Source organism: Streptomyces blattellae, assembly GCF_009709555.1.
GTDB classification, from domain to species: Bacteria; Actinomycetota; Actinomycetes; order Streptomycetales; family Streptomycetaceae; genus Streptomyces; species Streptomyces blattellae.
Map to the genome: position 1 here is coordinate 1 of NZ_WJBG01000195.1, position 43,186 is coordinate 43,186.

41 protein-coding genes, 1 tRNA gene and 2 pseudogenes are annotated in these 43,186 nt (G+C 69.8%); 28 read left to right on the forward strand and 16 right to left on the reverse strand.

All coding sequences use genetic code 11. The annotated features are described in order from the left end of the window. Positions 1-110 precede the first annotated feature (110 nt). The 4 genes and pseudogenes from GFH49_RS25925 to GFH49_RS25940 form a co-directional block, all read left to right on the forward strand. Positions 111-476, forward strand: a pseudogene (locus GFH49_RS25925) (low temperature requirement protein A); the annotation flags it as partial. Positions 477-566: 90 nt separating this feature from the next. After that, positions 567-1,592, forward strand: a complete 1,026-nt coding sequence (locus GFH49_RS25930) for a P1 family peptidase (RefSeq protein ID WP_155058505.1) — start codon at positions 567-569, stop codon at positions 1,590-1,592. 237 nt (positions 1,593-1,829) lie between these two features. Further along, positions 1,830-3,047 (forward strand): L,D-transpeptidase, encoded by a 1,218-nt coding sequence (locus GFH49_RS25935; RefSeq protein WP_155058506.1) that lies wholly within the window; start codon positions 1,830-1,832, stop codon positions 3,045-3,047. A 185-nt stretch (positions 3,048-3,232) separates the two neighbouring features. Then, positions 3,233-3,979: a DUF6227 family protein gene (locus GFH49_RS25940; RefSeq protein ID WP_155058507.1), complete on the forward strand. Its 747-nt coding sequence runs from the start codon at positions 3,233-3,235 to the stop codon at positions 3,977-3,979. 570 nt (positions 3,980-4,549) lie between these two features. Here the strand turns inward: GFH49_RS25940 and GFH49_RS25945 are convergent. The 4 genes from GFH49_RS25945 to GFH49_RS25960 all read right to left on the reverse strand — a co-directional run bounded on the left by GFH49_RS25945 (position 4,550) and on the right by GFH49_RS25960 (position 10,646). Then, the gene (locus GFH49_RS25945; RefSeq protein WP_155058508.1) at positions 4,550-6,715 is read right to left on the reverse strand and encodes a PTS fructose transporter subunit IIABC; all 2,166 of its coding nucleotides are present in this window, start codon (positions 6,713-6,715) and stop codon (positions 4,550-4,552) included. A gap of 327 nt (positions 6,716-7,042) precedes the next feature. Further along, positions 7,043-7,990 carry a 1-phosphofructokinase gene (gene pfkB / locus GFH49_RS25950; RefSeq protein ID WP_155058509.1) on the reverse strand — a complete coding sequence of 316 codons (948 nt, stop codon included), beginning with the start codon at positions 7,988-7,990 and terminating at the stop codon, positions 7,043-7,045. Beyond that, positions 7,987-8,748, reverse strand: a complete 762-nt coding sequence (locus GFH49_RS25955; protein ID WP_155058510.1) for a DeoR/GlpR family DNA-binding transcription regulator — start codon at positions 8,746-8,748, stop codon at positions 7,987-7,989. Before GFH49_RS25955 ends, pfkB begins: the two co-directional genes overlap by 4 nt. Before the next feature lie 299 nt (positions 8,749-9,047). After that, positions 9,048-10,646, reverse strand: a complete 1,599-nt coding sequence (locus tag GFH49_RS25960; protein ID WP_155058511.1) for an MFS transporter — start codon at positions 10,644-10,646, stop codon at positions 9,048-9,050. Between the two features lie 62 nt (positions 10,647-10,708). Here GFH49_RS25960 and GFH49_RS25965 point away from each other — a divergent pair, with 62 nt between their 5' ends. Further along, the gene (locus GFH49_RS25965; protein WP_196218133.1) at positions 10,709-11,674 is read left to right on the forward strand and encodes a helix-turn-helix transcriptional regulator; all 966 of its coding nucleotides are present in this window, start codon (positions 10,709-10,711) and stop codon (positions 11,672-11,674) included. Positions 11,675-12,184: 510 nt separating this feature from the next. Here the strand turns inward: GFH49_RS25965 and GFH49_RS25970 are convergent. Further along, positions 12,185-13,180, reverse strand: a complete 996-nt coding sequence (locus GFH49_RS25970) for a sigma-70 family RNA polymerase sigma factor (RefSeq protein WP_155058513.1) — start codon at positions 13,178-13,180, stop codon at positions 12,185-12,187. Positions 13,181-13,377: 197 nt separating this feature from the next. Between GFH49_RS25970 and GFH49_RS25975 the strand changes: the two genes are divergently transcribed. Further along, complete coding sequence (locus GFH49_RS25975; RefSeq protein ID WP_155058514.1) at positions 13,378-13,896, forward strand: GNAT family N-acetyltransferase; 519 nt, start codon at positions 13,378-13,380, stop codon at positions 13,894-13,896. A 33-nt stretch (positions 13,897-13,929) separates the two neighbouring features. Here the strand turns inward: GFH49_RS25975 and GFH49_RS25980 are convergent, their stop codons facing one another. Continuing rightward, positions 13,930-14,721, reverse strand: a complete 792-nt coding sequence (locus GFH49_RS25980; RefSeq protein ID WP_155058515.1) for a dioxygenase family protein — start codon at positions 14,719-14,721, stop codon at positions 13,930-13,932. A gap of 155 nt (positions 14,722-14,876) precedes the next feature. Between GFH49_RS25980 and GFH49_RS25985 the strand changes: the two genes are divergently transcribed. Further along, the gene (locus tag GFH49_RS25985; protein ID WP_155058516.1) at positions 14,877-15,404 is read left to right on the forward strand and encodes a MarR family winged helix-turn-helix transcriptional regulator; all 528 of its coding nucleotides are present in this window, start codon (positions 14,877-14,879) and stop codon (positions 15,402-15,404) included. A 299-nt stretch (positions 15,405-15,703) separates the two neighbouring features. On the opposite strand, the gene GFH49_RS25990 is transcribed toward GFH49_RS25985, so the two are convergent. Next, the gene (locus tag GFH49_RS25990; protein ID WP_155058517.1) at positions 15,704-17,233 is read right to left on the reverse strand and encodes an MFS transporter; all 1,530 of its coding nucleotides are present in this window, start codon (positions 17,231-17,233) and stop codon (positions 15,704-15,706) included. A 220-nt stretch (positions 17,234-17,453) separates the two neighbouring features. Further along, on the reverse strand, positions 17,454-18,101 hold the full coding sequence (locus tag GFH49_RS25995; protein WP_155058518.1) for a TetR/AcrR family transcriptional regulator: 648 nt from the start codon (positions 18,099-18,101) through the stop codon (positions 17,454-17,456). 303 nt (positions 18,102-18,404) lie between these two features. Here GFH49_RS25995 and GFH49_RS26000 point away from each other — a divergent pair, with 303 nt between their 5' ends. After that, positions 18,405-19,709 carry a M6 family metalloprotease domain-containing protein gene (locus GFH49_RS26000; protein ID WP_155058519.1) on the forward strand — a complete coding sequence of 435 codons (1,305 nt, stop codon included), beginning with the start codon at positions 18,405-18,407 and terminating at the stop codon, positions 19,707-19,709. A 206-nt stretch (positions 19,710-19,915) separates the two neighbouring features. Beyond that, a pseudogene (locus GFH49_RS40430) lies at positions 19,916-19,969 on the forward strand (hypothetical protein); the annotation flags it as partial. A 79-nt stretch (positions 19,970-20,048) separates the two neighbouring features. On the opposite strand, the gene GFH49_RS41240 reads toward GFH49_RS40430, so the two are convergent. Continuing rightward, the gene (locus GFH49_RS41240; RefSeq protein WP_328288292.1) at positions 20,049-20,279 is read right to left on the reverse strand and encodes a hypothetical protein; all 231 of its coding nucleotides are present in this window, start codon (positions 20,277-20,279) and stop codon (positions 20,049-20,051) included. A gap of 200 nt (positions 20,280-20,479) precedes the next feature. Between GFH49_RS41240 and GFH49_RS39515 the strand changes: the two genes are divergently transcribed. Then, entirely contained in the window at positions 20,480-20,914 is a 435-nt protein-coding gene (locus GFH49_RS39515) for a hypothetical protein (protein ID WP_196218136.1), read from the forward strand. Positions 20,915-21,100: 186 nt separating this feature from the next. On the opposite strand, the gene GFH49_RS26015 is transcribed toward GFH49_RS39515, so the two are convergent. Both GFH49_RS26015 and GFH49_RS26020 read right to left on the reverse strand, forming a co-directional pair. Next, positions 21,101-21,739, reverse strand: coding sequence for a DUF305 domain-containing protein (locus tag GFH49_RS26015; protein WP_155058520.1), 639 nt, complete (start codon positions 21,737-21,739; stop codon positions 21,101-21,103). 117 nt (positions 21,740-21,856) lie between these two features. Then, positions 21,857-22,264, reverse strand: coding sequence for a DUF6153 family protein (locus tag GFH49_RS26020; protein ID WP_408055955.1), 408 nt, complete (start codon positions 22,262-22,264; stop codon positions 21,857-21,859). A gap of 284 nt (positions 22,265-22,548) precedes the next feature. Here GFH49_RS26020 and GFH49_RS26025 point away from each other — a divergent pair, with 284 nt between their 5' ends. The 5 genes from GFH49_RS26025 (at position 22,549) to GFH49_RS26050 (ending at position 25,063) form a co-directional block, all read left to right on the forward strand. Then, positions 22,549-22,872, forward strand: a complete 324-nt coding sequence (locus tag GFH49_RS26025; RefSeq protein ID WP_230396496.1) for a hypothetical protein — start codon at positions 22,549-22,551, stop codon at positions 22,870-22,872. A gap of 200 nt (positions 22,873-23,072) precedes the next feature. Next, the gene (locus GFH49_RS41245; protein WP_328288291.1) at positions 23,073-23,339 is read left to right on the forward strand and encodes a CBS domain-containing protein; all 267 of its coding nucleotides are present in this window, start codon (positions 23,073-23,075) and stop codon (positions 23,337-23,339) included. Between the two features lie 77 nt (positions 23,340-23,416). Beyond that, on the forward strand, positions 23,417-24,247 hold the full coding sequence (locus GFH49_RS26040) for an SDR family NAD(P)-dependent oxidoreductase (protein WP_408055956.1): 831 nt from the start codon (positions 23,417-23,419) through the stop codon (positions 24,245-24,247). A 281-nt stretch (positions 24,248-24,528) separates the two neighbouring features. Then, a tRNA-Arg gene (locus tag GFH49_RS26045) sits at positions 24,529-24,601 on the forward strand. 114 nt (positions 24,602-24,715) lie between these two features. After that, positions 24,716-25,063, forward strand: a complete 348-nt coding sequence (locus tag GFH49_RS26050) for a hypothetical protein (RefSeq protein WP_155058522.1) — start codon at positions 24,716-24,718, stop codon at positions 25,061-25,063. A 90-nt stretch (positions 25,064-25,153) separates the two neighbouring features. Here the strand turns inward: GFH49_RS26050 and GFH49_RS26055 are convergent, their stop codons facing one another. Together GFH49_RS26055 and GFH49_RS26060 are read right to left on the reverse strand one after the other, a co-directional pair. Then, a complete protein-coding gene (locus GFH49_RS26055; RefSeq protein WP_196218134.1) occupies positions 25,154-26,392 on the reverse strand; it encodes a tyrosine-type recombinase/integrase in 1,239 nt (412 codons plus the stop codon). Next, entirely contained in the window at positions 26,393-26,674 is a 282-nt protein-coding gene (locus GFH49_RS26060; protein WP_030940690.1) for a helix-turn-helix domain-containing protein, read from the reverse strand. A gap of 466 nt (positions 26,675-27,140) precedes the next feature. On the opposite strand from GFH49_RS26060, the gene GFH49_RS26065 reads away from it, so the two are divergent. The 6 genes from GFH49_RS26065 (at position 27,141) to GFH49_RS26090 (ending at position 34,026) form a co-directional block, all read left to right on the forward strand. Beyond that, positions 27,141-27,383, forward strand: a complete 243-nt coding sequence (locus GFH49_RS26065) for a helix-turn-helix transcriptional regulator (protein ID WP_155058523.1) — start codon at positions 27,141-27,143, stop codon at positions 27,381-27,383. 660 nt (positions 27,384-28,043) lie between these two features. Then, on the forward strand, positions 28,044-29,252 hold the full coding sequence (locus GFH49_RS26070) for a DUF3631 domain-containing protein (RefSeq protein WP_230396497.1): 1,209 nt from the start codon (positions 28,044-28,046) through the stop codon (positions 29,250-29,252). A 305-nt stretch (positions 29,253-29,557) separates the two neighbouring features. Further along, positions 29,558-30,058 (forward strand): MobC domain-containing protein, encoded by a 501-nt coding sequence (locus GFH49_RS26075; protein WP_155058524.1) that lies wholly within the window; start codon positions 29,558-29,560, stop codon positions 30,056-30,058. Continuing rightward, the gene (locus tag GFH49_RS26080; protein WP_155058525.1) at positions 30,055-31,752 is read left to right on the forward strand and encodes a relaxase/mobilization nuclease domain-containing protein; all 1,698 of its coding nucleotides are present in this window, start codon (positions 30,055-30,057) and stop codon (positions 31,750-31,752) included. The genes GFH49_RS26075 and GFH49_RS26080 overlap by 4 nt, the downstream gene beginning before the upstream one ends. A 293-nt stretch (positions 31,753-32,045) precedes the next feature. Next, positions 32,046-33,605 (forward strand): AbeC-like domain-containing protein, encoded by a 1,560-nt coding sequence (locus tag GFH49_RS26085; protein ID WP_230396498.1) that lies wholly within the window; start codon positions 32,046-32,048, stop codon positions 33,603-33,605. Between the two features lie 25 nt (positions 33,606-33,630). Next, positions 33,631-34,026, forward strand: coding sequence for a hypothetical protein (locus GFH49_RS26090; protein ID WP_155058527.1), 396 nt, complete (start codon positions 33,631-33,633; stop codon positions 34,024-34,026). An 18-nt stretch (positions 34,027-34,044) separates the two neighbouring features. Here the strand turns inward: GFH49_RS26090 and GFH49_RS26095 are convergent, their stop codons facing one another. Continuing rightward, positions 34,045-34,593 carry a flavoprotein gene (locus tag GFH49_RS26095; RefSeq protein ID WP_155058528.1) on the reverse strand — a complete coding sequence of 183 codons (549 nt, stop codon included), beginning with the start codon at positions 34,591-34,593 and terminating at the stop codon, positions 34,045-34,047. Then, positions 34,590-35,861, reverse strand: coding sequence for a helix-turn-helix domain-containing protein (locus GFH49_RS26100; RefSeq protein ID WP_155058529.1), 1,272 nt, complete (start codon positions 35,859-35,861; stop codon positions 34,590-34,592). Before GFH49_RS26100 ends, GFH49_RS26095 begins: the two co-directional genes overlap by 4 nt. Before the next feature lie 175 nt (positions 35,862-36,036). Between GFH49_RS26100 and GFH49_RS26105 the strand changes: the two genes are divergently transcribed. The 7 genes from GFH49_RS26105 to GFH49_RS26135 all read left to right on the forward strand — a co-directional run bounded on the left by GFH49_RS26105 (position 36,037) and on the right by GFH49_RS26135 (position 42,326). Beyond that, positions 36,037-36,474: an ATP-binding protein gene (locus tag GFH49_RS26105; RefSeq protein WP_155058530.1), complete on the forward strand. Its 438-nt coding sequence runs from the start codon at positions 36,037-36,039 to the stop codon at positions 36,472-36,474. A gap of 2 nt (positions 36,475-36,476) precedes the next feature. Next, positions 36,477-37,796 carry a carboxyvinyltransferase gene (locus GFH49_RS26110; protein WP_196218135.1) on the forward strand — a complete coding sequence of 440 codons (1,320 nt, stop codon included), beginning with the start codon at positions 36,477-36,479 and terminating at the stop codon, positions 37,794-37,796. Beyond that, positions 37,793-39,022, forward strand: a complete 1,230-nt coding sequence (locus GFH49_RS26115; RefSeq protein WP_155058531.1) for a bifunctional UDP-sugar hydrolase/5'-nucleotidase — start codon at positions 37,793-37,795, stop codon at positions 39,020-39,022. Before GFH49_RS26110 ends, GFH49_RS26115 begins: the two co-directional genes overlap by 4 nt. Then, positions 39,019-39,558: a dCTP deaminase gene (dcd, locus tag GFH49_RS26120; RefSeq protein ID WP_155058532.1), complete on the forward strand. Its 540-nt coding sequence runs from the start codon at positions 39,019-39,021 to the stop codon at positions 39,556-39,558. The genes GFH49_RS26115 and dcd overlap by 4 nt, the downstream gene beginning before the upstream one ends. Beyond that, entirely contained in the window at positions 39,555-40,091 is a 537-nt protein-coding gene (locus tag GFH49_RS26125; protein ID WP_155058533.1) for a dCTP deaminase, read from the forward strand. Before dcd ends, GFH49_RS26125 begins: the two co-directional genes overlap by 4 nt. Further along, the gene (locus GFH49_RS26130; RefSeq protein WP_155058534.1) at positions 40,088-41,185 is read left to right on the forward strand and encodes a glycosyltransferase family 4 protein; all 1,098 of its coding nucleotides are present in this window, start codon (positions 40,088-40,090) and stop codon (positions 41,183-41,185) included. Before GFH49_RS26125 ends, GFH49_RS26130 begins: the two co-directional genes overlap by 4 nt. 88 nt (positions 41,186-41,273) lie before the next feature. Further along, complete coding sequence (locus tag GFH49_RS26135) at positions 41,274-42,326, forward strand: serine hydrolase domain-containing protein (RefSeq protein ID WP_155058535.1); 1,053 nt, start codon at positions 41,274-41,276, stop codon at positions 42,324-42,326. 111 nt (positions 42,327-42,437) lie between these two features. Here GFH49_RS26135 and GFH49_RS26140 read toward each other — a convergent pair. Then, positions 42,438-43,186 (reverse strand): IS256 family transposase (locus GFH49_RS26140; RefSeq protein WP_155053941.1); only part of this gene is annotated, 749 nt, incomplete at its 5' end.

Sequence of the window (43,186 nt, forward strand, 5' to 3'; positions counted from 1 at the left end):
AGACCGCCGTCAGGACACCGAAGCGCACCCCGCGCTGTGGTGACACCGACACGGACCTTCCAGGCGGAAACGCCTGGAATGCTGAGAGTCACTGAGACTTTGAGTAACGGTACGGGCACTACCTGATCTTCGCGTCGGCGGCCGCTATCGGCGCCGGCCTGGAGGTGGCGGTGGAGCAGACCGTCGGCAAGGCGCACATCTCCACGCTGGCGGCGTCGGCCGCGGTGACGCTGCCGACGGCGCTGTACCTGCTGACCGTCTGGGCGCTGCATTCCCGCCACTTCAAGGTGGGCATCGCCCAGCAGCTGGTGCTGCCGACGGCGGCCCTGATGGTGATCCTGTGCACCTTCCTGGGCGACTGGGCGGTCCTCGCGGCAGGAGTCGTGCTGGCGCTCACGGTCGCGACCGGGGAGACGCTGACGGCACAGCTGACGGCGCGGGAACGCAGAGCGAACGCGACCGCCCCGGCGGCGTGAACGGCGTGAATCTGTCGTCGGGGGCACGAACCCGCCGCCGACGGCATGAACCGGCCGCTGGGGGGCGGGCGTACGGGCGAGACTGGCTCCATGACAGTTGACGCATTGACGGACGTGGCCGGTGTGCGGGTCGGACACGCGACGCGTACCGGCGGCGGTTGGCTCACCGGCACCACGGTCGTCCTCGCCCCGGAGGGCGGGGCCGTCGCCGCGGTGGACGTGCGCGGCGGCGGGCCCGGCACCAAGGAGACCGACGCGCTGGATCCGCGCAACCTGGTGCGGAAGGTCGAGGCGATCGTGCTGACCGGGGGCAGCGCGTACGGGCTCGACGCGACGTCCGGCGTGATGGCCTGGCTGGAGGAGCAGGGGCGCGGGGTGCGGGTGGGCGCCGATCCCGCACATGTCGTTCCGGTGGTGCCCGCCGCCTGCGTCTTCGATCTGGGCCGGGGCGGCGACTTCCGGGCCAGGCCGGACGCGGCCACCGGCCGGGCCGCGGTCGAGGCCGCCGCGGCGAGCGAGTTCGGCGCACGGGTGGCGGAGGGATGCGTGGGCGCCGGTACGGGCGCCACGGTCGGGCCGGTCAAGGGCGGCGTCGGCACCGCGAGCGCCCGCCTCGACTCCGGGGTCACGGTCGCCGCGCTGGTGGTCGCGAACGCGGCGGGTTCGGCGGCGGATCCGGAAACGGGCGTGTTGTACGGGGAGTTGTTCCAGGGGCGGGTGAACTACCCGGAGGCCCGTGTCCATGAGGCCGCGCGCCGGCGGCTCGCCGAGATCGCGGCCAAGAACGCGCCTGTGCCGCTCAACACCACGCTCGCGGTCGTGGCCACGGACGCGGACCTGTCGAAGGCGCAGGCCCAGAAGCTGGCCGGCACGGCGCACGACGGCATCGCGCGTGCCGTACGGCCGGTGCATCTGCTCAACGACGGGGACACGGTGTTCGCGCTGGCGACAGGAGAGCGGGCCCTGGACCCCGAGCACCCGCTCGCCCTGAACGAGGTGCTCGCGGCGGGCGCGGACACGGTGACGCGGGCCATCGTGCGGGCCGTGCGCGCCGCCGAGTCGGTGGACGGGCCGGGCGGGGCGTGGCCGTCGTACCGGGAGCTGTACGAGCGGTGACTGCGCGGCCGCCCAAGAGGCGAGCCACGACGACTGATCGAGAGGCGACTGATCGAGAGACGGCTGATCGAGAGACGGCTGATTGAGAGGTAACTCACAGGCCAGTACGCGGCATTGTCCCGGTTCTGTCACGTGATGGCGTTCACGGCGCTCGGCGGGAACCCGACCGGTGGCCGCTCCCCTCTTTCTCCACGCACGGGAGCGGATCACGCACATCACATGAACCTGGAGCAGCTAGTGACAACGCCGGACATGGCAGCGCGGCGCGCACTGGGGGCCAGTGCCATCCTGATGGTCGGCGCCCTCACTCTCACCGCGTGCGGCGGCAGCGCGAACGCCAGCAACGACGGCAAGGGCGGCGAGGACAACCCGAAGACGTCCACCGCGAAGATCGCCATCTCGGCGAAGGACGGCTCGACGGGCGCGTCGATCAACACGACCGGCGTGAAGGTGAGCGACGGCAAGCTGACCGACGTGAAGATGACGGTCGCGGGGGCGGGGACGGCCGTACCGGGCGAGATGTCCGCGGACGGCGCGGCCTGGAAGCCCAAGGAGCAGCTGGAGCGGGGGACGAAGTACCAGATATCGGCGACCGCCAAGGACTTGAGCGGCAAGACGGCCGCCGCCAATTCCATCTTCACCACGGTCACTTCGGCGAACAGCTTCATCGGGACGTACACGCCGGACGACGGGACGACGGTCGGCGTCGGCATGCCGGTGTCGTTCAACTTCGACAAGGTGATCAGCGACAAGAAGGCCGTGCAGTCGCACATCACCGTGACGTCGAGCAGTGGGCAGAAGGTGGTCGGGCACTGGTTCGGGGCGCAGCGGCTCGACTTCCGGCCCGAGGAGTACTGGAAGGCCGGCTCCAAGGTCACGATGAAGATAGACCTGGACGGCGTGGAGGGGGCGAACGGCGTCTACGGGGTGCAGAAGAAGACCGTCACGTTCACGATCGGCCGGTCGCAGGTCTCCACGGTCGACGTCAACACCCAGACCATGACGGTCGTACGGGACGGCAAGACGATCAAGTCCGTGCCGATCTCGGCGGGCAGCGCGCAACACACCACGTACAACGGGCAGATGGTGATCTCCGAGAAGTTCACGGAGACGCGCATGAACGGCACGACGGTCGGCTTCGGCGGCGAGTACGACATCCCGGACGTGCCGCACGCGATGCGACTGACGACGTCGGGAACCTTCATCCACGGCAACTACTGGTACGACAAGGGCAATCCGCCCTTCGGGCGTGAGGGCACCAGCCACGGCTGTGTCGGTCTCGCGGATGTGCAAGGGGCGCAGGGGGACACTGAGGCCAAGTGGTTCTACGACAACTCGCTCGTCGGGGACGTGGTGATCGTCGAGAACTCCCCCGACAAGCAGGTGGCGCCGGACAACGGTCTCAATGGCTGGAACATGTCGTGGAGCCAGTGGCTCGCGGGAAGTGCCGACTGAGTGCCGGGGGCAGCACAGGCCTTGCTGACCAGCGTGTTTTGACGGATCATCAGGCCGCGTGGGAACTTCCCACGCGGTCCACGCGTTTTCTGTGCGTACGTTCTCTCGGTTCCCGGACATGATGTCCGACCGAAGGGCTACGGTATGCACCCACAAGGTGACATGCAGCAACGCCGGGAGAAACCTTGAGCGTTCCGTACGAGACGGCAGCGCACGAACCACCCGAGTCGCCCGAGTCTCCGGAGGAGCACCTCGCGCGACTCCTCGGTCGTGCCCTGAACTCCTTCGAGCTGCCGGACGAGACGATACGGCGGCTCGACTGCGCGCTGGCGCACGACAGCTCGCTGCACTCCGCGCACCACAGCGCGGGGCTGCACCGCGAGACGTACCGGCACACCTGGCTGCTCGCCGACGGCTCGGCGCTCACCCTCTGGGAGCTCGTCCACAACACCGCCCCGGGCAGCGCCCCGCAGCACGAGGTGTATGTCGACGAGGAGGAGCTGCGCACCGCCACCGCCCGGCTGCCGCTGCCGCCGGACGCGCCGGACTTCGAACTGCCGGTGACGGTACAGCTGTCCCCGGTCCCGGCCCCCCGGCACACGTATGTGCACGAGGACTCGGCGGACCACGCGCGCCGGCTGCTGCGCCGCGCGGAGAACCCGGACCGGCCGGGGGCGGACATGGCCGCGCTGCTGACCACGGCGTTCGCGCACCAGATCACCCAGGCCTTCGGACGCCCGTGCCGCGCGGGCCGCATCGGACTGTGCTTCTCGCTCTACGAACACGCCTTCCTGCTGCGCGACGGAGCGGAGATCTCCCTCTGGGAGGTCGAGCACACGGCGACGCCGGACGGCCGCCACATGTGCGAGGTCTACGTCACCGAGGACGCAGCCCGGGACGCGATGGAACGGCGGGCGGCGCGGGTCTCCTGAGCCGCCGAGCACTTTGGGGGCAGGGTCCGACGAGGACTCCCCGCCGGAGGTGAGCGGCTCAGCACCGTGGCGGAGCTGGCGTACGAGAATACCGAACGCGGCCACAGGCGGATCCGGCCGCGAACGCGGCACAGGCCTCCTCAGGCGCCGAGCGCTTGGCTCAGGGCAGCGGAGCAGGGCGGAACAGGGCGGAACAGGGGCTCCCCCGCCGAACACGAGCGGCTCAGCACCGTGGCGGAACTGGCGTACGAGAACCCCGTACACGGCCACAGGCGGATCCGGCCGCGACGCCGTGAGGGGCTTCTGCAGGGCGCGGTGGCGAGGTTGCCGAGCCATGGCTCGGCGGCCGTCGGCGAGCTGTCGGCGAGAGCTGACCCAGGGCTCCGGTGCCGAGGCGTCGGGCGCGTGGCTCGGCTGCCGTCGTCGCCGAGTTGTCATGCGAGAGCTGACTGGGACGGTAGCTGACTGGGACGATCGCGCGTGGCGAAAGGCTGTGCGGTCGGGCGCGGCCTCCGGAGAGGGCCGCGGCCGACCGCACCGCGTCGTGCCGTGTGCGCTGCTGCAGCGCCGTTACGCCGCTACCGGCTGCTTCGCCTCCGCCGGTGCCGTGAGGGTGCCCGCCGTGTCGGTGGTCGCCGTACCCGGGGCAGGCTTGCGCATGCCCTTGAGGATGATCACCAGGGTGGTCGTGACACCCACGCCGACAGCGAGGGCGAGCAGGTAGAGGAACGGGTTGCCGATCAACGGGACCACGAAGACGCCGCCGTGCGGGGCGCGCAGCGTGGCGTCGAAGGCCATCGACAGGGAGCCGGTGACCGCGCCGCCCACCATCGACGCGGGGATCACCCGCAGCGGGTCGACCGCGGCGAACGGGATGGCGCCCTCGGAGATGAAGGAGGCGCCCAGGACCCAGGCGGCCTTGCCGTTCTCGCGCTCGGTCGGGGTGAAGAGCTTCGCGCGCACCGTCGTCGCCAGGGCCATGGCCAGCGGCGGAACCATACCGGCCGCCATCACGGCCGCCATGATCTTCATCGCCGAGTCGCTGGGGTTCGCGACCGCGATGCCGGCCGTGGCGAAGGTGTACGCGACCTTGTTGACGGGGCCGCCGAGGTCGAAGCACATCATCAGGCCGAGCAGGGCGCCGAGCAGGATGGCGTTGGTGCCGGAGAGGCCGTTCAGCCAGTCGGTCATGCCCTCCTGGGCCTCGGCGATGGGCTTGCCGATCACCACGAACATCAGGAAGCCGACGACCGCGGAGGAGATCAGCGGGATCACCACGACCGGCATGATGCCGCGCACCGCAGCGGGGATCCTGACCTTCTGGATGGCCATCACCACGCCACCGGCGATCAGACCGGCGGCCAGACCGCCGAGGAAGCCCGCGTTGATGGTGAGAGAGATCGCGCCGCCGACGAAGCCGGGTACGAGGCCCGGCCGGTCCGCCATGCCGTACGCGATGTAGCCGGCCAGCACCGGGACCAGGAACTGGAAGGCCACCCCGCCGATCTGGAAGAGCAGCGCGCCCCAGCTGTCCACCTGGGTCCAGGTGAAGTGCTCCATGACCGACGGCGCCTTGTTGATCTCCCAGCCGCCGATCGCGAAGCCGAGGGCGATCAGCAGACCGCCCGCGGCGACGAACGGGACCATGTAACTCACGCCGGACATCAGCCACTTGCGCAGCTTGGTGCCGTAGCCCTCGCCGGAGTCACCGCCGCGCTCCACCGGCGTGCTCGCGCCGGCGGGCGCCCCGGCGGTCGTCTCGCCGCGCTCCGCCTTGCCGCGGACCTCGGTGATCAGCTCGCCGGGCCGGTTGATGCCCGCCTTCACGCCGACGTCGACGGTCGGCTTGCCGGCGAAGCGGTCCTTCTCCCGTACGGGCACGTCGTGGGCGAAGATCACGCCGTCCGCCGCCGCGATGACCGCCGGGTCGAGCCGAGTGAACCCGGCCGAGCCCTGTGTCTCGACGACGACCTCGACGCCCGCCTCGCGGCCCGCGTTCTCCAGCGACTCGGCCGCCATGTAGGTGTGCGCGATGCCGGTGGGGCAGGAGGTGACGGCGACGATACGGAACGGCCGCTCGCCGGAGTCGGACGGGGCGGTCGTGCCCGGGGTACCGCCCGGGGTACCGCCCGGCGCGGGCTCCGTGCCGACCGCTGCGGCGTCGACGGAGGCCGCCGCCGACGCCGCAGCGGTGTCTTCGCGGGCGCGCTCAGCGCCCTGCGCTCCCTGCCCGCGCTGCCCGCCCTCGGACGCGCCCTCGGACGCGCCCTGCGCGCCGCTCTCCGCCGCCGGCACCTCGTCCCCACGGATCAGCGCCGCCGCGGCCCCCGCGTCGCCCACCGACCGCAGCGCGTCCGTGAACTCGGTGTTCATCAGCTGCCGGGCCAGCGACGAAAGGATCGTCAGGTGGGCGTCGTCGGCGCCGGCGGGCGCGGCGATCAGGAAGATCAGGTCGGCCGGGCCGTCCGCCGCACCGAAGTCGATGCCGTCGGCGCTGCGCCCGAAGGCGAGCGTCGGCTCGGTGACATGCTCGCTGCGGCAGTGCGGGATGCCGATGCCGCCGTCGAGGCCGGTCGGCATCTGCGCCTCGCGGGCGGCCACGTCGGCGAGGAAGCCGTCGAGGTCGGTCACCCGGCCCAGGGCGACCATGCGCTCGGCGAGGGCGCGGGCCGCCGCTTCCTTGGTGTCGGCGGACAGGTCGAGATCGACCAGGTCCGCGGTGATCATGTCGCTCATCGCGGGCTCCTTCGCACGCGTATCGCCCGGGGAACGGGGTGGGCGCTTCGGGGGGCGCGGAGGCGGGGCCGGGGAAGCCCCGCCTCCGCCGGCCGGCAGGGCGGCTCAGGGTGCCCTGCCGACCGTCGGCCGCGGCGAGTAACGGGGTGTTTCGCCGCTTCAAGGCCGGTCCGTACGGTGTCGCCGATGACGCCGTAGCCGTAGCCGTAGCCGTAGCGACGGTCGTCGTAAGGGCCATGGTCGTCACGACGACCGTCGTCAGAGTCATCGTCGCCAGGGCCATCAATGGAGCAATAGCCGTGACTGGCATGAAAGGCGTCACATCGGTCATGACACCGGCTCCTTCAGTACGCGGTCCATCGGCACCTCGGCCGTGACCGTCACCGCTGCCGGGTCCAGGTCACCCGGTGTCGGCATCACGCTGCCGGGCAGCTGGACGGCGGCCGCACCGTGCGCGACGGCGGAGGCGAGGGCCTCGGCGCCACTGCCGCCGGCGATCAGGAACCCGGCGAGCGAGGAGTCACCGGCGCCCACGTTGGAGCGCACGGCGTCCACGCGCGCGCTGCCGAACCAGGCGCCCGCGCCGTCCACAAGCAGCTGCCCGTCCGCACCCAGGCTCGCCAGCACGGCCCGCGCGCCCATCTCGCGCAGTTCCTCGGCCGCCTTCACCGCGTCGCCCACGGTCGCCAGGGGACGCCCGACGGCCTCCGCGAGTTCTTCGGCGTTCGGCTTCACCACGTCGGGCCGCTCGCGCAGCGCCTCCAGCAGCGCGGGCCCGGATGTGTCCAGCGCGATACGTGCGCCGACGGCGTGCGCCCGCGCGACCAGCTCGGCGTACCACGACGGCGCGAGCCCTCGCGGCAGGCTCCCGCAGCAGGCGACCCAGTCCGCGTCCTGCGACCGCGAGCGCACCGTCTCGAACAGCAGCTCCTGCTCGTCCGCCGACAGCTCGGGGCCCGGCGCGTTGATCTTCGTGAGCACCCCGTCCGCCTCCGCGAGCGCGATGTTCGAGCGGGTGGCCCCGGCGACCGGGACCGGCGCGACCTCAATGCCCTGCGCGTCCAGCAGATCCGCCACGAGCGCGCCCGGCGCACCACCCAGGGGCAGCACCGCCACCGTGCGCTGTCCGGCGGCCGCGACGGCGCGCGAGACGTTCACGCCCTTGCCGCCGGGGTCCATGCGCTCGCCGGTGGCGCGGATGACCTCGCCACGCTCCAGCGCGGGCACCTCGTAGGTGCGGTCGAGGGACGGGTTGGGGGTGACGGTGAGGATCATGCGCGCACTACTTCCGTGCCGCCGCGCTCGATGGCGGTGGCGTCTTCGGGGCTCAGCCCGCTGTCGGTGATCAGCAGGTCCACATCGCTCAGGTCGCCGAACCGGGCGAAGTGCTCCTGGCCGTGCTTGGAGGAGTCGGCGAGCAGCACCACGCGTCGGGCGGCGGCGAGCGCCGCCCGCTTCACCGCGGACTCGGCGAGGTCGGGGGTGGTCAGGCCGTGGTCGGTGGAGAAGCCGTTGGCCGCCACGAAGAGGACGTCCGCCCGGATCTCGCCGTATGCGCGAAGCGCCCAGGCGTCCACGGCGGCGCGCGTACGGTGCCGTACGCGCCCCCCGACGAGATGGAGCTGGATGCCCGGGTGGTCCGCGAGGCGGGCCGCGATCGGCAGGCTGTGGGTGACCACGGTGAGGGACGCGTCCAGCGGGATGGCCGCGGCGAGCCGCGCCACCGTCGTACCGGCGTCGAGGATCAGCGTGCCCTCGGTCGGCAGTTCGGCGAGGGCCGCCTTGGCGATGTGGTCCTTCTCGTCGGCCGCCGTGGTCTCGCGTTCGGCGAGGTCCGGCTCGAAGTCGAGGCGTCCGGCCGGGATGGCGCCGCCGTGTACCCGGCGGACCAGGCCGGCGCGGTCGAGGGCCTTCAGATCGCGTCGGATCGTCTCCGCCGTGACCTGGAACTCCTCGGCCAGCGACAGGACGTCCACGCGCCCGCCGTCACGGGCGAGGCGGAGGATCTCCTGCTGCCGCTCCGGTGCGTACATGTCCGTTCGCCTCCGACTCATGCCCGAGCTTGTGGTTTCGCTTGGAGGCTACGCCCGGATTTCCGAAAAGTAAACGGGTTCGGACCTCATTCGGACATGAACGGACTTCTGGGCGCCGGGCACCCATGTAGCCGGGCACGACGGAAGGGCCCGGCGCCGACCACGACACCGAGCCCTCCGAGCCCTCCGAGCCCTCCGAGCCCTCCGAGCCCTCCGAACCTCCGAACCTCCGAACCTCCGAACCTCCGAACCTCCGAACCTCCGAACCTCCGAACCCTCCAAGCAGACCGGAGCCCCGCTCACTGCACCAGTTCAGGCTCCCGCCGCTCCACCCGCGCCTCGGCCTCCGTCCCCTCCACATGCTGAGCCGGCCGCTTCGGCAGCGCGAACATCAGCAGGAAGATCACGCCCATCACCGCGGCCACCCATCCCAGCGCGTACTGGAAGGCGTCCACGAACGCCGGGCCCTCCTCGGCCGGCGCCAGCCGCTCACCGATCCGGCCGAAGAAGACCACCGACACCAGCCCGAGCCCCAGCGCGTTCCCCATCTGCATCACGGTGTTGATCAGCCCCGACGCGGACCCGGCGTGCTCACGCGGCACCTCCGACAGCACGGCGTCGGTCAGCGGGGCGAAGATCAGGCCCATGCCCGCGCCCATCACGATCAGGGGCAGCGCCATCTGCCAGGGAGCGATACCGAGGCCGTACCGCTCGGACTCCCACAGGTAGAGCAGCACACCGGCGGCGAAGGTCAGCGCGCCCGCCTGGAGCACCTTGCGCCCGAACAGGGGGACCAGCTTCTGCACCGACATCCCGGCCGCCACCGACACCGAGATCGAGAACGGAACGCCCGTCAGCCCCGCCCGCAGCGCGCTCCAGCCGAGCCCGATCTGCATGTACAGCGTCCACACCAGGAAGAAGACGCCGAGCCCGACCCCGAACACGGTCTGCACGGCGATACCGGCCGCGAAGCTCTTCACCCTGAACAGGGACAGCTCGACCAGCGGGGACCCGTCACGCGCGGTCTTCCGCTTCTCGTAGGCCACCAGCGCCGCGAACACGACGAGCGCGCCCGCCATCGACACGTACCCCCACAGCGGCCAGCCCAGCTCACGGCCGCGGGTCAGGGGGTAGATCAGCATCAGCAGCCCCAGCGTCACCAGGGCGACGCCGACGAGGTCGAGCGTCAGCGCCCGCGGGGCCCTGGACTCGGTGATGAAGCGGCTGCCGAGGATCAGGCCGGCGATGCCGACCGGCAGGTTGATCAGGAAGATGGGCCGCCATTCGAGCCCGAACAGGTTCCATTCGGTCAGCACCGCGCCGAGCAGTGGCCCGGAGACGGCCCCCAGCCCCACGATCGCGCCGAACAGCCCGAACACCTTGCCGCGCTCGTGCGCCGGGAACGTCGCGTGCACGATCGACAGCACCTGCGGCACCATCAGCGCCGCCATCGCGCCCTGCAGGATCCGCGCGGCGACCAGCATCTCCGGGTTCACCGCGAAGCCGCACAGCGCCGACGCGACGGTGAAACCGCCGATGCCGACGAGGAACACCCGCTTACGGCCGTGAATGTCGCCGAGCCGTCCGCCGGTGATCAGGCCGGCGGCGAAGGCGAGTGCGTAACCGGCCGTTATCCACTGGATCTGGCTGAAGGACGCGCCGGCGTCGCGCTGGATCGACGGGATCGCGACGTTGACGATCGTGACGTCGACGAGGTCCATGAAGGCCGCGGTCATCACGATCGCGAGGGCGAACCAGCGGCGGCGGTCCGCCGCGGCGGCCGGCCCGTCCGGTGAGGTCTCGGTAGAAGTCCCGGTGGAAGTCTCGGTGGAAGTCTCGGTGGAAGTCCCGGTGGAAGTCCCGGTGGAAGTCTCCGTGGAAGTCTCCGTGGAAGTCATGTCCTCAAACTAGAAGCGCAGTAGGCCAGATCATGTCCTAGTTCTGCGGCATCCTCGGAAGCATGACGACGGACACTCCCGCCCGGCTCCTCCAGCTGCTCTCCCTCCTCCAGACGCCGCGTGAATGGCCCGGCGGCGAGCTGGCCGACCGGCTCGGCGTCTCCCGCCGCACGGTCCGCAGGGACATCGACCGGCTGCGCGAACTGGGCTATCCGGTACAGGCGACCATGGGCGCCGAGGGCGGCTACCGGCTGGTCGCGGGCAAGGCGTTGCCGCCGCTCGTCCTCGACGACGAGGAGGCGGTGGCGATCGCGGTCGGGCTGCGGGCCGGCGCGGGGCACGCGGTGGCAGGGGTCGACGAGGCCTCCGTACGGGCCCTGGCCAAGCTGGAGCAGGTACTGCCGTCCCGGCTACGCCACCGAGTCTCCACCCTCCAGGCCGCGACCACACCGTTGACCAGCGGAGACGGGGCGAGCATCGCACCCGAGACGCTCACCGTGATGGCGTCGACCGTCGCCGGGCGGGAGCGGTTGCGGTTCGCCTACCGCGCGAAGGACGGGACCGAGTCGCGCCGGGTGACCGAGCCCTATCGGCTGGTGTCGACGGGACGCCGCTGGTACCTCGTCGCTTACGACCTCGATCGCGCCGACTGGCGTACGTTCCGCGTCGACCGCGTAAGCGAACCCTTCGCCACCGGCGCGCGGTTCGCTCCGCGGGAACTGCCGGCAGGGAGTGCGGCGGAGTATCTGCGGCAGTCGATCCGGCGACAGCAGGACACCTACGCGTTCACGGTCACGTTCGCCGACTCCGCCGAGGCGGTGGGCGCACGGTTGCCCGGCTGGCTCGGACCACCCGAACCACTGGGCACGGACCGGTGCCGGCTGCGGGCGACCACCAGCGATCCGGTGGAATGGCTGGCGGTACGGCTCGCGATGCTCGGGGCCGGCTTCACGGTGCAGGAGCCGACTGAACTCATCGAGTGCGTACGGGAGTTGGGTGAGCGGCTGAGCCGTGCGGGCGGGCGGTGACTCGGGCGTACGGCGGTGAGGTGCACTGACACTCCGCGCAACACTCAGGGTCGCCGAGCCAGCGCCGGGCCAGCGCTGAGCCAGTCAGCGGCTCAAGGCCCATGTGACACAATCTGCCGTCTGGCGGGCGACCCCGTGGTTCAGGTACGGGGTGGCCCGCCTTCTCGCCCGCCTTCTGGCCCGCCTTCCAGCGTGCCGTGGCAGGGAAGCCGGGCAGAGCCGGGTTCCGGCGCCCGGGGGGGAGGGCACCGGAACCCGGCTCGGGGAGAGTCCCGGCGCCGGGGGGAGGCGTCGGGACTTGGTTCTGAGGGGGGGTCGGTGGTCTTGTTCCCGCGACCCCCGGGGTTGAAGCGGCGTTGAACACGCCATGTTTGCGCGGTCCTTCGCCACGCGTACGGTCCTTCGCCACCGCGTACGCGCCTCCCCGGGCCGTACGCCGACCGGCGTGCGCAGCGTCCCACGCCGCCGCCGGAGCGGGCCAGTCTGTCCTCCAGGTCTCTAACGGGTCTCTTACGCCGCCGCGTCGAACCCGGTGTCCCGGGCCAGCTTCTTCAGCTCCAGCAGGGCGTGCTTCTCGATCTGCCGGATCCGCTCGCGGGTGAGGCCGTGCTCCTTGCCGACCTCCGTCAGCGTGCGCTCCCGGCCGTCCTCGATGCCGTACCGCATCCTGATGATCGAGGCGGTGCGCTGGTCGAGTCGGCCGATCAGCTCTTCCAGCCCCTCGCTGCGCAGCAGGGTCAGCACCGACTGCTCGGGCGAGACCGCGGAGGTGTCTTCGAGCAGGTCGCCGAACTGGGTGTCGCCCTCGTCGTCCACCGACATGTTCAGCGAGACCGGGTCGCGGGCCCAGTCCAGGACGTCGGTCACCCGCTCCGGCGTCGAGCCGAGCTCGGCGGCGATCTCGGCGGGCTCCGGCTCGCGGCCGTTCTCCCGGTTGAACTCGCGCTGGATGCGGCGGATCCGGCCCAGCTCCTCCACCAGGTGCACGGGCAGCCGGATGGTGCGGGACTGGTCGGCTATCGAACGGGTGATGGCCTGACGGATCCACCAGGTCGCGTACGTCGAGAACTTGAAGCCCTTGCGGTAGTCGAACTTCTCCACCGCGCGCACCAGACCGGCGTTGCCCTCCTGGATGAGGTCCAGCAGGGGCAGGCCGCTGCGGGGGTAGCGGCGGGCCACGGCGACGACCAGGCGGAGGTTGGAGCGGATGAAGATGTCCTTGGCCCGCTCACCCTCGGCGACCAGGGCCTCGAACTCCTCGCGGGTGGCGTCCGCCTGGGACTCCTCCTCGCCGTCGAGGACCTGTCGCGCGAACACACCCGCTTCTATGGTCTGGGACAGCTCGACTTCCTTCGCGGCGTCGAGCAGGGGTGTGCGCGCGATCTCGTCGAGGTACATGCCGACCAGGTCGCGGTCAGCGATCTCGCCGCCGTGGGCGCGAACACTGCGTGCCGCGTCGGTCCCGCCCTTGGCGGACTGACGACGGGCGACGGCACCGGTTGCCATGCGTGCTCCCTTGCGATGGTGAGGCCAGCGGGTGGGTCTTCGGATGCTGGGGACTACTCCTCCGGTGACTCCTTCGTTCACTCATCGGGTGCCCTGCATCCGATGGAAACAACGACTGGAATCAGGACAGAATTCCCAACCCGCCCCTCTATTTTTCTGATCATGCAGTACCCTGTGCCGCCACACGAGGAGGCGTGATGTCGTCGGGACGTACAGAGGTGCAGGTCAGGCCGGGAGTCGAGAGCGACCTCGAAGCCCTCACCGACCTCTACAACCACTACGTACGTGAGACGCCCATCACATTCGACACGGCCGCCTTCACTCCGGAAGGGCGCCGCCCTTGGCTGCTCTCCCACCCTGAAGACGGCCCGTACCGGCTGATGGTTGCCACGGCGACGGACTCAGAGGAAATTCTGGGTTACGCCACATCCAGCCCTTATCGCGCGAAGGCCGCCTACGCGACCTCCGTCGAGGTCACGGTCTACGTCGCCCCCAGAACAGGCCGCCGCGGCATCGGCACACTCCTCTACAAGGCCCTCTTCGAGGCGCTCGCCGACGAGGACCTGCACCGGGCCTACGCGGGCATCGCCCAGCCCAACGAAGCGTCCACGCGGCTGCATGAACGCTTCGGATTCCGGTACGTCGGCACGCACCGCGAGGTGGGCCGGAAGTTCGGCCGCTACTGGGACGTCGCCTGGTACGAGAAGGATCTGTAGGCCAGAAGGATCTGTAGGCCACTCGGAACGCGGTCACCCGAACTGCACGGACCGCTTCGCCATTCCCATCCAGAATCCGTCGATCACCGACTTCTGCGCGTCCAGCTCACCGGCCGCGTCCGCCGCGCCCAGCGTCACGAACAGCGGGGCGAAGTGCTCCGTGCGCGGGTGGGCGTAGCGGCCCGCCGGGGCCTTGTTCAGGAAGTCCAGCAGGGAGTCCACGTCATGAGCCTGAAGCGCGCGCCGGCCCCAGTCGTCGAACTCGGACGACCAGCGCGGCACTCCCCCGCCGGTGTGCCGCAGCGCGGCCAGGTTGTGGGTGAAGAAGCCGGAGCCGACGATCAGTACGCCCTCGTCGCGCAGCGGCGCGAGCCTGCGGCCGATCTCCATGAGCCGGACCGGGTCGAGGGTCGGCATGGAGACCTGCAGGACCGGAATGTCGGCCTCGGGGAACATCTCCACCAGCGGGACATAGACGCCGTGGTCGAGGCCGCGGTCCGGGACGTCCTGCACGGGCATGCCCGGCGCCCGCAGCAGCTTCCGTACGGACTCGGCGAGTTCGGGGGCGCCCGGGGCGTCGTAGCGGACCCGGTAGTAGTGCTCGGGGAAGCCCCAGAAGTCGTAGACGAGCGGGACCGACTCGGTGGCGCCAAGGGCGAGCGGGGCCTCCTCCCAGTGGGCGGAGACCATCAGGATCGCCTTGGGGCGCGGGAGGGCGGCGGACCAGGCGGCGAGTTCGCCGGGCCAGACCGGGTCGTCCGCGAGCGGTGGGGCGCCGTGGCTGAGATACAGGGCGGGCATGCGCTCCTGGGTGGCGGTGGACATGGCGGCGACTCCCTCCGAGGAACCGTGCTCGACGAAGTTGTTACTCGAACCGTTATCGCTCGAACCGTTATTACTTGAATCCTAAAGCACCTCTTCCGGAAACCCTACGCCTTACTTGTTTAATATTCAAGGAGAGCCCTCGTACAGTGGAATACATGAACACGGCACCCACATCCTCCGACGAAGCGCCCGCGCCCGAGGAGCCCCGCTGGCTCACCACGGACGAGCAGCGCGTCTGGCGCTCCTACCTGCACGCCACCACGCTCCTTGAGGACCACCTCGACCGTCAGCTCCAGCGTGACGCGGGCATGCCGCACATCTACTACGGCCTGCTGGTCGCACTCGCCGAGTCCCCCCGCCGCCGGCTGCGCATGACCGAACTGGCCATGCACGCGAAGATCACCCGGTCCCGGCTCTCCCACGCCATCGCCCGCCTGGAGAAGAACGGCTGGGTACGGCGTGAGGACTGCCCCTCCGACAAGCGGGGCCAGTTCGCGGTGCTGACGGAGGAAGGCGTGGAGGTGCTGCGCCGCACCGCGCCGGGCCATGTCGAGGCGGTACGCCAGGCCCTGTTCGACCGGCTCACCCCGGACCAGCAGAAGGCCCTCGGCGAGATCATGCAGATCATCGCCGAAGGGCTCCAGCCCAGCGAGGCGGGTGCGGACCTGCCCTGGCTCCGCTGAGGCGCTCCGCTGGAGGTGCGGTTCGCTGGCTGCTGTTCGTCGGCTGCGGGCCGGTGGGGGCTGTTCGTCGGCTGCGGGCCGGTGGGGGCTGTTCGCGCAGTTCCCCGCGCCCCTTGGGGCGCGGTCCCTGGGGCGCGGTCCCTGGGGCGCGGTCCCTGGGGCGCGGTCCCTGGGGCGTAAAAGGTGCGGACCTGCCCCGGCTCCACACCTCAAGGAAGCCGGGGCAGGTCCTGGGAGTCGTACGTACGAGGGCGTCCCCTCCCCCGTACGTACGAGTCGGTCCCGAAGGGTGGTGTCCCTCAGTGGGCGACGACGGGCACCGCCACCTCATCCTCGGCTCCATCGCCCGATCCGGCCACCGCAGACATGTCGGGCTTGCCCGCGTTGACGAGGACCATGGCGATGACGGCGGCGAGGGCCAGCATGCCGACGGCGAACCAGATCGCGTTGATGTAGCCGTGCACCATGCCCTCCAGCTGGACCAGCTGCTGCTGGGAGCGGGAGGTCGCGGAGCCGATGTGGTCCGCGATGTAGGTGGTCGTGGCCGACGCGGCGATCGTGTTCAGCAGGGCCGTGCCGATCGCGCCGCCCACCTGCTGCGAGGTGTTGACCATCGCGGAGGCGACACCGGAGTCCCGGGGCTCGACGCCCAGGGTGGCCAGGGACATCGCCGGCATGAAGGCCGTGCCCATGCCGATGCCGAGCAGCACCATCGCCGGAAGGATGGTGGAGGCGTACGACGAGCCGATCTCCAGCTGGGTCAGCAGGAGCATGCCGGCCGCGGCGACCAGGAAACCGGGGCCCATCAGCACCCGCGCCGGGACGCGGGTCATCAGGCGGGTGCCGATCTGGGTCGAGCCGACCATCATGCCGACGATCATCGGCAGGAAGGCGAAGCCGGTGTTGATCGGCGTGTAGCCCTCCACGATCTGCAGGTAGTAGGTGAGGAACAGGAACGTGCCGAACATCGCGATGACCGCGATGCCGAGCGAGAGGTAGACCCCGCCGCGGTTGCGGTCGGTGATCACGCGCAGCGGCAGCAGCGGGGCCTTGACCCTGGCCTCGGTGACGACGAACGCGAGCAGCAGGACCGCGGAGGCGATGAACATGCTGACGGTCACGGAGTCGCCCCAGCCGTCGGACTCGGCGCGGGTGAAGCCGTAGACCAGCGCGACCAGGCCGAGGGTGGAGAGCAGGACGCCGGGGATGTCGAGCGGGTTGCGGTTGCGGCTGCCCTCCGGCTCATGGATGACGAAGTACGCACCGGCCGCGGCGACGACCGCGAACGGGATGTTGACGAAGAACGTCCAGCGCCAGTCCAGGTACTCGGTCAGCGCACCGCCGAGGATGAAGCCCACGGCGCCGCCACCACCGGCGATCGCGCCGTAGATGCCGAACGCCTTGGCGCGTTCCTTGGCGTCGGTGAACATGACGGCGAGCAGGGAGAGCGCGGCGGGCGCGAGCAGTGCGCCGAACACGCCCTGGAGGGCACGGGCGCCGAACATCATGGCCTCGTTGGTGGCGGCACCGCCGAGCGCGGAGGCCGCGGCGAAGCCGACCAGGCCGATCACGAAGGCGCGCTTGCGGCCCCACAGGTCGGCGACCCGGCCGCCGAACAGCAGCAGTCCGCCGAAGGCGAGCGCGTAGGCCGTGACGACCCACTGCCGGTTGCCGTCGGAGATGCCCAGGTCCTGCTGGGCGGAGGGCAGCGCGATGTTCACGATGGTCGCGTCGAGCACGACCATCAGCTGGGCGAGCGCTATGAAGACCAGCGCTTTCCAGCGGTTGGCGTCGGGGACGCCGGGAGCCTTGACGGCTGTTTCAGACATGGGGGTACCCACTCCGGGACTTCGGGACGGAAAAGGATGAGGTAGATGAGTAGATGAGGTAGATGAGTAGATGACGTAGACGAGATAAGGGAACGACTGGACAAGGAACGGCTCGTCGTCGTTGCCGGCCGAAAGCTGTGCGGTGCGACTGGGTGACTGTGCGACTGTGCGACTGACTGGCGTGTCGCTCTGAACTGATCGGTCGGGCTGAACTAATCGGTCAGGCTTGGCTCCGCAGGTTCTCCATCGTGGTGGCCGCACCCGGCAGGACGGACCGGGCCGGGGCCCGCAGTCCGTCCAGGAAGAGCTGCAGGTGCCGGTGGACGAAGCGGTCCAGGCTCGGGCAGCCGACGCCGGCCGGGGGCCGGCTGAGCTGGGCCACGGCGAGCATCACGTCGCCGACAGCCACATCGGAGCGGAGCTGGCCGGCCTGCTTGGCGCGGCTCATGACCTCTTCGATGAGCTGCTGCACCCGTTCCCGGGCCGCTTCCAGATCGGGGTGGTGCTGGTCGAAGGTGCTGGAGATCATCACGCACAGCGCGCTGACCCGTTCGTCGGCGGCGGCGTGCACAAAGCGCTCCAGCGCCTCGAAGGCGTCCCCGGTTTCCATGAGCGCCTGATGCGCCGCCTCGCCCGTACGGTCCATGACCGAGCAGATGACCTCGCGGACGAGCGCGTCGCGGTCGGGAAAGTTGCGGTACACCGTGGCATTGCCGACGCCGGCCCGGCGGGCGATCTCATCGAGCGGCACATCAGGGCCGAACTCGGTGAACATCTCGCGGGCGGCGGTGACGATCCGCTCCCGGTTGCGCAGGGCGTCGGCACGCGGCCGGGCCACCTTCTTCTGCACGGGGGTCGCGGACTGCACGGCGTACTCCTCGGTTGACCGTCATGCGATGACTGAACTGTCGTGCGATGGCCTGTAGTGCGATGGCCTGTAGTGCGATCCGGGGAAGCTGTCCCCGTTTCGCGCGGACACAGGTCTAAACGGGGAAACACTCCCCGGTTATTTCCCGCTCCCGAAGAGATTTCCTGTGATCTGAGTCACATCACTACTCGCGGGAAACGCACGTTCGGCCCCTCCAGCGCGCGCCCGTCCCACCCCCGCCCCAGGGTGATCGAAAGAGTGCAGCCCGTGACCTGCGGCTGCCCGCAGCGAAGGGGGCCGTGCATGCCGCAGCCGACCGCCAGCCGTCGGATACGCCCGCGCCGCCTGGCCGCCCTCGCGTCCGTGACCGTCCTGACCTTCATGGTCAGCAACTCGGCCGGTACGGGGCACCTGGCGGCGTCCTCCATGACGGCCGGCGCCACCTCCACCACCCTGGCCCGCTCCGCCGCCCACGGCCCCTGCATGATCACCGGCGGCCCCCAGGTCCAGATGTCGGAGGGCGTCCCCACCTCCCGCGGCTACTCCCGCTCCACCGGCACCGTCCGCGCCCTCACTCTCATGATCGACTTCTCCGACGCACCCGGCCAGGGCACCGCGCTCGACCGCTACGCCGAGTTCTTCCCGCAGACCAGGGAATGGTTCCGCACCAGTTCCTACGGCCGCCTGGACTACCGCCCCGAGACGCCCGTCCGCCAGTGGCTGCGCATGCCCAGGCCGTTCCGGGCGTACGGCATAGAACGCGGCGCCCCCTTCGACCCCGGCTACCGCGACCTGGTCCAGGACATCGTCGCCACGGCCGATCCCAAGGTCGACTTCACGTCGTACGACTTCCTGAACGTGCTGATCACCCCGAACGCCGGCCCCTCCGCGCTGGACACCGTCCTGTCGGTGACCTTCGCCGGCAACACGGAGGCGCCGGTCGCGGACGGCAGGCCGGTGGCGAACGCGTCCTTCGTCTACTCCCGCCAGGACGACGGCTCCGGCACCTACGACAAGACCGGCTACCGCGTCCTGCCCCACGAGAACGGCCATGTCTTCGGCCTGCCCGACCTCTACACCCAGGAGGGCGGGGCCGCGGTCGGCCACTGGGACATCATGAGCGAGGACTGGGGCGCCAACAACGACTTTCTCGGCTGGCACAAATGGAAGCTGGGCTGGCTGGACGCGACCCAGGTCAGCTGCGCGGCCGACACCGGCACCAGCGACCACACGCTCACCCCCCTGTCCCGCGCGGGCGGCCCCAAACTGGTCCTCGTCCCGCTCGACGCGCGCACCGGCTACGCGGTCGAGCTGCGCACCCGCGGCGGCAACGACGAGGCGGTCTGCCGCGCCGGCGTGCTGATCTACAAGGTCGACGCCGCGGTGGACACCGGCCGGGGACCGGTGACGGTGTACGACTCACGCCGGGACAGCGGCGGCTGCACCCGCAGCCCGAACGTCCACGCGGAACTCTCCGACGCGCCCTTCACCCCGGGCGAGGACTTCCGGGACCCCCGACACGGCATCCGTATCGCGGTGACGGCAGCGGATCCCGGTGGGGAATACCGGGTGCGGGTTACACGGGGGGTGCGGGCGGCACGGGAGTGAAGGGAGGGGGTGGAGGGGGCGGAGGGGGCGGAGAGGGCGGAGAGGGCGGAGAGGGCGGAGAGGGCGGAGAGGGCGGAGAGGGCGGAGAGGGCGAAGGCGGGGGTACGACGACTGGGCACGCTGGCGCGCGCCGGGCGGCGGACCGCGAGAAGCGCGAGGCCGAGCAGTGGAAGTCCCGGGATCCGATCACTCTGTTCCCGGCCCGCATGCGCGAGAACGGTGAACTGGGCGGCGAGGAGGTGGCCCGGATCGAGCAGCGGATCACCGCCGAGATCGACCACGCAGTCGAAGCAGCCGAACAGGCCCCCGAGGAGCCGGTCGAGCACCTCATCCACCACGTCACGAGTCCTCGGCGGAGGCGGTGGGTGGACCGCGGGCGGCGACGGAACCGTCATCGCCGAGGTCCTCCCGGGCGACGAAGCGGCCAAGGTCGCCGAGCTGCGGCGCGGCGGCCGCAAGATCGCCATGGTCGGCGACGGCGTCGACGACGACGCCCCGGCGCTCGCCCGGGCCGACCCCGGCATCGCCATCGGCGCCGCGCTCGCGACCCGCACCACGTATCCCTTCCACCGGGCCGCGCAGAACGGCTCGTACTCAGCCGACCGGGACAGCACCGCGCCCGCGCCGCGCCGCGCGGAACGCGAGCCCGCGAACAGAACCGGCGGTCGGCGCGGGCGGCGCCGGGCACACCCAAGCGCACCCCGCAGCTCGGTGACTATCCGGGCTATGCCGCGACCTTCGTCGGAGCCGGGCTGATCAGCGGCGCCATCGTGCACCACCCGCTCGATCCCACCCGCTACACCCTCATCGCCGTCATAGGCGCCGCCGTCTTCCTCTGCGCCACAGTCCTGAATGAATTCGTCCTCACCCGCAGCCGCCCCAGCCCCGCGAAGGTCTGCGGCGTGGTGGCCGCCTCCCTCGCGCTGTCGTTCGGCATCGGCATGCTCAGCGGCGGCCTGCAGCACTTCGAGGACTTCCCCGAACGCGCGGCGATGCTCATCCTCTTCGGCCTCGCCCTCTCCTTCGTCGCATACGTGCTGCGCCACCAGCCCACGAGGTGGCGCGGCATCCTGTGTCCGGCCGGGATCCTCGTGTCGGTGACGGCGGCCGTCGCCTTCGTCGGTCTGAAGGGCATCGCCCACCGGACGTGGTGTCGGAGCCGGGGAACACGCGGCCAGTACGGGCGGCGAGGACGGCCGCGGTGATGGCGGTGGCCGCGCGGGAACGAATCTTCACGCCGAGGATCTCTCGGTGACTCCCGGCGACTTCCCGGTGACTTCTCGGTGAGGCGCGAGGAGGAGTGACGAGCAGGGCTCAGGGGCGGGCGCAGGACGTGCCCGCCCGGGGCCGGGCCGCGCCGAACGCAGGCCCGAGCCCCGATGCGGGTGTCGTCAGCTGTTGCCGAGGAGCTTGTTCATCTCCTCGATCTCGGCGTTCTGGGCGGTGATGATGTCGTCGGCCATCTTCTTGGCCGGCCCGTACTGGCCCTTCTCCTTCTCCGTGGTGGCCATCTCCACGGCGCCCTCGTGGTGCTCGACCATCATGGTCAGGAACATCGTGTCGAAGTCCTTGCCGGACGCCTCCATCAGCTTGTCCATGTCCTCGGTGTCCATCATCCCGGGCATGTCGGAGCTGCCGGAGTGGTCCATGCCCGGCATGGAGGAGGGCACGTCCTCGCCCCACGCCTTCAGCCAGCCGGACATCGTTTCGATCTCCGGGTCCTGGGCCTTCTCGATGCGCGAGGCCAGGTCCTTGACCTCGGCGGAGGACGCCTGAGTGGCGGCCATCTCCGCCATCTGGATGGCCTGCTGGTGGTGCGGGATCATGTCTTGGGCGAAGGAGACGTCCTGGTCGTTGTGGGCGCCGGCGGTGTCCTCGGCACCGGCCGAGGCCGACGTCTGCGCGGCCGGGCCGCTGTCGGACCCGCTGTCGGACCCGCTGTCGCTGCCACAGGCGGCGAGGACGAGCGAGGCGGCGACGGCCGTGGCGACGAGACCTGCGCGACGGACGAGGGAACGAGTGCTGGTCATGCGTGAACTCCTGAGGTGCAGAGGGAAGATCGCGCCAAAGGGCGCGGGACATGGCTGAGGGCCGTACACCTGCCGGCCGCGGCGCACGCGGCAGCGGCGGATACGGCTGGCCCTGTCCTATATCCGCAGGAGTTGCAACTCGGCGAGCGAGGGAGGAGCGCGCCCGCCCTCCGGCTCGGCAGCCATGGAGCGCAGGCCGCTCACCGGCGAACCTGCCTGGCCGAAGGGATCGGGGATCAGCGCGGGAAGTACCGGACCCGCACCGACGGCGCCGGAGGCACACGTCGGGTCGGCATGCTGTCCGTGTCCGCTGCCGTCACCGCCGCGATCACAGACGGTCTCAACGCCCATGACCGCCATGTCCGCGTGCGCGGTGGCGGAGGAGTGATGGCCCGTGACGGCGGTGGTCCCGCCCGGTGCGAGGCCATGCATGCCGAACAACCCGACCAGCAGCCCGAACACCAGCAGCGCCTGCCACCACCTCAGTGGCGAGGGCGCGCGGTGAAGTTGTCCACGGGCTGTCACGGCACTCATGCTACGAAACGATGCGGAAAAAGGTTTGGCATGCCGAGAACGGCCATACAGCGGCCCCGACGGGCGGGCACGACGAGGGACACGTCATCGCGCAGAGCGCCACCAGCTTGACCGGTGACGTGGGTCGGCATGTCCACGCACTCACGTGGAAGCCGCGGTCGCCATGCCTTGCACCCAAACCGTCTGGATGCCAGAGCCGGCCGAGAACGCCGCCGCGGCACCCAGTGCGTCCCCGGTGGTCTGCGGCGCAGCATACGGCGACGGATCTCCAACCAGTGGAGTCCACATGGACGGCGCGCACCCTGGCCAACCCGTTCATGCTGGTCGCTGTTGGCGCGGCACCGAGCCTCCAGGCCGCCGGCGTCTCTCCGCGCCGACGTCTCTCCGCGCCGACGTCTCTCTGCGCCGACGTCTCTCCGCGCCGACGTCTCTCTCGGCCGCCCGTGCGGGACCTGTTGGGTGCGGAGCCGCTCCCCCTCACCGACCTGGCGATCCCCCGCGTGCTGTCCGGCCTCGGCCATGTCGTCATGCGGCTGCCTGTGCGGCTGCGACCGGAACGCCCGCCGCGTGCGGACCTACCGGCGATGCCGGGACGTTGAGCCACCGCCATGGTTGACGTGGGCTCCGTTCCCCGGCATGCGCGCGGGAGGTGAGGAATCCACACTGGTCTGGAGGACCTGCGTCCAGGAGACGAAACCCTGGAGGCCGCGGCGCGCGGGATGAAGGACTCGACGTCGGGGCCTTCCCGATCCGCGGGGAGGACGACCGGCTCCACGAAATCATCACGGACCGTGAAATCGTGGTGCAGTGCCTCGTCAAGGCCAAGGACCCGAGAACTGTGACCGCGGGCCGGCTGGAACAGGGCAAGCCGGGGCCGGTCACGATCGATGCCCAGGCCGATGCCAACCAGGTCCTTCAGACCAGGGATGAGCACGAGATCCTCCGGCTGCCGGTCATCGGCGACCATCACCTCGTCGGCATGATCAGCGAGGCCGGCCTGACGTCACCTGCCCGAGGAGCAGGTGGGCTATTTCGTAGAAGCCATCTGCGCCGTCCCCCTGACTGACCGGCAGGTTCACCGCTGAAGGGAAGCGGCCGGTGCCGCTCTGGGGGATTCTCGTCGAGGCATCGGTTCAGGAGGTCATGATGGGACGTCTCAACAAGCGGGTGGCGATCGTCACCGGTGCGGCCGGGGGCATCGGCGCCGCTGTGGCACGCGTGTTCGCGGCCGAGGGCGCCGGCGTCGTCGTCGCCGATGTCCTCGACGCCGAACGGGGGAGGCCGGCGGCGGAACTCGGTGGCCTGTCCCGCCCCGGGGCCGGGCGACGTCTCTTCGGCGTGGTGGCCGCCGCGCTGGCCCTGTACGGCGTCTTCCTGCGGCCGCGGGTGCTGAGCTGGGGTGCGACACGGGAGGAAGGCGACCGCGGTTTCCCCGGCGATGACCTCGTCCCCGATGCCGACGGCGCCTCGACCATGGCCACGACCCTGCCGGCGCCGCCCGAAGAGGTCTGGCCCTGGTTGCAGCAGATGGGCTGCAACCGCGGCGGTTGGTACAGCTGGGACCGCCTGGACAATGGCGGACACCCGAGTGCGGAGTGCATCGTTGCGGAGTGGCAGCGCCTGGAGCCGGGGCAGCACCTGGACTCCCTGCCGAGCGGTGATGCCTGGTTCACCGTCGCGGTTCTGGAACCGGAGCGGACACTGGTGCTGCGCTCGCAGACCAAGCTCCCGTCGGGACGCCCCTTGGATGCGGGGTACGGGCCACTGCCCAGGGCGTACATCGATGCGATCTGGGGCTTCCACCTCCGGCCGGAGCCCGGCGGCAGGACCCGGCTGGTCGTCCGCACGCGAGCCCGCAGCCGCCCGCGCCCCCTTACCCGACCCATGGACATGCTGTTCTGGGAACCCGCCCACCTGATCATGCAGACGCGCCAGTTCCACAACCTGAGCACGCGCGTCAGCGCGACGGCATGAAGTCAGGGCGGACGCAGTGGCACCGCGCCCGCGAACCGGCGTAGTTGCGCTTGTCCCTCATAACGGGCCTCCTTCAGCGGAGGCCGTCGACACAGAGGGCTCGGCGCACAGCCGCCGAGGCGGCACATGCCGCTCCGACGGGCAACCGACAACCGCTAGACTGTCGGCGGTGCACCGCTTCGGCGGGGCACCCTGTGGATGTCTGGGGCCCCTCAGGGGGCGAGATCCTCCCGATACGGGCGGATCTCCGACACATTTGCCCACACATCCCTGCCTTCGTTGCCTTCGTAGCTCAGGGGATAGAGCACCGCTCTCCTAAAGCGGGTGTCGCAGGTTCGAATCCTGCCGGGGGCACAGCAAAACGCCTGGTCAGAGGCCCTTCCGTCCAACGGGCGGGAGGGCCTTCGTACTCGCAACACACATATGGCACACATGGGTGCTGCGGGCAGAGGTGGGGAGCTGTGCGATATGCCCGCGAAGGACGAGCTGGCTCGCCGCCGGCACGAGAGGCTGATCGACCGACTTGAGTCGATGATGCTGGCCGCGCTGAAGCCGGAGTACGAGGGGTACTACGGGCAGCTGATCCTTGGCGCTGACGATCTTGCGGAGATGGGCGAGCTCAAGGACATCCGGCGAGCCGCCAGAGAAGCGGGAAGGCATCTCGGCTGGAAGACGACCACCCACCTCGTCGGCGGGAGGCTCTTCGTCCTCGACGAGCGTGAGGTGCCCGAGAGAATCGAGCGGTTGGCTGGGGATGCGGCCGCTGCTGCGATGGACCGGTTCTGGGAGGAAAGCCGTCGGCCGCGACTGACCTGATCCGAGGAAGACGCAAGGGGGCACCCCACCGCATCAGCGCGGTGGGGTGCCCCCTTCGGTTACGGCGCCCCGGCACGGGTCAGGCACACATCACGCGGCGTCTTCCTCCAGGGCGGCCACGGTCTCGGCGGCCTCACGGGCCTTCCGCTCCGCATTCTCCAGCTTGGCCTTCGCCTTGGCCAGTTGCTTGGAGCGGCGCTTGTGCATCATCTTCGAGACCTCGTCCAGGCGGTCGGGAAAGAGGTGCCCGTAGGTGTCCAGGGTCAGCGTCGCGGACTTGTGGCCCAGCATCGTCTGTACGACGTTGACGTCCGCGCCGCTGGCGATGGCGAGCGAGGCCGCCGTGTGGCGCAGCTTGTGCGGGGTGACCTTGAGATGCCCCAGCCCGGCCTTTACGACCGCCGGCGCGAAGAACCGCTGACGGAAGTTCCGGGCCCGCAGCGGCCCGCCCTGCGGGGCGGTGAAGAGCAAGTCGTCATCTCCTCTCCCCTTGACGTGGGGCTTCAGCTCGTCGGCCAGGAACCGCGGGATGGGTACGGACCGGCGCTCGTGGTTCTTGGGGGTGTCGAGGTAGAGCTTGCCGTTGTCCTCGGCGTACGCCTCCACGATGTGGGCCCGACAGGCGTCCAGGTCGACGCGGCCCACCTTGAGCGCGGATGCCTCGCCCCAGCGCAGTCCGGTGTAGGCCAGCAGCAGGATGAACACCCGGTAGGCGCCTGACGCGTTAGCCAGCGCGTCGACCTGCATGTCGTCGAGGTACACGTGATCAGCGGGCATCGCCTTCGGCAGAGGCACGCCGACAGCCGGGTTGGCCGCCAGACGACGGGCCTTGACCGCGTAGCCGAGAACGCGGCTGAGGACGACGTACGCCTTGCGGACCGACCGGGGGCTGAGCTTCCTGCCGCCGGTCGCCTCGCCGGACAGCAGATCCGCGAGCCACTCGGCAACGTCCTCAAAGTGGATGCGGTCCAGCGGGGTGGTACCCCACTTGGGAATCACGTGGACGTCGAGAACACCGCGGTAGCGAGCCCGGGTTGAGCGCTTGAGGTGGAGCTGCGCCGCTAGCCAGGACTCCGCCACCTCTGCGAACTTCACCCGCGCGGCTGCGGGATCGCGATAGGAGCCGTCGTTGAGACGCGACTCCATCTTTGTCCGCTCCGCCTCGGCGTCGACCTTGCGGGCGAAGGTCTTCATCTTCGGCTTGCCGTCGGGGTCGTACCAGCGCACGCGGTAGCGCCCCGGTGGCGTACGCCCCGCCCGCTTGGCGTCCGCCACGGCCCGTACATACGCCGCGTGCCCTATGCGGTCCTCAATCCAGACCCGCGCCAACTAGCACCCCCTCCGGTCATCGCCGGACACCGACGGGAGCGGCAGGAGCAGGGTCGTGGGAGAAACGCCGAGCGCGGTGGCGAGGGCGACGAGGTCGTCTACGTCGCATCGGCGGCGGGCGCGTTCGGTGCGGCTGAGGGCGGTGTTGGCCATCGGACGGCCAAGCGCGGTGCAGCGGGCGGCGAGCTGGTGTTGGGTCAGGCCGCGCACGAGGCGTAGGTGCTCGATGGCGCGGGCGGTGTGGAGGCCGGCAGGGCCTATTTCTACAGGTCGGTTGGGCATGACAGATAGCTGTAACTTGCGTCCGGGGGTCATGGCAAGAGTTAGCTCTTAAACTCTCCAATAGTCGTTCGGGGGCGAAGTGGTGTTCGTCTCGCCGAATTCCGGCACATCGCGAGGCGTTTCGGCCGAGGTGTCGTGTTACCTTCCCTCTCTGTTTTCGAGATGGGTGATTTAAACACACATCAGCCATGATGCCCGGCGAGTCATTCACATCGTCCCTGACCGCCAGGTGTCACCCCTGAGCTGCGGAGGTACCGGATTCCGGCACCTCGACCGGTTGCTTCGCCGCAAAAAAATTTCGGGCCCGGCGGGAGCGATTTCGGCAACCGGGGATCCACCCTTACTGTTTCCCTCTCCCCGGCCACACCGAAAGAAGTAGTGAGGAGTTTCAGAACCAACTCTGGAGTTTCTCCGGGCGGTGTGGCTGCGTTGCCCAGCCCGTTGTTCAAGTCCGAAAAGGAGCCCTATGCCGAAGACCCCTCCCCGTAGCACCAACGCCCCTGCCGCCGCTGCGGCTGCCCAGCGTGGCCCGCTTGCCACCCCTGCAGAGGTCGCCGCCTATCTCGGGGTGCCGGTGAAGACCCTCTACCAGTGGAAGTACCGGGGCATCGGCCCCAGCGTCCACAAGGTCGGCCGTCACCTGCGCTACCGCTGGCGGGAGGTGGACGCATGGCTGGACACCCAGACGTCGTACGACCTCACGGCCTGACGCCGCATCTGACGCGGACGACGAAGCGGCCCCGGCGCGCCAACGCCGAGGGCCGAAGACTTCCCAACTGATCGCCCATCCCTGAACGAACGAGCTGGTGAGGGGCGGGACCTTGCCCATCCCGCCCCTCACCGGAGAGGAACGCCTATGGAGGACCCTACGTCCCCCAGCACCACCAACACCTCCCCCACCGCCTGGCCCACTCCCTCCGTCCCCGGCGAAGGCATCCCCTGGCGCCGCCAGGATCAGCAGGACACACGGTCCCCCGCGTCGGGGACCGCCGAACACCCGGCGGAGGCGGAAGCACACGGGGACCGTCCCCAGCCACCTGCCAATGCCGTTGTTGGGGACCGTCCCCGCGACGTGCTTGGGGACCGTCCCCACGGCCTGCCCGGTACTCGTTCCCCGCGCGTCCCGGTCCCCGTATCGGCATCCAGTGCAAACTCGCAGGTCAGCGCCGGGAAATCGGGGACCGGTCCCCAAGAGACTGCAGTTGCACCAGGGGACCGCAACGGGGACCGTGATCACGGTCCCCGCCATTCGCTGGGGACTGACAACCCCGTGGCGGGAACCGCCCAGCAGGAGGGGACCGGTCCCCTCGACGCACGGGGACCGGATCACGGGACCGGCTCCCGGCCTCCTCGAGGACCGGCAGACCCCGTGCAACGGCGTTTCGGTGAGGGTGCGGAACTGCTGGATGAGTTGCGGACGGCGATCGACAAGTACGTCGTGCTGCCCAGCGACGAGGCACTGACAGCGGTCACCCTGTGGGTGGCGGCCACGCACATCCAGACCGTTCTGCAGCACGCACCGCGTCTGGCGGTCGTCGGCCCGACGAAGGGCTGCGGCAAGTCCCGGGTGCTGGACGTGCTCCACGAGACCGTGCACCAGCCGATCATGACGGTGAACATGTCCACGGCGGTGCTCTTCCGCGTCATCGGCAAGAACCCGCGCACGATCCTGGTGGACGAGGCCGACACCATCTTCAGCAAGGCCGGTGACAACGAGGAACTTCGCGGCCTGCTGAACGCCGGACACCAGCGCAACCGGCCCGCCTGGCGCATCTCCGGTCCGGAGCACAAGCCGACCCCGTATCCGACCTTCGCGATGGCCGCACTGGCCTCGATCGGCGACCTGCCCGACACGATCACGGACCGGGCGGTCGTGCTCCGCATGCAAAAGCGCAAGCCGGGCGAGAAGGTGACCCCGTTCCGCTCGCGCTACGCCACACCGGAGCTGAACGCACTGCGGGACAAGCTGGCCGCCTGGCTGGGCCCGCTGCGCGGCACGGCCGGCCGCATGGCGCCGCCCATGCCGGTGGAGGACCGAGCGGCGGACACCTGGGAACCGCTGGTCATCATCGCCGACCTGGCCGGCGGCCACTGGCCAGCCAGTGCACGCGCGGCCTGTGTCGCGATGACCCGGTTCGAGGCCGTCCAGGACGAGCAGACCAACCTGAAGACAAGGTTGCTGCGCGACATCCACCGCGTCTTCGAGGCACACGGCAACCCCGAAGCCCTGTCCTCCCTGGATCTGGTCACCGCCCTGCTCCAGGACCCCGACGCCCCCTGGGCAGAGCACGGCACCAACGGGCTCAACGCCTACCACCTGGGCAGAATGCTCCGGGACTTCGACATCCGCCCGGCCAACTACCGCTTCGACAAGGGCAGGCAGGCCAAGGGGTACGCCCGTAACCGGTTCCTGGACAGCTGGGCCCGGCACTGCCCCGACCTCACCGAGACGGCGCCTGCCACCGCGCACGACGCCACAACCGCGCGCCAGGTTCAGGGCAAGCCGCCCACCGCCCCCGCGGGCCAGCTGCCCATCGGCCCGCCCGGCGGCACCGCCGGCCCCCAACGCGCCCGCTGACCCACCTTCCCCTGGGTCCGTATCACTGCGTCGCATCCGTCCCCGCGCAGGTCAGAGCGGGGACGGATGTCCTCGCCGGGACGGACTTCTCCGTACCTGCCCGAGTGTCCGTACCTGTGCTGACCAGGCATGGGACGCATGCGACGCACGTGACACATCTCCCGTCCCCTCACCACCGGAGCGCATCCGTGCACGAACAGCACCACGAACTCCCCACAGCTCAACAGCCGACGCCCACCACCTCAGCCGCAGACAGCGCAGCAAGTTGTCGGGTAAGGAGTCCTTACCCGGCCTCCGCCCCTGGGGTGGCGGAGGCACCCGGCGCCGAGGGGGCACCGGGATCGGCCGGCCCGGGGGAGCCGACCGAGACGGGAGCCACCAGACCGTCGCCGCACGCCGCGCAGACGCCGACGCCGCAGCGCCGCCTGCGTCAGCCGCGCCTACGTGAGCGCCGCGTCCATCCGCGTTACAGCGACAGCGAGTTCACCGACCTCGCCCACGCCGCCGCGCTCAGCCGTATGCAGATCGGCGGCTACGTCGCCGAGGCGTCGCTCGCCGCCGCCCGCGCCGAGGACCCCACGGCAGCGATCGCCGACTACCGCGCCATGGTCAAGGCGCTGATGGCCGCCAACCGCCAGCTCGGCATGATCGGCACCAACCTCAACCAGCTCACCTGGCACCTCAACAAGGACGGCTCCTGGCCCGAGCCCGACGTCGTCCACCGGCTCCTGGCCCGCGTCGAAGCGTCGATCGCCGACGTGGACACCGCCGTCGCCCAGGTCACCGAGGGAAGGCAGGACCGGTGATACCGAAGATCATCACCGGCAAGGGCAGCACCCGCCGTCTCATCGCCTACCTCTTCGGCAAGGGCGACGCCAACGAACACGTCGACCCACACCTGGTCGCCTCCTGGAACGACTTCGCCCCCGACCCCGGCCGCAGCCCACACCGCGACCCCAAGGACGTGGAAAAGCAGCTCTACACGCAGCTCGACCAGCCGGTGGCCATGCTCGGCCGCCGGGCTCCCCAGACCACGGTCTGGCACTGCCCAGTCCGCGCCGCCCCCGAGGACCCCATCCTGTCCGACGCCCAGTGGGCCGAGATCGCCCGCCGGATCGTGGCCGCCGCCGGCATCGCCCCCACCGGAGACGCCGAAGCCTGCCGCTGGGTGGCCGTACGGCACGCCGACGACCACATCCACATCGCCGCCACCCTCGTCCGCCAAGACGGCCGCCGCCCCAAACGGGACTACGACATCCGGGCCGTCCAGCGCGAGGCCCGCCAGATCGAAGTCGACTACGGGCTGAGGCGGTTGAAGCCGGGCGACGGCACCGCCGCCAAACGCCCCACCAGCAAGGAAAACTTCAAGGCCAAACGCCTGGCCCAGGATGCCACCGCCCGCGAGGTCCTGCGCATGCGGGTGCGCCGCGCGGTCGCCGCCGCGGCCGACGAGGCCGAGTTCTTCTCGCTGCTTGAGGCGACCGGCGTGGACGTGCGCCTCAAGCTCGCTCCCTCCGGCGACGCGCTCGGCTGCAACTTCGCCCTGCCCGGCAACGTGAACGCGGAAGGCGACCCGTTGTGGTTCGCGGGGTCCACCCTCGCCCCTGACCTCTCCCTGCCCAAGATCCGCGAACGCCTCGCCACCACCAGCCCTGAGCCGGCGACCATCCAGCCTGGCAACCCGTGGCACCAGGCCACCGCCGCCACCGAACGCATCCCCCACCACCTCACGAAAGGCGACGAGCAGACGGCCCAGGGCCAACTCGCCGCGCTCGGCGCGGCGCTGGACCTGCTGCCCGTCATGGCACCGACCGCGGCACGGGCCGAACTCGAACAAGCCGCCGCTGCCTTCGAGCGCGCCACCCGCTCCCGCATAGCCGCCGACCTCGACAGCACCCGCGCCCTGCGCCGCAGCATCCAGACCATCTGGCGCGAGAGGCCACAGGACAGTGACGGCACCGGGCTCACCATGCTCCTGGACGCCGCACTCACCGCGGTCGCCTTCGCGCTGCACTGGCACCGCACGCGCCAGCACGCCCAGCAGGAGGCGGCAGCCGGACAGGCCCTCCTCCACCTGCAGACCGCGTACGCGCAGACCGCCGAGCCCGTCCTGGTCGGCCTCGCCAGCCGGGCACCCGGCCCACAGACCAAGCGCCGCTTCGCCCACCACCTTCAGGATCTGGTTCCGGACCATGCCGAGCGCATCCTCAACGACCCCGCTTGGGACGCACTCGCCACCGTGCTCGCCGCGGCAGAGGCAGCAGGACACAACGCAGCCACCGTCCTCAGCCAAGCGCTGCACCAACGCACCCTGGACGACGCCCGCAGTCCCGCCCGCGCGCTGACCTGGCGCATCCGCCGCCTCGGCGAGCGCCACGTTCCCGGTCCTTGGGCCCAGGCAGCCAGAGCCCACAGCGCCATGCAACGGCCCAGCGTGCCGACCCACCCTGCGGCAGCTATCGGCCAGCCACCACAGGGGTCACCGACACGGCGGCGCTGATCAGGCCCTCAGCGAGCCAACGCCTCGTGTGCAAATTGGCTTCGGGCTAGAGGCGCCTTTCGGTCAACATTCAACTGGGACGCCATCATGCACGGCTTGTGCGGGTTTGCGGTATGGCCGCACTCGCCGTGCGCGTGGACGATGCCCCTCTGCGCCTGCCGAGACGTCATCCCGGCTGGCTCAGTGGACACGGGGGTGGGAAGTTGGCGTTCGCAGAACATCAGTCGGTCTTTTCGGCGCCTGCGGTACCGCTGGGGACCGCGGATGTCGCCGGAGACGTGATCCGTCACGGCGTGTACACCGAAGGCGTCACCCGCCGGTTGAGTGCCGCCGCCTTCGCCCGCACGGACTGGCTGGCCGTGCTCCGTGCCCAACTCGCAGACCTGTGGAAGAAGCTGAAGGCAGCCGTGCGGAAACGTCTGCGGTGGCTGTTTCCCGCGAAGGAAGAAGAGAAGTCCGCTGACGCGTCCGAGCCGGCGCCTCCGTCGGTCGTGCTGGGCGAGGACTATGCGGTCTGGGTCCGGCGCCGCATCAAGAAGTCGGCGCGGCCGGTGCCGGTCTACGGATTCCACCAGGAACCCGTCATCCACGCCAGCGACCGTGCCATCCGCCACATGCGAAGACGACGAATAGCTGTCACGGCGGTGATCGCGCTCGTCGTCTGGCAGGCGATCGCCGGAGTTCTGACGGCGGGTTGGGCGGCTCTGGTCCTGCTGGGCGGGGTGTGGGGCGTCTATGTGGTCGAACGCTGCCTGGCGCAGGTGCGGTTCAACGCGCTGCTGGCCGGAGAACTGCATGCACCCACACCGTCCGTGCAGGCTCACGCGCTGCCATACCTCTACGAGCGTCGACGAACCGGTGACCGGCACCGATTTCTCGGGGCAGGTCTCCAGGCATGGAACGAGGCGGTCATCGGCATCGACGTGGAGCCCGCGCCGGAGGGCCAGGACGAGGATGACGACATCTCCGGGCCACCTCCAGGATTCGCCTCACCGGCGCAAAGCACAGGCCAGCCCGACATGGCCGAGGTGGCCAAGGCTGTCCTGGAGGCGCTGGCCAAGCACAACAAGCCGGTGGCCCGCAAGCCGCTGAAGCATTTCACCGTCGCCCAGTTGCACGCCCATGTCGCGCGCCGCCTGGACGACCCGGCGCCCGCTCACCACCGCGAACACCCCATCCCACGCATGGAGGTCATCGGGATCGCCGGCATCCACTACAAGCGGTGGGACGAGATCGACGACGACACCTGGCGCAGCCTGCACACCCTCGCCGTGGACAACTTCGGCGACAAGCCCGTCGAGGAGATCGCCCGCCGCTACATCTGGGCCCGTGTCACCGCCTGGAACGGCGACCTCATCGCCGCCATACTCGTCCACTTCGCCTACCAGGGCGGCTTCCTGCGCGTCACCGTTCGCCCGCACATCATGGGTCCGCTCAACCCGAAGGCGGCCGGACTCAAGTCCGCCGACCCCCGCAACCTGAAGTGGCTCGCCCGCACGGCGTTCAATGCGCTCGGTGACGTCTACGTCGGACTCGATCGGCTCATACGCCGCAAGCCGCGCAAGCGCCCCGAACTCGATCCGGGCAGTGGCCCGGTCAGCCTTCGCGAGGTCTACAGCGTCCGCTGGCTCGAGGACATGCACATGAACGACGACGCCCGCTACTACGTGCAGATGATGCAGCGCCGCGTCTTCGACTCCACCGAGATCTTCCTGCGCGACCACAACGTCGACATCGCCGCCTATCAGCAACAGGCCACCGCGATCTACAACTTCGGCGTCATGAACGGCGGCACCATGACCGGCCCCGTACAGGCCACGCCGTTCTCCGCCAACCCCTCCATGACGAACTGACCCACGAGCCCGCCAGGAGCCCCGCATGGCCATCCGCCGCCAACCCGACCCGGTCCCCAACGGTCCCAACTTCGGGATCATCAACAACGGCGACATGACCGGGCCCGCCCAGGCCGCCCCGTTCTCCCAGAACGCCACCCAGACCAACAACATCACCAACGAAGCCGTCGACAAAGCCCGCGAAAGCATCGAGGACCTCCGGCGACGCCTGGAAGGACTGCGTGGCCAGTACCCCGAAGCAGACGCCGCCCTGCGCGACCTCGCCATGATCACGCCGCGCCTCGACGAACCCGAACGCGAGCCCGGCACCGTGCGCTACATGCTCCAGAACCTCGTCGAACGCTGCGGCGGCATCCCGAACCTCCTCGCCGCTGCCCAGCTCGTCCAATCCACCGTCCTGGCTCTGCTACCCAGCTCCTGACCAAGCCGCCCCTCAGGGTCAACCAGGGAGCCTGGGCTCCAGCAGCTCCAAGGCTTCCTCCCAGCGGAAGCGATCTGCGCCGCCGCCCGCCTTGGGGCGATGCGGCTCGTAGCTGCCGATCCGAACATTCATCTCGCGCAGCTGGTCAAGGCTTCGGCGGTAGGCGGGATGGGCTGCCTGGGCCGTGTTCAGGTATGGCAGGACGGCCGTGGGGATGGCCATGCCGTACGCCTCGCACAGAACGCCCAGGGCGAGGGTGTCGGAGATGCCGGCGGCCCACTTGTTGACCGTGTTGAAGGTGGCCGGCGCGACCGCGATGGCGTCCGCAGGTGGCAGGGGTCGGGCCTCGCCCGGGGTACGCCAGGCCGAGCGGATCGGATAGCCGGTCTGGGCTTGAATCGCCTCGGTGTCGAGGAAGCGCAGACCCTGCGGGGTGGCGATCACACCGACGTCCCAGTGCCGTTCCTGCGCGGCGGCGATCAGCCTGCCGACGTCGCCGGCGATGCCGCAGGCGCACACGACGATGTAAAGGAAGGGCTTCTTCTCCGGGGCGTTCGTCTCGGTCACGCAGGGACTCCCAGTCGGCGGCTGAAGTGGTGCAGTTCCGGCAGGGTACGGCCGCGGTCGCGTGCGGCCATGTCGGCGACAAGGTCTCGGACGGCGGGGCGCCGCACGTCCTGGGCGGCACAGGTCTCGGCAATACGGAGGGCTTGGTAGCCGTCGGCGAGACGGCCCTGCTGACTGTAAGCACGAGCCGCCTCCACCCAGAGGGCGGCACGACGCTCGGGCACAGGGATGTGCCGACGCATGAGGGGACGAGCCGCTTGGAGGGCGAGCCCGGAGTCGCCGAAGGCCACCAGGGCGCTGAGCTCGTGGAGGGCGACGTTCGTGGGGCTGAAGTTTGCCCAGGCGTCCGGCCGGTCGAGCGAGACGTAGCGTGCGACCTCTTTGGCCTCGGAGAGGAACTCTTCGGTGGCCACGCGATCACCTCGACCACTGGCTGCGGTCACGCCACGCAGCAGCAACAGCCCTACGGCGGCCAGGTACTTCGGGGATCGACGGTCGTAGGATCCGGTGAGCTGGTCAGCGGTGTGCCGGACGAGGGTGACGGCTTGGGCCGTGTGCTTCTCGCGGGCCAGGACGTGGGCCTGCACGCGAACGCTGGAGGCGAGGACCACGGGGTCGCCGGAGCGTTCGGCCTCGGCCATCGCGCGGCCGACCGCGAGCCAGGCGTTGCCCTGATCCTGCTGCTTGAGCAGGAGGCTGGTCGAGGTCTGGTACGTGGTGGCCAGCAGGGCGGACAGCACATCGCTGTCCGCCGCATCACTGGAGGCCAGCCTCAGATCAGCGATCAGACCGGGCAGGCTTCGTTCCAATTCCGCGTAGTCGCAGGTGTAGAAGAGCCTGCGGGCAGCGCCGACCCGTTCACGGAGGACCGCCGTGTCCAACGGAGCACCGGAGGTCGTCGGGCTCAGGCCAGGCAGGAGAGCTTGCACCAGGTCGTCGTGGGTGGCAGCGGGGGTGGCTGGGGTCGCGAGGGCGGCGATGCTCGCGGCGAGGAAGGTACGGCGGTGCATGTCTTCAGCTTCGGGGTGGGTGGCGGAGGCGTCCGGAGCAGTGGCGAGGCCCAACTGCTGAGGTGGGATCTTGAGTTCCTGCGCGACGGCACGCAGGACGCGAATGTCCTCCGTGCCCTGGCCACCTTCCAGGCGACTGACCTTGGACTGGTGGTAGCCGAGCGCGGCGGCGACGTCCTTCTGCGAGCGTCGCTGTAACACCCTTGCCTGACGGATCACTTCACCGATCCGTCTCGCTTCGCTGTGTGCTTCGGCCATCTGCCACGGCCCCTTCCGCCGCCGCCGATCCTGCCTGTTCAACCGAGCGTAGATCAGCCGTACTTCGCCGTGATGCAGCTCCTGCATAACCGATGCAGCGCCAGCACCTGGGCTAACCACCCGCCGCGACCAGCTGGTTGCGTGAAGTGGCCGCACCAACCTCGGGAGGCCGCTCATGGCAGCGCACCAGCTCAACCTGTCCCTACCCGCTACCCCCACCGCGGTCGCCTCCGCCCGGCACCAGGCCGCAGAGGCGATACAGGGCTGGGAAGCGGATCTGGACGACGAGGTGGTGCACACGGCCGAGCTGGTGATCAGCGAGCTGGTCACCAACGCCGTCCGGTACGCCGGCTGCGGTCAGGTCTCCATGGAGGTGCGGCTCGTTGAGGCCGTCCTACGCGTCGAGGTGTGCGACTCCAGTCCGGTGCTGCCTCGGCCCGATTTCCCGGACGAGCACAGCGAGAACGGTCGGGGCCTGTTCCTCGTCGCGGCTCTCACCGACCGGTACGGCGCCGAGCCGACGCCCACGGGCAAGCGTTGCTGGGCCGAGATCGCCCTGACCACCCGCCCGAACCACGAGATCGCCGTTGTCCTTCCCCTCCAGAGGAGTTGATGATGCCGACCACCCGCACCCCGGCCGTCGCAGCCGAGGTGATCGCCGTACGCCCCGGCCCCCCGCTCTCGGGCGCCGTCGCCGTGGACGGCTCGAAGAACGCCGCTCTGCCCCTGCTGGCCGCCGCGGCAGCCCTCGGCCGCCCGGTGCGACTGGGCAATATCCCGGCGAACACAGACGTCCAGATCATGCAGGCGCTGTTGCAGCAGGCGGGCTGGCACGTCGCACATCCGGCGGGCGAGCCGACGACCGCACTGGTCCTGCCGACGGAGAGTCGGCGCACACATCCAGACCTGGCTCAGGCCGCCCACATCCGCGCGTCGTACTACCTGGTGTCCGCTCTGCTCGCCCGCCACGGTGAGGCCCGCCTGCCCTGGCCGGGAGGCTGCCGGATCGGCGCCCGCGGGATGGAACTGCACTTCAAGGTCTACGAGGCGTTCGGCGACCGGAGCGCATTAGACGACTCCGGCTACCGCGTCGAGGCCGTCACGCCGCACACCGGCACGGTCTCGCTGGTGCTGCAGTTCCGCTCCCGTGGGGCCACGGTGGCCGCCGTCCTCCGTGCCGTGACGACCGGTCGCCCGTTGCGACTGGGTGGCCCAAATCTCTCACCGGAGGTCCTGTGCGTGCTGGACGCGCTGGACGCTGTGGGCTGGGAGATCCGGGTCGGCGAGGATGTTCTGACCCTCTCGCCACCGTCTTCCGGGCAGGGAGACACCGCGGTGTGGGAGGTACCCGGAGACAAGATCGAGGCCGGCACCCTGGCCTGCGCCGTCGCCGCCACGCGTGGCGAAGCATGCATCAGAGGCGTAGGCGGCAGGGATGTGGAGCCACTGGTCTTGGCTCTCACGCAGTTGGGCATTCCTGCCGACGTCGAGGGCGATGCGCTCTCTGTCCGCGCCCAGGACGCGAAGCCAGCAGGGCACCCTCTCCGCGCCATCGCCTCCCTCAGCCCGGGCGGCCTGGACGCCGACTTCGAACCGCCCCTCATGGCACTCGCCCTCGGCCTGCCCGGCACCCACCTCTTCGCCGACGCGATCAATCCCGGCCGCCACGGCAACCTGCTGCCCCAACTGGCCCGCCTCGGAGCCGGCATCGAGGAGATCTCCCCCACCGAATGCCGTCTGACCGGCCCCCAGCGACTGACCGGCGCGGGCGTGGAGGCAACCGACATCCGCACCGGCTCCGCCCTCATGGTCGCCGGCCTCACCGCACGAGGCGTCACCACCGTCGGCGGCCTCGACCAACTCCGCCGCGGTCACGCCGACCTGCCCGGCAAGCTCCGTGCGCTGGGCGCCGACATCTGCGAGGTCACCCCATGACCGCCACCCGCACCCTGCGCCAGATCGTGGCCACCACCGACGTCCACTCCACCCTCGACCACGCCGCCCCGTTCCTGACCCACCTCCACGTTCTCCGCCCGACCTCGCTCGTCGTGGACTGCGGCGACTTCTTCGAAGGCTCGGGCTACTACCGCCTCGCCCACGGCGCCATCGAGCGCGAGATCCTGCTCAAGCTGTACGACGTCCTGGCGCCCGGCAACCACGGGTGGCCGCACCACTTCGAACCCGACCTCCACCGCCTTACCGTCTGCGCCAACGCCGTCCATGCCGACACAGGCGACACGCTCTTCCGCCGCGTGCGGGTCGTCGAGGTCGACGGCCGACGCGTCGGCGTCACCGCGGTGATCGGTCAGCAGGCTTTCCACTCGATTCCCGTCGGCCAGCGCGCCGAACACCGCGTCACCCATCCTGTCCAGGCGCTGCGCGAGCTGAGGCTCGCCCACCACCATGAGGTGGACAGCTGGATCCTGCTCAGCCACTCCGGATTCGACGAGGACCTCAAACTGGCGGCCGCTTGCCCGTTTCTGGACGTGATCTTCGCCGGGCACTGCCACAGCGATCAATCCGGTCCGGCCCGGGTGGGCGACACGCTCATCGTCAAAGGACGGGAACTCGCCGACGGGTACGCGGTTGCCACGCCGATCAGGCTGGGCTGGGGCGCCGGCACCACTCGCTTCCCGGACCGGAAACCAGCCGCTGTTCCAGCCGAACTGTCGGAGGCGATCAAGGAGATCGGCAGAGTCGGGAAGGAGTTGGCGAGCAGCCTCGGGCCCGTCGCCCGGGCGTATAGCCACCAGACACCCGATCGCCGCGGCCTGCTCCTCGACCTGGCCACCCGTCTGCGGAGCGGACTCGGCGTGGACACGGTCATCCTCAACAACACCGCGCTGCGGCCCGTCCCGCTCGGCGACATCCTCACGCTGGGCAATCTGCTCGCCATCGAGCCCTTCGACAACCAGCTCGTCCACACCCGTATCCCAGAACACTTCCGTCAGGACGTTCACGGCCTGTTGAGCTCCCTCACGGAGCAGGCCGGTCCTCTCGTCACGTCGCCGGACCCGTTGCCGGACGGCATCACCACGGTGGTGACCACCGACTACCTCGCAGACAACTACCTGGCCGGCCGCTCACACGCAGCGGGGCTGCTTCTCAGCCAGGCCCTCAAGCACGTCCTCACTGCGCCCGCCGATGGAGGCACGCGATGATCCTCACCGGCCCCGAAATCACCGCCGCCGCCCACGACGGCCGCCTGCGGATCACTCCCTTCGCCACCGACCAGGTCAACCCCAACAGCTACAACGTCCGCCTCGGCCCGATCCTGCTCACCTACACCGCCGACGTCCTGGACGCCCACCAGCCGAACGCCACCACCGAGTGCACGATCGGACCGGACGGATACGTCCTCCAACCCGGCGAGCTCTACCTCGGCCACACCCTCGAAGAGGTCGGCTCCGACGTCTTCGTCCCACTGCTGTTCGGCAGGTCTTCCGTCGGACGGCTCGGCCTCTTCGTGGAGATCACCGCCCCTATCGGGGACATCGGCTTCCACGGCCAATGGACCCTGATGCTCACACCGATCCGCCCCCTGCGCGTCTACGCGGGCATGCGGATCGGACAGATCATGTTCTTCACCTCCACCGGCCCCATCTCGCCATACGCAGGCAAGTACCAGGCTGCGACTGGCCCGCAGCCCTCCGCCTACTGGCGCGACGTGACCAAGCTCCGGGCGGTGGCCTCGTGATCCTCACCGGACTCGCGATCGCCGCCGCTCAGGCCACGGGCGAGATCGTGATCGAGCCGTACGACCCGGCCCGCCTCTCACCCAACGCCTACGACTGGCGCCTCGGCGACACCCTGCGCATCTGCGACGCCGATCTGGACGCGGCCTCTCCGACTCCGTACGCCGAGACCGCCATCCCGGACTCCGGATATGTCCTGCACCCCGGCGTGCTCTACCTCGGCGTCACCCACGAGATGACCGGATCGGAGACGTACGCCCAGTTCCTCAACGGCGACCGCACCATCGGCGCGCTTGGCATCTGGGTCCATGTCTCGGCCCCGCTCGGGCATCAAGGCCACGCGATCCGCTGGACACTGGAGATCCGCGCCGCCAGACCGGTCCGCGTCTATCCCCGGATGACCTTCGGCAAGCTCGTCTTCCTGCACAGCCTCGGCACCCCGGCCAGCTACCAACAGCACGGCCTCAAGTACACCGCGACCGCAGGCATCGACATCTCGCGCCTCTACGAGGAGCTCGCCGGAGGTGCCACGTGAGTCCACAGGTAGCGACTGTCCTCGACCTGCCCTTCGGCAGCGCCGGCGGCAGTGTCGAGCTCTTCCTCGACCTCTACACCGGCAAGAACCCACAGATGCCGGCCTGCGCCTTCATGCTCGCCCCGCAGGCGCCTCCGCCCCACCTACCTGCCGAGCTGGAGCTGGTGGCCGTGCCTGGTAAATGCCTCTCCGGGCTGCCATTCACGGCGTACGTCAACGCGTTGCGGCGAGCCCTGACGCAACGCATCGCCCCGTCCAGCGTCGATGTCCTCCACCTCCAACACCTCACCTTCGGCGGAACCCCAGCCCTGATCCGCGCCCTACCCGCACACCCTCGCATCGCGCTCGTCCACGGCACCGACCTGCTGTTCGCCGAATCCCACCGCGACCAGCTGCGTGTCCTGCAGGAAACCGCGCGTCTCGCGGACGCCATCGTCGTCCCGACCGGCGCCATGGCGGATCGGCTCCTTCAGCTCGCGCCCACCACGGAGCGCAGGAAGATCGCAAAGATTCCCTGGGGCATCCCCGACCATCTGCTCACCACCCCACCACCGCGCCCGGCCCGCCGACCGACCGGACACCTCCGGCTGCTCTACGCAGGACGCCTCACCGCCGAGAAGGGCATCGAGGCACTCCTACGCGCGATGCCCGTAGCCCAAGCCGTTGAACTGAGCATCGCAGCGCCTCGTCACCAGTTCCATGGGCTGGCCCCACTTCTGCGCCAGCTCAAGGTCCACGTCCGCTATCTCGGCTGGCTCAGCCGTCCACAACTGTGGAAAGCCTTCGCCGACCACGACGCCCTCGTCATGCCCTCGACCACCCTCGAAGCCATGGGCCTGGTCGCTCTCGAAGCCCAAGCCTGCGGACTACCGGTCGTCTACCAGCCCGTTCCAGGGCTGAGCGACACCCTCGCCGCAACCGGCCTGGCCACCGACTTCACCAACCCAGCCACCCTCGCTCAAGACCTCAACCGGCTCCGCTGCACACCCGGCCTGCTGGCGACCCTCCAAGCTGAGGGCCGCACCAACGCCGCTCGCTACCCCCTGAAGGCCACCGCCGCTGCCCTGGCCAACCTTGGCAAACAGCTCATCTGACCTGTTCGTGCCGCAGCCGGTTCCGTACCGGCCGCCTCACTACGCTGACCACCGGGACATCTCACGGCCCACGATCGATCGGGAGACCATGGCGCTCGACCTCGACACCGACCGCATCCACCGACTCCTCCACGACGGTGCACGCGACAAGATCTACCCGGGCGCCGTATGGGCCGTCGGTGACAGCCGAGGAACCCGGGCCAGCGGCAGTACAGGCGTCCTGGATCCCGAGCGGCCCGACGAGCCGATGCGGAGCGACACTGTCTTCGACGTCGCCAGCCTGACCAAGATCCTCGCTGTGTGGGCGTCCATCGGTTGTCTCGTCGAGGACGGCAAGCTCCAACTCAACGCGCCACTGGGCGACTTGTGGCCCGAAGTGAGCGAACATCAACTGGCACAGGTGACCGCACGCCACCTGCTCACCCACACCGCCGGCGTCCCGCTCCGAGCCAACCTCAAGAACCTGTACGGCACCGACCCGCAGGACGTCCGCGACGGCGTCCTCGGTGAAGCCCTACATCGGCCGCCCGGCGAGGCCGTGGAATACACCGACCGCGCCGCCCTCATCCTCGGCTACCTTGCCGAACACCTCTCCGGCCAGCGGCTCGACGCTCTCGCAGCCGAACGCGTCTGGCGCCCGCTGGGCATGGCACAGACCTGCTTCGGGCCGTTGAGCCCCGATGCGGCCGCCCGCTGCGCACCGACCGAACTCGACGACGGCACAGGAACCCATCTCAAGGGAACCGCCCACGACTTCTCCGCCCGTCTGCTCGACGGGGTGTGCGGCATCGCGGGGGCCTTCTCCGTCCTCGACGACCTCGCCACGTTCCTGCGCTACCTCCTCGATCCCAACCAGCCCAACGCATCACCCGGATTCAGCGCGGACTGGATCAAGGAATCCCTCCAGATCCACACCGGTGAACTGGCGCCGCCCCGCGGCCTGTTCTGGTATCCCGCACCAGGCACGACGCCGGAAGCCGACGACGTCTGGGTGCACTACGGCTTCACCGGCACCGGCATGTGGCTCTCCCTCAGGAAGGACCGCTGGGCAGCTCTACTCACCAACAAGCTCTACTACAGCCGGGACCGCGAACCACTCACCCGCGTCCGCAATGAGTTCCGCTCTCTCGCCTTCGCCTGAACTACATGGATCTCAGGATTAGATAAGGCGACTGTCGAAACCCCCTCACTGACGCGCAGAGGCTGGAACAGGGGGTGTGTCAATTTAACGGCTGATCTTGGTTGTTGATGGTCAGTTGTTGCTCGGGGTGAGGCGGCCATCGAAGGCGATCTGGAACGCGTTCAGGGGTGCTTTCCAGCGCATGGTCCACCTCTTGCGGCCCTTGCCGGTCGGGTCCAGGCTCATCAGCGCCATGTAGATGCACTTGAGGGCGGCGGCCTCGTTGGGGAAGTGCCCGCGGGCCCGGACGGCCCTGCGGATGCGGGCGTTGACGCTCTCGATCGCGTTCGTGCTGCAGATGACCTTGCGGATCTCGACGTCGAAGGAGAGGAAGGGCACGAACTCGGCCCAGGCGTCCGACCACAGCTTCACGATCGCCGGATACTTTCGGCCCCACGTCTCCTGGAACTCGAGGAACCGCTCCGTCGCCGCGTCCTCGCTGGGCGCGGTGTAGACGGGCTTGAGAGCCTTGGCGACCTTGTCCCAGTCCTGGCGGGCCGCATATCGGAACGAGTTCCGCAGCAGGTGAACCACACACGTCTGGACGATCGTGCGAGGCCAGACGGTCTCCACCGCCTCGGGAAAACCCTTCAGCCCGTCGCAGACCAGCATCAGCACGTCGTCCAGGCCGCGGTTCTTCAGCTCGGTGAACACGTGCAGCCAGTACTTGGCGCCCTCTCCGCCGTCGCCGGCCCAGATGCCGAGGATGTCGCGGGTCCCGTCCACCGTCACCGCCATCACGACATAGACCGGACGGTTCGCGACCTGCCCGTCCCTGATCTTGACGTTGATGGCATCCACGAACAAAACCGGGTAAACAC

What these genes read in the sequence shown, in the direction of transcription:
- GFH49_RS25930 (WP_155058505.1), top strand. Translation starts at nt 567, where the DNA reads ATGACAGTTGACGCATTGACGGACGTGGCCGGTGTGCGGGTCGGACAC.
- GFH49_RS25945 (WP_155058508.1), bottom strand. Translation starts at nt 6,715, where the DNA reads ATGAGCGACATGATCACCGCGGACCTGGTCGATCTCGACCTGTCCGCC.
- pfkB (WP_155058509.1), bottom strand. Translation starts at nt 7,990, where the DNA reads ATGATCCTCACCGTCACCCCCAACCCGTCCCTCGACCGCACCTACGAG.
- GFH49_RS25955 (WP_155058510.1), bottom strand. Translation starts at nt 8,748, where the DNA reads ATGTACGCACCGGAGCGGCAGCAGGAGATCCTCCGCCTCGCCCGTGAC.
- GFH49_RS25960 (WP_155058511.1), bottom strand. Translation starts at nt 10,646, where the DNA reads ATGACTTCCACGGAGACTTCCACGGAGACTTCCACCGGGACTTCCACC.
- GFH49_RS25965 (WP_196218133.1), top strand. Translation starts at nt 10,709, where the DNA reads ATGACGACGGACACTCCCGCCCGGCTCCTCCAGCTGCTCTCCCTCCTC.
- GFH49_RS25970 (WP_155058513.1), bottom strand. Translation starts at nt 13,180, where the DNA reads ATGGCAACCGGTGCCGTCGCCCGTCGTCAGTCCGCCAAGGGCGGGACC.
- GFH49_RS25975 (WP_155058514.1), top strand. Translation starts at nt 13,378, where the DNA reads ATGTCGTCGGGACGTACAGAGGTGCAGGTCAGGCCGGGAGTCGAGAGC.
- GFH49_RS25980 (WP_155058515.1), bottom strand. Translation starts at nt 14,721, where the DNA reads ATGTCCACCGCCACCCAGGAGCGCATGCCCGCCCTGTATCTCAGCCAC.
- GFH49_RS25985 (WP_155058516.1), top strand. Translation starts at nt 14,877, where the DNA reads ATGAACACGGCACCCACATCCTCCGACGAAGCGCCCGCGCCCGAGGAG.
- GFH49_RS25990 (WP_155058517.1), bottom strand. Translation starts at nt 17,233, where the DNA reads ATGTCTGAAACAGCCGTCAAGGCTCCCGGCGTCCCCGACGCCAACCGC.
- GFH49_RS26000 (WP_155058519.1), top strand. Translation starts at nt 18,405, where the DNA reads ATGCCGCAGCCGACCGCCAGCCGTCGGATACGCCCGCGCCGCCTGGCC.
- GFH49_RS26015 (WP_155058520.1), bottom strand. Translation starts at nt 21,739, where the DNA reads ATGACCAGCACTCGTTCCCTCGTCCGTCGCGCAGGTCTCGTCGCCACG.
- GFH49_RS26040 (WP_408055956.1), top strand. Translation starts at nt 23,417, where the DNA reads ATGATGGGACGTCTCAACAAGCGGGTGGCGATCGTCACCGGTGCGGCC.
- GFH49_RS26050 (WP_155058522.1), top strand. Translation starts at nt 24,716, where the DNA reads ATGCCCGCGAAGGACGAGCTGGCTCGCCGCCGGCACGAGAGGCTGATC.
- GFH49_RS26060 (WP_030940690.1), bottom strand. Translation starts at nt 26,674, where the DNA reads ATGCCCAACCGACCTGTAGAAATAGGCCCTGCCGGCCTCCACACCGCC.
- GFH49_RS26065 (WP_155058523.1), top strand. Translation starts at nt 27,141, where the DNA reads ATGCCGAAGACCCCTCCCCGTAGCACCAACGCCCCTGCCGCCGCTGCG.
- GFH49_RS26090 (WP_155058527.1), top strand. Translation starts at nt 33,631, where the DNA reads ATGGCCATCCGCCGCCAACCCGACCCGGTCCCCAACGGTCCCAACTTC.
- GFH49_RS26100 (WP_155058529.1), bottom strand. Translation starts at nt 35,861, where the DNA reads ATGGCCGAAGCACACAGCGAAGCGAGACGGATCGGTGAAGTGATCCGT.
- GFH49_RS26105 (WP_155058530.1), top strand. Translation starts at nt 36,037, where the DNA reads ATGGCAGCGCACCAGCTCAACCTGTCCCTACCCGCTACCCCCACCGCG.
- GFH49_RS26110 (WP_196218135.1), top strand. Translation starts at nt 36,477, where the DNA reads ATGCCGACCACCCGCACCCCGGCCGTCGCAGCCGAGGTGATCGCCGTA.
- GFH49_RS26115 (WP_155058531.1), top strand. Translation starts at nt 37,793, where the DNA reads ATGACCGCCACCCGCACCCTGCGCCAGATCGTGGCCACCACCGACGTC.
- dcd (WP_155058532.1), top strand. Translation starts at nt 39,019, where the DNA reads ATGATCCTCACCGGCCCCGAAATCACCGCCGCCGCCCACGACGGCCGC.
- GFH49_RS26135 (WP_155058535.1), top strand. Translation starts at nt 41,274, where the DNA reads ATGGCGCTCGACCTCGACACCGACCGCATCCACCGACTCCTCCACGAC.